We start from the raw sequence: 57,200 nt of genomic DNA on the forward strand, positions 1-57,200 counted from the left end.
ACGGTCTTCGGATCCGGCGTCTCGATCGCGGTGACCGGGCCGAGCTCGCTCTTGCGCGCCGAGCCGGCCAGCGTGAGATCGCGGTTCAGCGAGATCTTGACCGCGTTCGAGTCGAACGTGCCGCCGTCGGCGAACTTCACGCCCTCCTTCAGCGGGATCGTCAGGCTGAGCCCGTCGGCCGAGACCGTCGGCAGCGCGGTCGCGAGCTGCGGGACCAGCTTGGCGTCGGGGCCGAGGTCGTAGAGCTTCTCGCACATGGTGTGGAAGACGTACCGCGAGTACAGGCTGCGCGAAAGCGTCGGGTCCAGCTTGTCCGGATCGGCGGACAGGGCGACGGTCAGCGTGCCGCCCTGCTTCACCTTCGCCGCGTCGGCCGCCTCACCGAACACATCCTGCCCAGCACTCGACTGGCCGCCGCCCGACGCGTTGTCACCGCCGGCCGGCTCAACCGGTGAGCAGGCGGTCCCAACGAGGGCCAGCGCGACCACGGCCGCGCCGGCCCCCACCACACTCCCGCACCGGGTCCCCAGCTTGAAACGGTTCACAGCAAGTCGACGAGTCATCACGTGCTCCTGGTTAGGCGGATGTTGTCGACTGTTTCATGTATACAAGGTGGGTGCGCAAGTGAATCGGCGAGTTTGTTGCAACCTTTTACTACTCGACCGGATAGGTCAGGTTCCCGGCCGGGACGGAATGGTTGCCGAGAGCAAGCGCCATCAGGTTCGGGCCGTCGTACTGAGGGTGATGGATGCCGAATCCCGTGGCCTGCCGGAACCCGAACCGCGGGTAATACTCAGCGTGTCCGAGCACGACAACCGCAGGCTCAGGGCGATCACGCGCCGTCGCCAAGGCGGCCCGTACGGCGGCACCGCCGGCGCCCTGCCGCTGGTACGCCGAAAGCACCGCGACCGGCCCGAGTGACAGGACCGGGACGTCGCCGACGTGACAGCGGGTGAGGAGCGCGTAGGCGATCGGCTCGTCGTCGGAGGTCGTGGCGACGAACGAGAGCCCGGGGATCCAGGCGACCGGGTCGGCGCGGAGCTGGTCGAGGAAGTCGACCTCGAACTGCCGGCCGAAGGCGTCACGGGTCAGGTCGCGGAGCGGGTCGATGTCGGACCGAGTCTCGACACGGGTGTTCCAGGTGATGGACAACAGAGGTCCCTTTCGGAGGTTCAGTGGATGAGTTGAGCGACCGATGGCGCTGCCGGGCGTGCCGCAGCGCGGGCTGACGCGGTCATCAACTCATCTCCTCCTTCTCCGAAGTCGCGGCCAACTTTAACCGAGCGCGAGGCGTCAGTCACTCTGAATTCGTCGACTGAACAAGGGGACTTCAGTGAACGTGAACCGCAAGCATTCCGGTAGTTGGAGAAGGTACGGCCTGGGAGCAGGCGCGGTCGCCGCACTCCTGACGACCGCGGCCTGCGGGGCAGCGAACGCGTCGGACGGGAGCAAGCCGTCGGACCAGCAGAGTTCCACGCCGTCGGCGAGCGCACCGGCCTCGTCGAATCCGGTGGAGCCGGCGGCCTCGACCTCGACCGCGACACCGAGTGCGGCACCGACTGCGGCACCGTCGAAGAAGCCCACTGACGACGGCAGCGTCGACCTGTGCACGATGGCGGACCTGACCTTCACCGTCACGAACTACGACGGCCCGGAGGAGGACGTTCGGCATTTGATGCTCGTGGCAACCAACAAGAGCACCAAGAAGTGCGACGTACAGAACTACCCCGAGGTCACCCTCGGCAACGCGCAAGGCAACGCCCCCGTGAAGGAGGGCACTGCCGATGACGAGGCGGTCACGCTCGCTCCCGGCGCGAAGGCGTACGCCGGTGTGCTCGCCACCGGCGGCCACATGGACACCTATCCCGTGAAGTTCATGACCGTCAGCCTCGGCAGCCCTGGCGGGGAAGCCCCGGCGGAGAAGGCGATCAGGGTGAAGATGCCCGTCACCTCGTTCGAGGCCGACGACGGCCAGCGTGTCACCTACTGGGCCGGCACCGAGGGCCTCGCCATGCGCCCGGTCACCCAGTCCTGACTACCACTCGACAACCAGCGGATCCCTGGACGGCGCACCGGCCGGGACCCAGGCGTCGTCGACGAACCGGTACGGGTGCCAGCGGCCGTGGCGGTCGAGGCGGAGCTGTGTGTCGGCGCCGAGAGTCAACTGGTTCGCCGACGTACTGATGGTCAGGTCGTCGTCCGCGGCGAGCAGCTCCGTCCGCGCCCGGTTGAGCTCGGCCGGGTCAGGAGTCCAGGTGTGCTCGAGTACGTCGAGACCGGGAGCGCCGCCGTACCGCCAGGCTTGGATGCTCGGGGCAAGGTCCCGGCCAGTCGACTCGGCTAGCGCCGGGACCAGTTGCGGGAAGTCCGTCGCGAGGCGAATCGCGTCCTGCCATTCGTCGAGCGGTTGCGGCTCGGCGGTGCCGTGGAGGAGCGCGTTCAGGATCGATCGGGCGCGGCGGGCGGCGTCGAGCACCAGCAACTGCAGCACCTGCGGCCCGAGGTCGCCGGGCGGTTCGATTCCCGCGACCGCGAGCTCGTCGGGGGCAATCCTGGCTGGGAGCTCCGGCGGCTCGGGCAGATCGCCGGGCAGGCCGGCCAAGACGTCGGCGATCGCGACCCCAGCCTCAGCTTCAGCGGGCTGGGCGGACGAGGCCTGCAGTTCGTCAAGGAGGGCCGCACGCGTGTGGCCGCGGAGGAGCAGCAGCACGAACGGGTCGGCGTCGAGGAGCCAGGCGACCTGGTAGCAGAGGGCAGCCGCGTGCTGGCAGGGGAGTTCCCACGCGTCGCACGTACAGCTTGGGTCGAGGTCGCCGATGCCCGGCAGCAGCGTGACACCTGCGTCGGACGCTGCTTCGACCAGACTGTGCGGCATTTCGCCGTCGAGCAGCGCGGCGATGTGACCGGCGCGCGCCGCGACCTGCTCGCGGAACCTGCGCCAGTCGTCGTCGCTCAACTGATCGACGTGCACCACGGATTCGTACGTGTCTTCGGGTGAGTAGACAGTGGCCGCGATCCGTCCCGGGCTGATGGTGATCGTGCCGACCTGCCCGGAGTTCGCGTACCGGCGGCCCTTGCGGAGCTGACCGGCGTCCAGCGACGTGTCCTCCATCGCCTGCACCCAGGCCCGGGCCCACCACGAGCGGCCGCGGGTGCTGCGATGCTGTGCCGCGAAGGCCGGGAAGCCTTGTGCCTCGGTCATCGTGCACCTCCTCGCAGCTGGACCAGGTCGGCCAGTTCGGCGTCGGAGAGTTCGGTCAGCGCCGCCTCGCCGCCGGACAGCACGGCCTCGGCCAGTTCGCGTTTGGCGGCGAGCATGCCGGCGATCCGGTCCTCGATGGTGCCCTCGGCAATCAACCGGTGCACCTGCACCGGCCGGGTCTGCCCGATCCGGTACGCCCGGTCGGTCGCCTGGTCCTCGACCGCGGGATTCCACCAGCGGTCGAAATGCACGACGTGATCGGCGCGGGTCAGGTTGAGCCCGGTCCCGGCCGCCTTCAGCGACAGCAGGAACACCCGGACCTCGCCGGCCTGGAACCGGTCGACCATGTCCTCGCGCCGCGCGACCGGCGTACCGCCGTGCAGGAGCTGGGTCGGGATGCCGCGGTCGGCGAGATGCCGTTCGAGCAGTCGCGCCATCGCGACGTACTGCGTGAAGACGAGCACGGCGCCGTCTTCCGCGACAATCGTCTCGAGCAATTCGTCGAGCAGCTCGAGCTTTCCTGAACGGCCGGTCAGCCGCGCGTCGTCCGGCTCCTTCAGGTACTGCGCGGGATGGTTGCAGATCTGCTTCAGGCCGGTCAGGAGTTTCACGATCAGGCCGCGGCGCGCCATCCGGTCGCTCGCCTGCACCTCGGCCATCAGCTCGCGAACCGTTGCCTCGTACAACACGACCTGCTCGCGGGTCAGCGACACCGCCTGGTCGGTCTCGGTCTTCGGCGGCAGCTCGGGCGCGATCCCCGGATCGGACTTCTTCCGGCGGAGCAGGAACGGCTTGACGAGCTTCGCGAGCCGCGCCGCCACCTCCTCGTCCTTGTCCGCCTCGATCGGTTGCGCCCACTGGTTGCGGAACGATCCGAGCCGGCCCAGCAGCCCCGGCGTCGTCCAGTCGAGGATCGCCCACAGCTCGGACAGGTTGTTCTCCACCGGGGTGCCGGTCAGCGCCACCCGCGCCTTGGCCGGCACGGTCCGCAGCGCCTTCGCCGTACCGGACGAGGGGTTCTTCACATGCTGCGCCTCATCGGCGACCACGAGCGCCCACGGATGATCGGCCAGCCGTACGGCGTCACGCCGCAGCGTCCCGTACGTCGTCAGCACGAAACCCTCCCGCGCGTCGTCGAGCGAACGTGACGTGCCGTGGAAGCGCCGTACGGGAGTGCCGGGAGCGAAGCGCTGCACCTCCCGCTCCCAGTTGCCGAGCAGAGAGGCCGGGCAGACGACCAGAGTCGGACCGGCGGTCTCAGCGGACTGCTGGCGGTGCAGGTGGAGCGAGATGAGCGTGATCGTCTTCCCGAGGCCCATGTCGTCCGCGAGGCAGCCGCCGAGGCCGAGCGACGTCATCCGGGACAGCCAGCGCAGACCGCGCAGCTGGTAGTCGCGGAGGGTCGCCTGGAGACCGGCGGGTGCTTCGAGCGGATCGTCGGCGCGGTCCGGGTCGGCGATCTTGGCGCGGAGGTCGTCGAGCCACTTCGCCGGTGTGACGGTGACCTGGCGCCCGTCGATCTCGGTGGTGCCGGTGAGCGCGACGCCCAGAGCGTCGATCGCTGTGACGGGTTTGAGGATGCGTTCACGGGCCTTGCGGGCGAGGTCGGGATCGATGAGCATCCACTGGTCGCGGAGCCGGACGACCGGTCGGGTCGCCTCCGCGAGCTGGTCGAGCTCGGCCTCGGTCAGCGGGTCGTCGCCGAGTGCCACTTGCCAGCTGAAGTCGAGGGTGCTGTCGCCGCCGAAGAAGCTCGGCAGATCGCTGGGCGGCCCGTCCGTCGACGTGATGGCGGCGCGTGCGGTCAGCTCTCGTCCGAGGCTGCGCGGCCAGTGCAGGTCCACGCCTGCGGCCGCGAGCCGCTGCGCCGAGCCTGCCAGCAGCTCCGCGACCTCTTCGTCCGCGAGCTCCATCCGGTCCGGTACGGCGGAGTCGAGCAGGCGGCTGAGTGGTTGCCAGACGCGTGCTGCGCGGCGGATCGCGAGGGTGGCGTCGATGCGTGCGCGCGGGCCGAAGCCGGGGACGTCGGTGGACCAGACATCATCCGCGTCTCTGACGAGGGTCGGGTCCTTCAGGCTGTGCAACTGGACCATCGCGCTGAAGGCAAGCGAGTCGGCCAGTTCGATCCGGAGCGAGATCCGGACGCCGGTGTCGAGTCCGGCCGAGACCTCGTCGGCCCAGGTCCGCAGACGGTCGGCGCGTTGCGGTGCGGTCGCGGTGAAGAGGTTGGTCTGATGTGCCTTCGCGGCGGCGGGGGAGCGAGGCATGCCGTCGGCCACGGCATCCAGAAACTCCCGCAACAAGTCCTCGGCAACAGGCACCCGCAGGTCGGTGAGGGGGAGCGCTCGGGCTGAGGCGGGCATTGCTTCGGCGAGTTCGAGGACTCGGGTGATGTCGTCGGGGTCGAGGGGGCCGACCCGCCAGGCGTCGTGGCCCTCGGGAGTGACGCCGGGCAGGAGCTTGCCGCGGGCAACCAGTTGAAGAGCGACGAGGGAGGCACCGCCCCAGAAGGCGGCCGACGGGTGCGCCCCGGGTGCACGGCGCATCCGCCCGAGGATCGGAACCGCCTCGGCCACCGGCAGCTCGACAGCACGCACGCCCTGCTGCGGCTCGCCTGCAGCGATCAGGTCCAGCTCCACCTGATCGCCGACGCCGAGGGGGAGTGGGCCGCCCTCCGGATCCCAGAACGCCACTCGACTCGCGCGTGGTGGATCGGCCGGCCGGAAAACCACCGCACACCCAGCCAGCTCATGCCCCGTGCCCACCAACCCGACGACCTCCGACTCACTCAGTACAACGCGAACAAAGAAACTCAGACCGGAACTGCTGCGGCGTCCGCCGTCCCAGGCTGGTCGAACTGGGTCCGGTGCAGCTCTTCGTACCGCCCGCCGGCGGCGAGCAGGTCCGCGTGCCGGCCGCGTTCGACGACCTGTCCGTTCTCGATCACGAGGATCTGGTCGGCGGCCCGGATGGTCGACAACCGGTGCGCGATCACCACGGCCGTCCGTCCGGACAGCGCCTCGGCCAGCGCCGCCTGGACCGCGGCCTCGTTCGTCGAGTCCAGCGCGGCGGTCGCCTCGTCGAGGATCACCACCCGCGGCTGCGCGAGCAGCAATCGGGCGATTGTCAGCCGCTGCCGCTCACCACCCGACAACCGGTACCCACGCTCACCCACGACCGTGTCGAGCTGATCAGGCAGCGACCGGATCAGCTCACCCAGCCGAGCTCGCTCCAGCGCGTCCCACAGGTCCTCCTCGGTCGCCTCGGGACGCGCGAGCAGCAGGTTCTCCCGGATCGAGTCGTGGAACAGGTGCCCGTCCTGCGTGACCATCCCGAGCGTCTCCCGCAACGACTCCGCGGACACATCCCGTACGTCGACCCCGGCGAGCTTCACGGCTCCCGAGTCCACGTCGTACAACCTGGGAATCAGCTGCGCGATCGTCGACTTGCCGGCGCCCGACGAGCCGACCAGCGCGACCATCTGCCCCGGCTCGGCACGGAACGAGACGTCGTGCAGCACCTCGACGCCGCCGCGCGTGTCCAGCTTCGCGACCTCTTCGAGCGACGCCAGCGACACCTTGTCCGCCGACGGGTACGCGAAGCTCACGCCGGAGAACTCCACCGCGACCGGGCCCTCGGGCACGCGGCCCGCGTCCGGCTTGTCCTTGATCAGCGGCTCCAGGTCCAGCACCTCGAAGACACGCTCGAAGCTCACCAGCGCGGTCATCACCTCGAGCCGCGCACTCGCGAGCGCGGTCAACGGCGAGTACAGCCGGGTGAGCAGCAACGCCATAGCGACGACCGCACCCGCGTCGAGCTGGTCACGCAACGCGTAGAAGCCACCCAGCCCGTAGACGACCGCCAGCGCCAGCGCGGACACCAGCGTGAGCGAGGTGACGAAGATCCACTGCACCATCGCGGTCCGCACGCCGATGTCCCGCACGCGCCGCGCGCGCACCGCGAACTCCTGCGACTCGCGAGCCGGCCGCCCGAACAGCTTGACCAGCGTCGCACCAGGCGCCGAGAACCGCTCGGTCATCTGCGTGCTCATGGTCGCGTTGTAGTCCGCCGCTTCCCGCTGCAGTCCGGCCAGCCTGGCCCCGATCCGGCGCGCGGGCACGACGAAGACCGGGAGGAGAACCAGCGCCAGCAGAGTGATCTGCCACGACACGCCCAGCATCACCACCAGCGTCAGCACGAGCATCACCAGGTTGCTGACGACGCCGGACAGCGTGTCGCTGAACGCGCGCTGCGCGCCGATCACGTCGTTGTTCAGCCGGGAGACCAGCGCGCCGGTCCGCGTGCGGGTGAAGAACGCGATCGGCATCCGCTGGATGTGGTCGAACACAGCGGTCCGCAGATCGAGGATCAGCCCTTCGCCGATGCTCGCGGACAACCATCGGGTGACGAGGCTCAGCCCGGCCTCCGCGACCGCGATGGCCGCGATCAGCAGCGACAGTTGCAGGACGAAGCCGAAGGCCTTGCCGCCGACGATCGCGTCGACCACCTTGCCGGCCAGCACCGGCGTGGCGACCGCGAGGACCGCGGCCCCGATGCTGAGCATCAGGAAGGCGACCAGGTACCGCCGGTGGGGGCGGGCGAAGGCGAGGATTCGTTGCAGAGTGGCTCGGGAGAAGGGTCTCTTCTCGTCCTGGGCGTTCATCGCGTGGTAGAGCGAGTTCCACGCGGTCATTTCCATACTCACGGCTGTGCTCCGCTGGATCGATCGGCTGGGACGGTCGATGATTCCGCACACCACCGACAAAACCTCACGCTAGAACCTCGACGGAACTTGAGGTCAACTGCGTACACTGTACGAAGAATAGCCGATGGCAAGGAACGACGCACATGAAGCAGGAGTACAGCGGCAGCGGGGACCCCGCGAAGAGTCTCGAGCTGCTGTGGCGCCGCCGTCCCGCGCCGACCCGCGGGCCGAAGCCGGCGCTGACCGTCGACGGGATCGTCGCGGCCGCCCTGCGGATCGCGGACGCCGAAGGACTGGCCGCGATGTCGATGCGCCGGGTCGCCGACGAGCTCGGCGTCGGCGCGATGACGCTGTACCGCTACTTCCCAGGCAAGGGTGAGTTGCTCGACGTCATGCTGGACACCGTGTACGGCGAGTTGCCGCGCCGCGCCGTACCGGGGGACTGGCGGGCGGCGCTCGACGAGGTCGCTCGCGAGAACCGGGAGCTGTACCTGCGGCACCCGTGGCTGCTTCAGGTGGCGATCAGCCGGCCGCCGCTCGGCCCGAACGTGATGGCGAAGTACGAGTGGGAGCTGACCGCGGTCGAGGGGATCGGCCTCACCGATCTGGAGATGGACGCGACGGTCGCCCTCGTCAACGGCTACGTGCACGGCGCCGTCCGTACGGCGGTGGAGTCGCGCCAGGTGATCCAGCGGTCCGGGATGACGGACAAGGAGTGGTGGCTGGCGCACGTGCCGCACCTGGACCAGATCGGCGACCTGAAGAAGTTCCCGCTCTCGTCCCGGGTCGGAACCGCCGTCGGGAATGAGTTCGACGCTCCTTATGATGCCGAACATGCGTTCGAGTACGGTCTGGAAAGGCTGCTGGACGGCGTGTCCGCGCTGGTCCGTGACCGGACTGCACCGGAAGGGTAAATGCAGTTGTGAGTGAGTACTCACTCAGTTACCTTTGACGGCGTGAGCCCACGAGCGACCCCACTGCCCCCCGAGGAACGGCGCGCTGCCATCCTCGCGGCCGCGCTGCCGTTGCTGGAGGAGTTCGGCGCCGAGGTCAGTACCAAGCAGATCGCCGAGGCGGCGGGGATCGCCGAGGGGACGATCTTCCGTGCGTTCGGCAGCAAGGACGCGCTGGTCGAGGCCGCGATGGCGACCGCGTTCGACCCGTCGGACCTGATCCACGCCCTCGAACAGGTCGATCGCACGCTGCCGCTGCGGGAGCGAACCGTCGTCGCGGTCGAGATCGGCCAGCGGCGGTTGCGCCGGGTGTTCAAGCTGCTGTTCGCGCTGCGGATCCGCCGGCCACCCGAGTTCAAGCACTCGACGCCGATGGACGAGGCCCGGCGCAAACGCCAGAACGACCTGGCCAACGCCGCGTTCGCCGACCTGCTGCGACCGGACGCCGACCAGCTGCGGCTGCCGCCGGAGGACGTCGTACGGATGATCGGCCTGCTCACGTTCTCGGCCACCCACCCAATGGTTTCCGGCGGCCACGTGCTGACCGCCGAGGAGATCGTCGACTTCGCCTTCGACGGTCTGCTCAAGCACCACACCCAGCCACACACGGGTCAGCCACCGGCTTCCGAGGACATCGTCGGATTCGCGCTCGACGGTGCCCGCCATCACGACTCTGGGGATGATTGATGTTACTTCGCGTCTTGCGTACGCACCTGCGTCCGTACGCGGGAAACCTGCTCCTGGTGGTCGTCCTGCAACTGATCGGGACGATCGCCTCCCTCTACCTGCCCAGCCTGAATGCCGACATCATCGACAACGGCGTGGCCAAGGGCGACACCGGCTACATCATGAGCACCGGCGGCTGGATGCTGGGCGTCAGCCTGGTGCAGATCGCCTGCACGATCACCGCCGTGTACTTCGGTGCGAAGACGGCCGCCCTGTTCGGACGTGACGTCCGCGCCGCCGTGTTCCACCGGGTCGGCGAGTTCTCCGCGCGGGAGGTGAACCAGTTCGGCGCGCCGACGCTGATCTCCCGCAGTACGAACGACGTCACCCAGATCCAGATGCTGGTCGTCACCACCTGCACGATGCTGGTCGCCGCGCCGATCACGATGGTCGGCGGCGTGATCATGGCGGTCCGCGAGGACGTCGGCCTGTCCTGGCTGGTGGCGGTCGCCGTACCGCTGCTGGCGATCTGTATCGGGTTCATCGCGAGCCGGATGGTGCCGCAGTTCCGGAAGATGCAGAAGAACATCGACGGCGTGAACCGGGTGCTGCGCGAGCAGATCGCGGGTATCCGGGTGGTCCGGGCGTTCGTCCGCGAGCCGCACGAGGTCGAGCGCTTCGGCGAGGCCAACGCGAACCTGACCGACACCGCGATCCGGGCTGGCCGGCTGATGGCGCTGGTGTTCCCGACGGTGATGCTGATCCTGAACGTGTCGAGTATCGCGGTGCTGTGGTTCGGCGCCTCCCGGGTCGAGAACCAGACCATGGAGGTCGGTGCGCTGACCGCGTTCCTGAGCTACCTGATCCAGATCCTGTTCTCGGTCATGATGGGCGTGTTCGTGATGATCATGGTGCCGCGCGCCTCGGTCTGCGCGGACCGGATCTCCGAGGTCCTCGACACTGAGTCGTCGGTGCGGCCGCCGGTCACGCCGATCGGCAGCTTCACCGGCCGCGGACAGCTGGTGTTCGAGCGCGCCTCCTTCAAGTACCCGGGGGCCGCCGAGCCGGTACTGCGGGACATCAGCTTCGTCGCGTCGCCGGGTCAGACGACCGCGATCATCGGCAGCACCGGCGCCGGTAAGACCACGCTGCTCTCGCTGGTGCCGCGGTTGTTCGACGCGACCGAGGGACGGGTCCTCGTCGACGGTATCGACGTACGGGAGATCGAGCCCGAGGCGCTGTGGGAGCGGATCGGTCTGGTGCCGCAGCGTCCGTACCTGTTCTCCGGGACGATCGCCAGCAACCTGCGGTACGGCAACCCGGACGCGACCGACGAGGAGCTCTGGGAAGCGCTGGAGATTGCCCAGGGCAAGGACTTCGTCGAGGCGATGCCGGAAGGGCTGAACGCGCCGATCGCGCAGGGCGGCACGAACGTGTCCGGCGGTCAGCGGCAGCGGCTCGCGATCGCGCGGGCGCTGGTCCGCAAACCGGAGATCTTCCTGTTCGACGACTCGTTCTCGGCGCTCGACCTGGCGACGGACGCCCGGCTCCGGGCGGCGCTGCGGCCGGTCACCCGGGACGCCTGCGTGGTCGTCGTCGCCCAGCGGGTCTCGACGATCATCGACGCCGACCAGATCGTGGTGATCGAGGACGGCGCGATCGTCGGCAAGGGCACCCATCAGGAGTTGCTCGACACGTGTCCGACGTACGTCGAGATCGTCGAGTCCCAGCGTTCCGCGGAGGAGGCGGCATGAGCGACGAACAGAAGCCGTCACCGAACGGGCAGGAGCCGACCGAGGCCGGCGCGGCCAAGACGGTCAAGGCCACTGAACGGCCGACCACCGGGCGCGCGTTCGGGCCTCCGGGAGGGATTCCGGGGGACAAGTCGATCGACTTCCTGCCCTCGGCGAAGCGGCTGCTCAAGCGGCTGCGTCCGCACCGGGTGCAGGTGTCGGGTGTCGTCCTGCTCGCGATCTTCAGTGTCGGCCTGTCGGTGCTCGGCCCGAAGATCCTCGGCCGTGCGACCGACATCATCTTCGCCGGCGCGATCGGCAAGAGGTTCCCGAAGGGCATGACCAAGGAGCAGATCGTCGAGCAGACCCGCGCGTCCGGCAACGGCCGGCTGGCGGACCTGCTGCAGGGGATCGACCTGATCCCCGGCGTCGGCATCGACTTCGATGCCCTGCGCAACGTCCTGCTGCTGGTGCTGGCGTTGTACGTCGGCGCGTTCTTCCTGTCCTGGGCGCAGGGCTACATCCTGAACGGCGTCGTCCAGCGGACCATTCTGGACCTGCGGTCCGAGGTCGAGGAGAAGCTGAACAAGCTGCCGCTGAGCTACTTCGACGGCGCGCCGCGCGGTGAGCTGCTCAGCCGGGTCACCAACGACATCGACAACATCTCGACCAGTCTGCAGCAGACGCTGAGCCAGTTGCTGACGTCGCTGCTGACGGTGATCGGCGTGATTACGATGATGTTCGTGATCTCGCCGCTGCTGGCGCTGATCGCGCTCGTCACGATTCCGATCTCGATGGTGCTGACGGCGGCGATCGCCAAGCGTTCGCAGGTTCGGTTCGTCGCGCAATGGCGGCATACCGGCGCCTTGAACGGTCAGATCGAGGAGGCGTTCACCGGGCACGAGCTGGTGAAGGTCTTCGGCCGGCAGAAGGAGATCGAGGCGAGCTTCGCGGAGAAGAACGAGGAGCTGTACAAGGCCGCGTTCGGGGCGCAGTTCATCTCCGGTCTGATCATGCCGCTGATGATGTTCATCGGGAACGTGAACTACGTGGTGATCGCGGTCGTCGGCGGTCTGCGGGTCGCCTCCGGCACGATGTCGCTGGGCGACGTACAGGCGTTCATCCAGTATTCGCGGCAGTTCACCCAGCCGCTGACCCAGGTGGCCTCGATGGCGAACCTGCTGCAGTCCGGTGTGGCGTCGGCGGAGCGTGTGTTCGAGGTACTGGACGCCAAGGAGCAGGTGCCGGACGACGCGACTCCGGTGAAGGTCTCCGACTCTCGCGGGCGGGTCGAGTTCGAGCATGTCTCGTTCTCGTACGACCCAGAGAAGCCGCTGATCACCGACCTGAGCCTGGTCGCCGAACCCGGCCAGACGGTCGCGATCGTCGGCCCGACCGGTGCCGGGAAGACCACGCTGGTCAACCTGATCATGCGGTTCTACGAGCTGAACGGCGGCCGGATCACGCTCGACGGCGTCGACATCACCGAGCTGACCCGGCACGACCTGCGTTCGCGGATCGGCATGGTGCTGCAGGACACCTGGCTGTTCGGCGGCACGATCCGGGACAACATCCTCTACGGCAACCTGAACGCCACCGAGGACGACATGCTGGCGGCCGCGAAGGCGACGTACGTCGATCGCTTCGTGCACAGCCTGCCGGACGGGTACGACACGGTCATCGACGAGGAAGGCAGCAACGTCAGCGCCGGTGAGAAGCAGCTGCTCACCATCGCCCGCGCGTTCCTCGCCGACCCGCAGTTGCTGATCCTCGACGAGGCGACCAGCTCGGTCGACACCCGCACGGAGGTCCTGGTGCAACGCGCCATGGCCGCCCTGCGCTCCGACCGCACCAGCTTCGTCATCGCCCACCGCCTGTCCACCATCCGCGACGCGGACCTGATCCTCGTCATGGAAGACGGCGCCATCGTCGAACAAGGCAACCACCGCGAACTCCTCGCAGTGGACGGCGCCTACGCCCGCCTCTACAACGCCCAGTTCAGCGGCGCCGTAGTAGACATCGACGAAGAAGCCGCCGCCCTACCAACCCCAACCCCAGCCGGCCGCCCCATCGCCCGCTGACCTAACCAGGACGGGGACACCAACCCGGTGTCCCCGTCCTCCTGCCTGTGGATAACTTCCGCGGGGCCGGCACCGGTTGTGGCGTACTTGAGCCATGGCGACGGACATGGACCCGATACGGCGACGTGGCAACCGATGGGCGCACACCATCGGTACGAAACTCGATCTCACCGACCCATCCCATCTGACCAGCCTGCGGGACGCCTACCTCGTCGCCTACCAGTACCACGCCCCGCTCATGGTCCGCGTAGCCGACGACATGCTCGCAGACCTTCGTGCGGACGTCGGGTCCCGTCGCGCCGACCGCCTGCTTGCTCTGGGCCGTGATGGGCATCACCTGGCGCTCGCGATGAAGATGCTCGATCGAAACTTCATGCAGCAGAACTCCTCGAACCTGGTGGTGTCGCGGGCGCTGGTCGAGAACGCCGTGCAGGACCTCGAGAACCACCACGGTATGACGTTCCCGCAAGTCGCCGCATTCCGGCGGGTCGCGTCGCGCGTCGATCGAGCAGACACAGCCGGTGGTTTCTGGGTGTTGAGCGAGTACTTGCAGACCGGTGGGGTGCCTGTCGGTCAGCCGGGGAGCCGGGTCAGTGTCTTCGACACGAGCTTCAAGGGCACGGTGCAAGAGCTCCTGTCGGCGGTGTATCCGGAGACGACCTTCACCGGACGGTACGCGTTCCACGGAGAGTCGCCGCACGATCCGCATCCGGGGAGCAAGAAGGGGTATGAAGTACACCTTGCGGCTACCGAGGGCCGAGGCGGTCTGCCGCTGTACGAGCTGCCGGACGACGTTTCGAAGACGTTCGCGCATCAGCTCGCGATCAACAGTATCGAGGAGCTCTTCGACGGGCCGATGTCGAGCCCGGTCCGACTCGGCGCCGCCGGCCCCGAGCAGACCGGGCAGCGTCATGACCCGGCGCTTCTGGACGGACTGAGCCGCGGCCGGATCTCAGCGCGGTTCCGGCACCTTCCGGTCCGTGAAGGTGTCAAGGCGATCAACCTCTATGCGATCGGCGACCTCGCCGGAGATGTCGCGAGGGTCCGCGATGCCGGAGGCAACTATCGTGCGTGGCTGGACGACAGGGCGCAGCGGTATCGGACGGAGATCCGCGCCTGGATCAGCGGTGGATCCACCGATCCACGGCTCGCGGAGATCCTCGACTCGTTCGTGCATCGTGCCGACAAGAAGCAGGCAGACTTGCTGCAGAAGGCACTGGACCGCGCGCAGGTCCCGGAGGCAGCGCGCGAGTCGATCTGGTCGGCGTACGAGCAGTGCGGCAGCGACGGGGACAAGACGGTCTTCGTGGAGAATGTTCTGAATTCGACTCGGGCAAGCGGAGGCAGGGATGGGCGGCGCGAAGGGAAGCGACCCGGAGGGCGACTGGATGGCCCTGGTCGGGACGACCGCGGACTATGAGGGGGTCGAGGACATGGTCGACGAGATGCTTCGGGTTGGTCCTCCGCCGCGCGTCGGCGTGCCGGCGATTGCCAAGGCGCCGATGATCATCGACACCGACCTGGGTGGGGATCCGGATGACACGGTGGCGCTGGTGGTGGCAGCTCGGCGGGTGCCGGAGCTGCGGTTGGTGGTGACCAGTGACGAGTACGGCGGGCAGCGGGCCCGGCTCGCGCGATATCTGCTGGATCTGGCCGGGCGACCGGATGTCCGGGTTGCGACGGGATCCGACCTCGGGAACAGCCGGATGTGGTTCATGGACGGTGTCTGTCCTGCCGAGGTGCCTCGGCAGGACGATGATGTGGTCGGTGTGATCGACGAGGTCTGTTCGGGGATCGAGGGACGGATTCGCTGGGTTGGCATGGGCCCGCTGTCGAACCTTGCGCGGCTGCAGCGCGAGGCGCCAGTGCTGCTTCCGCGGCTGGCCGTCACGCAGATGGGTGGGGCGATCAACTACCGGGATCCGTCGCGGGCCGAGCACAACTTCCGGGTGGACGCGGAGGCCGCGATCCGGATGGTGCCTGAGCTGGGGCGGTGGAACCCGACCTTCGTGGTGTCGGACGTGACGTTCAACCCGGCGATGGAGATCACCCGCGAGTCCGCCCTCTACGAACGCTGGGGCCGCCTGGACGCACGCCCGTGGGAGCGGGTGCTGCGCGAGCACTTCGATCGCTGGACCACGAAGTACCCGGGATCCATGCAGCACGACGCGCTGGCACTGGCGGCTGCGTTGCTCTGGCCGGGGGTGCGGTTCGTGCGGGAGCACGTGGTGCTCGACGACATCGCGCGGATGAGCCTGAAAGCTGACGGCGCCGAGATCAAGATGTCGATCTCGGCCGACTACGCGGCCTTCATGGTGTGGTTGGAGAAGGCGCTGGACTGACGGAGTCGGTCCCAGTTCTGGAGGTGGGGATGGGCGACTGCGAGACGGATGCCGTGGGCGGGCGGATGGGCCTCGCGATCGCGAAGGCGCCGATGATCATCGACACCGATGCCGGTGGGGATCCGGATGACAGTGTTGCGTTGGTGGTGGCGGCTCGGTTGGTGCCTGAGCTGGCACTGGTGGTCACTGGTGACGAGTACGGCGGGGAGCGGGCTCGGTTTGTGCGGTGGTTGCTGGATCTGGCGGGGCGGTCGGATGTTCGGGTGGTGGCGGGGGCCGATCTGGGGAATCGGAGGGGATTCGTCGTCGGCGGGATGTGCCCGGCGGAGGTGCCGCCGCAGGACACGGACGTGGCGGCTGCAGTCAGTGAGGTCTTCGAGGGGCTGGACGGGCAGGTTCGGTGGGTGGGGATGGGGCCGCTGTCGAACCTGGCGAGCCTGCAGCGGGAGCGGCCGGAGCTGGTGGCGCGGCTGGCAGTCACGCAGATGGGTGGGGCGATCAACTACCGGGATCCGGCGCGGGCCGAGCACAACTTCCGGGCGGATCCGGCCGCGGTGATCGAGATCCTGCCGACCTTGGAGCGCTGGGGGCCGCCGACGTTCGTACTGTCCGACGTGACCTTCAACCCGGCCATCGAGATCACGGCGGAGTCGCCGCTCTACCGGAGGTGGGCCGCCCCGGACGCGAGGCCGTGGGAGCGCGTCTTGCGGGAGCAGTTCGATCGCTGGACGGCGAAGTACCCGGCCCTCCAGCACGACGCGCTGGCCTTGGCGGCTGCGTTGCTCTGGCCGGGGGTGCGGTTCGTGCGGGAGCACGTGGTGCTCGACGACATCGCGCGGATGAGCCTGAAAGCTGACGGCGCCGAGATCAAGATGTCGATCTCGGCTGACTACGCGGCCTTCATGACTTGGCTGGACAAGGCCTTGGGCTGAAGCGGTCAGTCCCAGACGAAGTTGAGGGCGCGTTCGAAGTTGACGTAGCCGGCGCGGGCGAAGGCCTGGGCCATCGGGACGTTGCCCAGGTCAGTCGCGGCCCGGATGCGGTCGACGCCCTCGGCGGCGAGGATGCGGGTGCCCTCGGCAAGGATGTCGTCGATGTAGCCGTGGCCGCGGTGTGCGGGGAGTACGCCGATGTACGCGATGATCGGGTGGTAGTTGTTGCGGGCGGGTACGACGAAGCCCACCGGGCCGCCCCCGTCGGGGAGTTCGGCGATCCGCCACCACTCGTGCGGGCTCTGGTACCCGGCGAACTCCTCGTCGTAGTGCTGTTCCGCCGCCTCGCGCGGGCTCAGCCCGGACGCGAGATCCGCCTGACCGTGGGCGTCGAGCGTGCCCTCCATCACCGGCGTCATCAGAGCGACCAGATCCTCGCGATCGGCGACCGGGCGGAACACGAGCCGGCCCTTGGACTCCGGGAGCAGCGATGCCGGGGTCCACTGGAGCCGGAGCCGCTCGACCAGCAGCCGCGCGCCCGTGCTCTCGAGGACGCGCGTACGCGACTCGACCACCTCACGGGCCGCGGGGTTCTCACGCCAGTCCGGCGGGACGAAGCGCCCGTACTCGGGCAGCTTCGCGCCAGCCGGAAAGACAGCGGCTCGCGCCGTCTCGAACAACCGCAGACCGATCTCGTCGCGCTCGGCCCGCGGCAGCGTGTCGTCGACGTCGAAAAAGTCGAACTGCAGTGGCACGTCGCCGCCCGGGGTCGTCCACCAGGCAAGCCGCGCGAGGAGACGGTCGCCGTCCAGCGCGACCCAGGTCCACTCGGGGCGCCGGCAACCGTCCGCGAAGTCGTCGGGCAGTTCGTGGTCAAGGACATACGTGAGCTTGCAGAACAGCTCGATCTCCTCAGGACCGGTCAGCGGACGGTACGTCACCGAGGTCAAGTAGGGCTCCTGGGTTTCTAAGACGAGTGAGCGGTACGTCGGGCGTAGGCGCGGGCTGCGCGGACTCGGTCGCCGCAGCGGATGGAGCACCAGTGGCGGCGGCCGTGGCGGATCAGGTAGCGGTTGCAGGGTGTGGACTCGCAGGCCGTGAGAGCTTCCTCGCTCGTGAGGAGGTCCGCGGCACTTGCGGAGATCGTAGCCAACGCGTGTTCGAGGATCTCGTTCGTGGGGCAGGGGTGGGCTCGATACGGCCCGGTCTTGTCGTCCCAGCGCAATAGTGCGGCGGTGGGAACCCGGGTGAGGGCGTCGTTCACGGCGTCGAGGGCCGCGGGAAGAGCGGGGGCGCCGGTGACGCGGGCCGCGAAGAGCGAGCGGATGTGTTCGCGGAGGGCGCGGAGCTGGGTCGCGCACATCTCTTGTACGTCGGCGTCCTCGGGCGCGAGGTTGCGCGCGGTGAGCCAACGACTGACGGCGGCAGGACTGCCCAGCAGGTCGACGTACTGGCCGCCGGGCAGCGCGATCGCGGTGTTGGCGAACTCGAGCGCGAGGTAGTCGTCCGCGCCGGGAGCGGGCGGTAGCGGCGGGGTCGGGTCCATGGGATCTCATGGTACAGGTTGCGTTCATCCGTGAGAACGATCTACAGTCTCTCTCACGGATAATAGGATCCTTAACCGTGAGGACAAGATGAAGCTGACGGCGTTGCTGGTGTGCGTGTTCGGAGTGACCACGGGGGAGTTCGTGGTGGCCGGGATCCTGCCGGCCGTGGCGGGGGACCTCGGGGTCTCGATCCCGGCGGCGGGGCTGCTGGTCACGGCGTACGCGCTGGGCATGATCGTCGGCGGCCCGTTGCTGACGGCAATCACCGCCGGGCGGCCGCGAAAACCTCTCGTCCTCGGGCTGCTCGCGGTCGCCGTGACGGGCAACCTGCTGTCCACGGTCGCACCCGGGTACGGCGTCCTGTTCGCGGCCCGGATCGTGACGGCGCTGGTCACGTCCACGTTCTTCGCGAACGCGATCGTGATCGCGACCGCCGCCGCACCACCGGAGAAGAAGGCTTCGACCGTCGCGAAGCTCGCCCTCGGGATGAACCTGGCGATGATCCTCGGCGCACCGCTCGGCACCTGGATCGGCGACGTGTTCGGCTGGCGTACGACGTTCGCCGCGATCACCGCCTGCTGCGCGGCCGGACTGATCCTGGTCGCCCGGTTCATTCCGAACGATCAGCCCGGCGTACGCACCCGCGCGCTGGCGGAGTTCGCCGTCTTCCGCAACCGGGACCTGCTCCTCGCGACCGCGATCACCGCTGTCGCCAACATCGGCGCACTGATGGTGTTCACGTACCTGGCACCGCTGCTGACCGGACCCGCGTCGTTCAGCGCAGGAGCCATCGCCCCAATGCTGCTGGTGTACGGCGTCGGCGCGACACTCGGTAACCTGGTGGGCGGCCGCCTCGCCGATCGCGCCCTGCTGCCCTCACAACTTGGCGCGCTGGCAGTGCTGGTTCTGCTGCTCGTCGCCCTCCGGCTGAGCTCGGCCACGATCCTCATCGGTGTGCTCGTCTTCGCACTCGGCGCGGTCGCCTTCTCCGTGATCCCCGGCATGCAAACCCGTGTCCTCACCACAGCCGCTGCGGCCCCGACGCTGGCGATCGCGGTCAACGCCTCGGCGTACCAGGTCGCGGCCGCCTTCGCGGGCTGGCTGGGCGGCCGGGTCATCGCCGGCCCCGGCCTGCCCGCCGTCTACCTGGTCGCTGCGGGGATCACGGTCCTAGGACTGGGCATCAGTGGACTGGCGCTGCGACGCGAAGCAGCTCGCTGACGTACTCCCGGACAGGCTGCCGACGCGGAGCACATCGGCACGTGGCGGCGTCCGGCAACTCGGTCAACTCGGCGTTCGGACGACCAGCCGGCTGAAGACTCGTGTGTGCAGGTCGACAGTACGTATACGCCCATTGCCCAGCGATTAACGCGGCTGCTAGGCGTGCGGTCCCGGGTAGTGGGCGTATACGTACTGTCGACCTGCAATACCTGCCAGAGCGCACCTTCGACACCTGATCCTGGCCGAAGCTGACCCGCGGAGGTGGGATCAGCTCACGGCTAACCGGCCCGGTTGAGCCGGCGTACGGCGAGTTCGGCGAGGAGGGCGGCGCCGTCGGGGAGGACGGAGTCGTCGAAGTTCGCCAGCGGTGAGTGGTTGTCGGCGGCCGCGTCGGGGTCGGGGGAGGCGCAGGCGCTGAGGTTGAGGTAGACGCCGGGGACCTCCTGCAGGACGTAGGAGAAGTCCTCGGCGCCGCACCGTGGGTTGGGCCGTTCGCGGAAGCGTTCCGGCCCGAAGAGCTCCTCGATCACGGAGCGGGCGAACTCGAACTCTGCCTCGTCGTTGACCGTCACCGGGTACCCGACCTGGTACTCCGCCTCGACCTGTAGCCCGTGCGCCGCCGCGAGACCCTCGACGAGCTGGATCGACACCTCCTGGACCTTCGCCCGCGCCGTCTCGGAGAACGTCCGCACGGTCGCGTCGAAGAACGCGTCGTCCGGGATGATGTTCTCCTTGGTACCGCCCGCGATCCGCCCGACCGTCAGCACCACCGGGTCGAACACGTCGAACTGCCGCGTGATCATCGTCTGTAACGCGGTCACGATCTCGCACAGCACCGGGATCGGGTCCTTCCCCCGGTACGGCGTGGAGCCGTGCGTCCCCGCCCCGATGACGCGCACGTGCAGCTGGTCGGCCGCGGCCATGAACGACCCGGGCCGGCTGCTCCACATCCCCAACGGCTGCGACGACGCGCCGACGTGCAGCCCGTACGCCGCATCCGCCCGCCGGCCGGCCGCGTCGAGCACGCCTTCGCGGATCATGATCGGCGCGCCGCCGGACGTCTCCTCGCCCGGTTGGAACATGAACACGACGTCGCCGGGCAGCTCGTCCTTCAGCGCGGACAGCACCTTCGCGGCGCCGACGAGCCCCGCGACGTGCAGGTCGTGACCGCAGGCGTGCATCATCCCGGGATGCTGGGACGCGAACGGTACGGCGGTCCGCTCGGTGACGGGCAGTGCGTCCATGTCGCCGCGGAGGAGTACGACGGGACCGGGTCCGCGACCACCCCGCAGTACGGCGGTCACGGACGACAGCTCCTTGCCGAGGGTGATCTCGAGCGGCAGGCCCTCGAGCGCGTCCAGAATCAGCTGCTGCGTCTTCGGCAGGTCGAGGTCGTACTCCGGGACCTGGTGCAGTGCCCGGCGCAGCGTGACGATCTCCTCGCGGAACTGCTCCGCCAGCTCGCGGGTCCTCACGCTTTCGGGCCCAGGTCGAGGGCTGCCATCACGCGTTGGGCGCTGCTGCCGAGTTCGAGCAGTTCGACGAGGTCCAGCCAGCGTTCCGGGTCCTTGATCGCGCGCGGCAGCGTCGCGTCGTACGTCCCGACCGGCGCGTCCTTCGCCACCGCGACCACCTTCGGCGCGACGTCGAGGTAGTCGGCCGCCGCCACGATCTTCTTCTTCACCCCAGGTGCCATCGGCGTACTCGGGTCGGCCGCCGCGGCGCGGATCGCGTCCAGGTCGCCGTACGCCGTGACGAGCGAGGCGGCCGTCTTCTCGCCGACACCCTTCACGCCGGGCAGCCCGTCGGACGCGTCACCACGCAGCGTCGCGAAGTCGGCGTACCGCTGAGCCGGGACCTCGTACTTCGCGAGCAGCGCCTTCTCGTCGTACACCTCGGCCCGGCCGACGCCGCGGGCGGCCGTGTAGACGACCCGGATGCCGCGGCTGTCGTCGATCAACTGGAACAGGTCCCGGTCCCCGGTGACGACATCGACCGGCATCGTCGCCTGGTGCGACAGCGTGCCGATCACGTCGTCCGCCTCGTGGTCGGGGGCGCCGACGACGGTGATGCCGATCGCCTCCAGGCAGGCCCGGATGTACGGGATCTGCACCTCCAGGCGGTCCGGCACGTCCTCGACCTGCTCGCCCTTCGCCGACACGAACTCGACCCGCTGCGCCTTGTACGACGGAATCAGCGCGACCCGCCACGACGGCCGCCAGTTGTCGTCCCAGCAAGCCACCAGGTGGGTCGGCCGGTGGTTCTCGGCCAGCCGGGCGATGAAGTCGAGCAGCCCGCGGATCGCGTTGGTCGGCGTACCGTCGGCCGCCTTCATCGTGTCCGGCACGCCGAAGAAGGCCCGAAAGTAGAGCGATGCGGTGTCGAGCAGCATCAGCCGCTGTGTCCCTGGAACTGTCTCAGCCATGGGGAGATGCTTTCATGCCCGGCGGTCCCGGCAGTAGGGTCTCCAGGATGGAGGACCTGGACCGCAAGATCGTCGGGCTGCTCGCTTCCGACGGCAGGATGAGCTTCACCGACCTGGGCAAGGCGACCGGCCTGTCCACGTCGGCCGTACACCAGCGGGTGAAGCGGCTCGAGCAGCGCGGGATCATCCAGGGGTACGCCGCCACGGTCGACCACACCGCACTGGACCTGCCGCTGACCGCGCTGATCTCGATCCGGCCGATCGACCCGTCCCAGCCGGACGACTCGCCCGAGCGGCTCCGGGAGGTCCCGGAGATCGAGTCCTGCTACTCGGTCGCCGGCGACTCCAGTTACGTCCTCATCGTCCGGGTCGCCTCACCGGCCGCCCTGGAGAACCTCCTGGCCGTCATCCGGGCGCGCGCGAACGTCTCCACGACCACGACGATCGTGCTGAGCACGCCGTACGAACGCCGTCCACCGGCGCTGTGAAGGTCCTGCTCAGCGACCTGTTCAGCACGCTGATCTCGGGCGGTGACGACGAGCGGGACGTGGTCAACGCACGGATGGGCGCGGTGCTCGGGGTCGACGCCGCGGCGTTCCAGGCGGCGTTCGACGCGTCGTCGTACGAGCGGTTCATCGGCGCGTACGGCGACCTGCCGAGCACACTGCGCGTCATCGCCCAGCGGTGCGGTGGTACGCCGACCGACGAACAGGTGCAGGAGGCAACGGGCCTGCGCCGGGCGCTCGCCCAACGGTTGCTCGGCCGGGCGCCCGCGGCGACCCTCGAGACCTTGGCCGCGTTCAAGGCAGCGGGCTGGCGGATCGGGCTGGTCAGCAACATCACCGCCGAAACCCAGCTCCAATGGCCGACCAGCCCGCTCGCCCAGTACTTCGACGCAACGGCCTTCTCCGCCGAGGTAGGCGCCGCTAAACCCGAGCCCGCCATCTACCGCACAGCCTGCACCGCCCTGGACGCCGACCCCACCGACTGTCTCTACGTAGGCGACGGCAACGACAACGAACTCGCAGCCGCCGCAGCCCTCGGCATGCGCGCGATCCGCACCACCGAACACGCCAACAGCGACCCGACCTGGTCGGGCCCGACGATCACGACGTACGCCGACCTGACGGCCTACCTGGCTCAGTAACCGCCCGCGTCGACGACCTGGGACTCGAAGGACGCGACCTCGATCTTGCCCTTGCCCTTCGGTGGGATCAGGAGCACGGTGTCGTGGATCGTCTCCGACGTGAGGCCGTTGTAGTACTTGACGGACTTCGGGCTGAACGCGTTCTCGGGCATCCCGTCCCACCAGAAGTGCCAGTTGGGTCCGGGGATCAGCGTGTACTCGTGCGTGAGCGAGACGAACACCACCGCCGTACCGGACTTGGTGACGAACGCGGGGGACTGCGGCGGGGCCGTGAACACGTCGCTCAGGCTCCGCGTGGATCCGCGCATCTTCGCCTTCTCGGCCCGGTTGGTCACGATGCCCGCGAGCATCTTCGTGATGTCCACGTTCGGCTGGAACGCGGCGGCGCGGGGCGACTTGGCGCCGCCGGTCAGGTACGTCGCCAGGCTGGTGGCGGCGACCTGCGGGGCGACCGCGAGCCGCTTGTCGTCGGCCTTGGTCGCTGCGCGGAGGCCCGTGAGGTCAGGGAGCTTGACGGTCGTCTTCACCCCCGCGGCGAAGGTGATCATCCAGGGGCTGCCGGCGGTCGCGCGCTCCCACACGCCGAGGTGGCGGTACGCCTTGTTGGTGGAGATCGCCGAGTTACTGACGAAACGCATCGGGTAGGCGGCGGACTGCGGCGCTCCGATCACCGAGCCGGTGTAGACGAACGGCGCCGTCGGCTTGTCCTTGGCGACGCTGTCGATCTCGTACCCGGCCTGGCTCTCGCGGACAAGGTTGCCGCCTTCAACCGTCGCGATGAGCTTGCCGTCGCGGACGCTGTTCGCCTTGTTGTTCACGGCGTTGTAGTGCTTGATCACCGCCACCGCTGCGTCATCACTGATCGCCGGCCGAGTCAGCACCGTCACACTGTCCGCCGACGGAACCGCCGCGCAACCACTCACCAGCCCAAGCGCCAACCCACCAACAACCACCCGACGGACCACTCCACCACCCTGCGTGGGTGCCTGCTGCGGCGGCCGACCGTGGGCGGGCGGGTACTGGACCGGAGGCTGTGGGTACTGGGCCTGCGGGAACTGGGAGTTGCCCTGGGGCTGGTGGAACTGGGCCGGGTCGGCCTGCTGGGGTTTGGTGGGGCGGCGGCGGAACAGGACGAGGAAGATGCCGAGGGCAAGCAGGACGATCCCGACGGCGAACACGGCCAGCGCGGTCGCGAACGCCTTCGGGATCTCGATGCCCAGATCGACCTGTACGTCGGGAGCCGTCTTCCCGTCGGCGTTCATGATGACCACGTCGTACGGGCCGTCCTCGATCGGCCACGCGATCGACTGGGTACCTGCCCCGTTCGCCTTGGCAACCCACCAGTCGAGCGTGTCCGGCGCGGCGAGCGGACCCGCCGTACCCTTCTCGTCCTGCGTCGACAGCGCGATCGGGTACTGCACCTGCACGAGCTTCGTGTGCGCGAAACCCTTCAGATAACTGCTGACGTCGAAGTCCCGAGCCACCCCGACGAACACCGGCTGATCCTTCGCCGACCGTACGTCGACGTGCAGCACCGGACCGTTCCGGTTCAGCAGTTCCGGCGTACTCGCGATCGCCAGTCCCTTGCTGGACAGATGCTGCTCACCGGACTGGACCGTGTCGTCCGGCCCGATCAGCCAGAACGCCGCGACCCCACCGACGACCGCGACAACCAACCCGATCAAAGCCAGCAGTACGCCGAATATCCTGCGGATCACCCGCACAAGAACTCCCGAGATCGCGGCATGCCCCAGACAAACCGCCCGACAAACAGACGCGTGATGCTAGCCCACCCACACCTACCGAACACCCCGGGCCCCAGGTCACCGCGCTCAGAAGCCGCCGGCCTGAACGACGTCGTCGGCGGCGGCCAGGACACGAATCTTGGCGCCCTTCGGCGGAACGGCCAGGGCCACCTGATGGAGGATCGTGCTGGTCAGGGCGGTGCTGTACTCCTTGGTGTGTGGGCTGAATGCGGACGCGCGGCTGCCCTGTCCCCAGTAGATCGAGAGGTCGGGGCCGATCTGGACCTGGAACTCCTCCGTCAGGGACAGGAAGACGAGTGCCTCGCCCGAGGTCGTCAGGAACGCGGCCGGAGTACCGCTCAGGGTGAAGGTGTCGATGACCGCGCGATACGACTTCGGATCCTTGGCGAGGCTCGCCTTCGCCGATGCGAGCTCCTGGAGGGTGTCGGTGATGTCCGCGGACGGAGCGAAGAGCGCAGCCTGCGACGACTTGCTGCCGGCGTTGAAGTATCCGGCCAGTGCCCGTCCAGCGGCCTCTGGTGAGACCGCTAGCTTCGCGTTGTCCGTAGCGGTGAGCGGACGCAAGCCTTTGAGGGGCGGGAGCTTGACCTTCATCTCCGGGCTGACCTGATGGGCGACGAGCCAGGGATCACCCGCGGACTTCCGCTCCCAGAGGTCGAGCACCTGGTAGTCCTTGTACGCCGACATTCTGGCCGCGGCCACGAATCGCATCGGATAGCCGCCGTATGACGGCACGCCGACGCTCGGCTTCACATGTGTGGTCGGGTCGGGAATCTCTTTGCCTGCTTTGTCCAGCACCCTGCCGATGCGATAGCCAGCCTGGCTGAGGCGGAGCACGTCCCCGGTCTCAACAGTCGCGATGAGCTTCTCGTCGCGGCGCTTGGCGGCGGCATTACTGACCTCGTCATAGCGCTTGATCGCCGCCGCTGCACCCTCGTCACTGATCGCCGGGCGGGTCAGCGAGGTCACGGTGTCGGGCTTCGGAACGGCCGAGCAGCCGGTCAGGAGGATGAGGACGGCGCCGATAGCGCAACCGACAACCCGCACATGCACTCCCCAGATCGGTTCACACCGGACGATCTGGAAATGCTAACGGTTGCTGAGCGCATCCAACGGGTGACGCTGGGGAAGTTGCAGGAAGTTGCAGTTCGTGACCGCTGAGGCCCAGTTGGTCATTGGTGCGCGCTAGCCGAACTCCTTGACCAATGCGAGGTTCCGCAGGCGCTCGTCCATGTGTTCGACGAGGAATTCCGGCAAGGCGTGGCTATCTTTGACGTCGGGCCAGTGACCGACCAGTGCGGTGACAGTGCCGGCGACAGTCTCGAGCACACTTCCAGTGTCTACTTCGGCGTGCTCGGCGAGTTCGCGGAAGCTCTTCGACGTGATGTTCCGCGCGATCCGTCCACCATTCAGCCGGAAGGCGAGCTCGTCCTTTCGGAACTCGGGCTCGGGGTACGCGGCAACCGAGACCAGGTCGTAGGCGGGGGAGAGCCTCGCTTGGCGACCATCGGGATATCGGAGCGTCCAGTTCTTGAGGTGCGCGTCGAGGTTGCCCATCACCACCATGGCGGCGAGGCGGCGTACGTATTCGTCGAGATCCTCAGGGCACAGCTGGGTGAGGATGCGAGCGATGCCGCTATAACTCGCTCGCTCGTACTTGAGGTCAGGTGCGGTCTCTCTGACCTGAGCGAAGTCCTCCTGGTGTATCCGGCCTGCTGCAGACCGGTCAAACCGCCGGACTGCGAACGCGAGTTCGTCAGAACCGATCAAACCGTCTGGGAGGCCGTGCAACTCTGCTCCGCTGAGCAGTGCGATGTCGGGAACGTCGATCCCGCAGAGTTTCCCCCAGGTCAGCATCGCGTACTCGTTGATCGGAACTGCGGGAAAGCGGCGATCTGGCAACTTGACGATCCAGTCGCCGCCCTGGCCGCTCATCGGCAGGACCAGGCCCTTGCCTTCCCACCGCATCGAGAACTTGGCCTGGACCCCTGCGAGCGAAAAGCGGACTGGTTGGCTTACGTCGCCCGGAGTCTTGTCGGCGAGTTCCGGGATGTCGCCGAGGTCTGAGTCGGGCACAACGCGAACCGCGCCGGGGAGGTCCTGACCTAGGAAGCTGAGTAGGTGGAAGTCGTGCGGGTTGGTCCTGCCAAGTTCCTGTCCGATCAGGCTGCGTAGCCCGCTGCCTGGCTCTGGCAGCAGGTTGGCGAACCACTCGGGAACTGAGCCGCTCGCGGTCCGGCGCCGAGTCGGATCGCCCTCGAATGCCTGTCCGAAGACCGGATGGTCGAGGGCAAGGTCCTCGTAATCGAACCACGTGTTTCCGTCGCTGTAACCCAGTGTGCCGACTCGCCGATCGGCCAGGAACACGCCTGCCGTGACGCTACGCGGACTCATCGGCATCCTCGTCGAAGAGGGAGGCGAGTTCTGGGCCGTCCCGGAAACCGAACAGGGCGCGATTCTGGACGTGTTCGCCGATCACGCCACGCAGGAGCGTGGTCCGACGCTCGAAGAAGCCGTCTTCGTTGCCTTCGATCAACAGAATGACCCCGTCGGGGTCGATCGCGTGACTTGCCAGGAGAGATCCTGCCACCTTGCCGGCGACAAGCGCTCGTCGCACGCCGCCCGTGAAGACCTTGGGATGGATGATGCGGTTGGCCACGCCATGCGGACCCGCTGACGACAGACCCGAGAAGATCGGCTGTAAGAAGTCGGCAGAGTCGAACACATCGTGCGGGCTGAGCGCCCGCCCGGCGTGTTCTCCGTTCAGCCAGCACGGCCGGAGAGAAAAGAGCCCGAGCATGTTCAGCTTTCCTTGGGCGGTGTTGAGCTTGACCTGATCGAGATCGGGTCGCCAGCGGCCGGCAGGCGCAGGTGGGAGGAGTTTCAGAAGGCGCTCCGCACTGCCAAGCGGGTCGCGGTCGACCGCGCGAGCTCCCAGACGCACCCCGACAGTGTTTCCCTGCGGCGCCACACCGAGCACCGCGCCTCGCCAGATCCAGCGGCGGAGGAGCTCGGCCGGACGGCCTTCTGGCGCACCGAAGAGTGCGGCGAACCGTGTCAGCACGGGTATGTACAACGCATATGGCAACAGCCGCAGGTGCGGAATGTCAGCGACATCCCGGAGGTAGTCCACGACATGCCCTAGTGCTACCTCCGTGGCGCGCATCGCTTCGCCACGTTCGTCGTCGCTGGCGAACTCCTTGCGGAAATCTCGGTCGACCTTGGGGTGACGGATGGCCAGCATGCTCTGCAGGAGCACTTGTTCGGAGAATTCTCCGAAGCCGAACGCGTTGACCCGCTCGGCCAGCGTGCGAAGGTCACTGGGTTGCTGGCCGGTAGAAATGGAGTGCAGGGCGTTGAACACCTCAGCGCTCTTCAATGCCTTTCCGTAGGTGTTCATACGATCGAAAATGTCGCGCAGTGCTTGTTCGTCGCCGCCCACGACGACGTACACCGGGATCGTATAGTCGCGGATGGCAGCGACCATCTGATCGGCGAGCGCGATCTGCATGGGGGTTAGTTCTGGCCGGTCGCGGATCCAGGCGTTCGCACCGGCGGTGTCGAGGGCAAGACCGACAGGCATCCAATAAGGCGCGGGGGCACGGTGGCGGGACTGCGAGACGAATTCGCCGGTCCGTAGGTCGCAGTAGATGCGGAACCGAGGATCGACGGTCGTCTCGTCCGCAGTGAGCGCGCCCACCAGACTCGTGACGCGTTGCTGACCGTCCACGACCCAGTACGCGTCGGTCTGGCTGTCGGCGGCGATCTCGAGGTGACCGATTGATATCTTTCCGGCCGGAGCAGCTCGCTGCCAGACCAGAAGGTTTCCGATCGGGTAGCCGCGCATGATGCTGTCGAACAGTTGGGTGACGTCGGACCTCTCCCACCTGTAGGACCGCTGGAACGGCGGGATGCGCAGTTTCCCAGCATGAGCCCAAGCCACCAGCTCGCTGGGCTTCGTGCTCTCGATCTTCGGCCGAGCCACAGCGGCCACGCGACACCTCCTCGTCGCCGTCAGTTTAGCGACGGGCTCCGTGGTGACGCCCAAGACGCGCTGCGCCCAGCGAAGTTGCAGGCCTTCGGTGCCATCCCCTGCATAGGTGGCACCGAAGGCTGTTTGGGGGTTAGTTGAGGTCGAGGAGTTTCTGGGCCTCGGCGGCGGTGCGGGAGGCGGCGGCGCGGGCTTCGGCTTCGGCCAGGTGGTTGCCGGCGTGCTGGGTCCACCAGTCCTGGCCGTCGCGCGGGAGGGTGTCGATCGGGTCGTAGTACTCGTACGTCCGGTTCAGTGCCTCGGGGTCCTGCTGTTCGATGCCGGTGCGGTAGTTCTTCTTCCAGTACGAGATGCCGCGGACCTCGTCGTACTCGGACAGCTGGTGCACCCACCGCTTCCCGACGTACGGGACGTCGCACACGATGCGCGGGGTCGCGAAGCCGGGGAGGTACCCGAGGATGCCGTGCTGCAGGTGCTGGGCGTCCTTCACGGACACCCGCCAGTGCTCCGAGAACGGGATCATGTCGCACATGTAGAAGTAGTACGGCGTGATGTTCGCGCCGTCGAGCAACGCGAAGCAGAGGTCGAGCAGCTGCGGGATCGAGTCGTTCACGCCGCGCATCAGCACGCCCTGGTTGCGGACGTCGCGCAGACCGGCCTCGAGCATCGCCTTGGACGCCTCGGCGACCAACGGCGTCACGGACTGCGCCGCGTTCACGTGGGTGTGCATCGCGATCATCACGCCGCGCTGCCGCGCGATCCCGGCGACGCGCTCGACACCGGACAGGACGTCGGACGACAGCCAGTGCTGCGGCATCCCCATCAGGGCCTTGGTCGCGAGCCGGATGTCGCGGATGTTCTCGATCTCCAGCAGGCTGGTGAGGAACGCCTCGAGCCGCGGCCAGGGCATGTTCGCCACGTCGCCGCCGGAGACGACGACGTCCCGGACTCCCGGCGTACGGCGCAGGTAGTCGAGCATGTCGTCGAGCCGGGTCTGCGGTTTCGCGACGAACTTGAGCTTGTCGATGACAGGGGTCGAGTTCCCGACCAGGTCCATGCGGGTGCAGTGGCCGCAGTACTGCGGGCACGTCGGCAGCACCTCCGCAAGGACCTTGGTCGGGTATCGGTGGGTCAACCCCTCCGTGGCCCACATCTCGTGCTCGTGCAGGGAGTCCCGGGTGGCGTGCGGGTGCGACGGCCAGTCGGTACGGCGGTCGCTGAACACCGGGAGCATGTACCGGCGGACCGGGTCCGCGTAGAACGCCTCGGTGTAGTCGGCCGCACCGTTCGGAACGATCGTGTTCAGCATCTGCGGCGGCAGCAGCATCGACATCGTCGCGCGCTCGGCCTGGTCCCGGGTCAGGTCGTCGTAGAACCGGTCCTCGAGCAGGTCGCCCATCACGTCACGCAACTGCTTCACGTTCTTCACGCAGTGCGACCGCTGCCACTGCACCGAACGCCATTCCTCGGCCGTGACGTCCTTCCAGCCGGGCAGCCGGGTCCAGTCCGGCTCGACCAGCTCGGCCCGCCGGTACGCGTACGGCTGGCCGTCGCCAGGCTCCGAACGAGCCAGCTCCGGGGTGATCAGGTCGGTCACAGGTCCCTCCGCGGGGCTTCAGGAGTGTTGCGGTCTGATGTGAGGATAGCGATAGAACTTCCTTCAGAGCCAACAGTACGCCGTAAGAATTCTCGCCAGAGCACTGTATGAGTAGTATTTTGCCTGACCGCACAGACCTGACCACACCGAGGAGGACCCGTGTCGTCGAGCCCCGTAGGACTGCACCGTGTACTCGCGCCGTCCGGCGTGTTGCCGCAGGCGGCGGAGAAACTCGACGCCAGTCCCGGGATCTGGCCCGACGAGGTCCGCATCGCGGTCGAGCGGCTGAACCTGGACGCCGCCTCGTACCGCCAGCTCGCCGAGGCGCACGGCGGTGACGGTACGGCGATCCGCCGCGCGGTCCTGGACATCATCGAGACGCGCGGCAAGATGCAGAACCCGGTCACCGGCTCCGGCGGGATGCTCGTCGGTGTGGTCGACGAGGCCGGCCCGGACTCGCCGCTCGGCGTGAAACCCGGCGATCGGGTGGCGACCCTGGTGAGTCTCACGCTGACCCCGCTGCAGATTACCGACGGGCTGCGGGACTGGGACGGGAAGGGCGAGCAGGTTCCTGCGCAGGGGCACGCGATCCTGTTCGCGCGGTCGATCGTGGCGAAGCTGCCCGACGACCTGAAGCCGGAGCTGTCGCTGTCCGTCATGGACGTCTGCGGCGCCCCCGCGCTGACCGCGCGAGTAGTGCGATCGTATGTCGACAAAGGCATAAAGCCTGTCGTGTCAGTAATTGGCGGCGCAGGTAAGTCGGGCTCGTTGTCCTTGGCCGCGGCCCGCACCGCCGGCGCGGCCCGGACGATCGGCGTCGTGCCTGTGCAGCAAGAGAAAGAACGACTCGAGAGTGCGGCGCTGGCCGACGTCGTCACGCTCGCCGACGCGCGCGATCCCGTCGCGCTGGCGACGGCGGTCGAGAACGCCGGGGGACCCGCGGACATCACCGTGGTGTGCGTCGACGTACCCGGATGTGAGCACGGCGCCGTGCTGTCGACGGCGGCCGGCGGCACCGTGATCTTTTTCTCGATGGCGACGTCGTTCTCCGCGGCAGCGCTCGGTGCGGAGGGGCTGGCCGCGGACGTCACGATGCTCGTCGGCAACGGGTACGTGCCCGGGCACGTCGACTATGCGATGGAGCTGTTGCGGGCCGAGCCGGGTGTCCGTGGTCTGTTCGAGAGCAGGCTGGCGGAGGATTAGTCCGTGCGCACACTTCTGACGAACGGTTCCGTCTACTCGCCTGCCGACCCCCACGCGACCGCGATCGCGTTCGACGACGGGGTGGTGACGTGGCTGGGTGACGACACCGGCGCGAGTTCGTACGCCGACGGCGCGGACGAGGTGATCGACCTCGACGGCAAGCTCGTCACGCCCGCCTTCGTCGACGCCCATGTCCATGTCGCCGGTGCCGGCGCGGTGCTGACCGGTCTCGACCTGGCTGGTACGACGTCCCTCACCGATGCACTCGACAAGCTGGCGGCGTACGCGGCTGATCTGCCCGAGGACGCGGTGATCGACAGCGCCGGGTGGGACGAGACCAAGTGGCCCGAGGGTCGCCCACCGCTGGCCGAGGAGCTGGACCGAGCCGCCGGCGGGCGGCGGGTGTACTTGTCTCGGGTGGACGGTCACTCCGGCGTGGTGTCGTCCGCGCTGTTCGAGGTCGCGCGCGGCGAGGGGTTCGACGAGAGCGGGCGGGTCGAGCGGCACGCGAATCATCTGGTCCGCGACGCGCTGAGTGAGCTGGTCGGTCCGGAGCAGCGGCGGCAGGAGATCCGCGCCGCACTGCAGGCGATGGCCGCGAAGGGGATCGGCGCGTTCCACGAGATGGCCGCGCCGCACATCGGGCCGCTCTGGGAGCTGCCGATCGTTCGGGAGATTGCGGAGGAGCTCGGGCTGTCCGCGACGCTGTACTGGGGTGAGCCGGGCGCCTTCGAACACCTCGGTACCTACGGGCTCGCCGGTCTCGCCGGTGATCTGAACGCGGACGGTGCCCTCGGCTCGCGCACGGCCGCACTGCGGGAGCCGTACGCCGACCGCGCCGGCCACCGTGGTCACGCGTACCTGACGGCGGAGCAGATCGCCGAGCACGTGATCGCCTGCACCGAGCGGAACGTGCAGGCCGGCTTCCACTGCATCGGCGACCAGGCGCTCGACAACATCGCGCGCGGTTTCGAGCTCGCCGCCGAGAAGGTCGGCGTCCAGGCGCTCGTCGCGGCGCGGCACCGGCTCGAGCACGTCGAAATGGTGGACGAGGCAACAATCGCGACCCTCGCGCGCTGCGGTGTGGTGGCGAGTGTGCAGCCGATGTTCGACGCCCTGTGGGGCGGTCCGGACGGCATGTACGCCGAACGCGTCGGCGACCGCTGGCGGGGGATGAACCCGTTCGGTTCGCTCGCCCGCGCGGGCGTCGTACTGGCGTTCGGCTCGGATGCGCCGGTGACTGAGCTGGGCGGCTGGGAGGCCGTGCGGGCGGCCGCGTTCCACCACGAGCAGTCGGAGCGGATCACCGTCCGGGCCGCGTTCCAGGCGCATACACGGGGCGGTTGGCGGGCCGCCGGGATCGACGATGCCGGAGTGCTCGCGCCCAGCACGGCCGCGACGTACGCGATCTGGCACTCCGACGCCGATCTCGTGGTGCAGACGCCGGACACCCGCGTCGCCGCGTGGTCGACGGACCCGCGAGCCGGCGTACCGGTGCTGCCGGACCTGAGCCAGGGAACACCTACCTGCCTGCGAACTGCCGTCGGTGGTCGTGTGGTCTATGAAGCCGAGGGATGGTCGCAATGAGCAAGAAGCTGGACCTCGATCCAGTCACCGTCCGGAAGGCGCGCAGCCTCGCGCGCAAGGCCGGCAAGCCGATCGTCAACCTGGCCCGGCAGCACACCACGGTGTCGGTCGAGCGAGCTGTACTGCGGCTCGCCGGGCTGACCGGTGCCGACACCGAGGGCATCCCGTGGGTGAACCGGCTCGCGGACACGGTGCGCGCGGATGTCGGCCTCGAGCACGGTCTCGCGCTGCCCGTGTGGGACGCGCTGCTCCGCGGCGAGGCCGAGGACCTGGCCGTGCTGGCGCAGAAGGCCGCGTCGGGCTCCGTCACGTTCCGGATGCCCGAAGGCCGCGACGCCGTCCGGGCACGGTCGGCCGCACGCAAGGCGGCGACCGCCGGGATGAAGCGGATCGACGGGCGGCGACGGGAGCGGGACCGGCTGGTCAAGCGGCACGGCGACCCGGAACAGCGGCCGTGGATCTACCTGATCGTTGCCACCGGCGACATCTACGAGGACATCCCGCAGGCGCAGGCCGCCGCGCGGGAAGGCGCCGACATCATCGCGGTGATCCGGTCGACGGGGCAGTCGCTGCTGGACTACGTACCGGAAGGCGCGACCCGCGAAGGGTTCGCCGGGACGTACGCGACGCAGGAGAACTTCCGGCTGATGCGGGCCGCGCTGGACGAGTCCTCTCGCGAACTGGGGCGGTACGTCAGGCTGACCAACTACGCGTCCGGGCTGTGCATGCCGGAGATCGCGACGCTGGCCGGGCTCGAGCGGCTCGACATGATGCTGAACGACTCGATGTACGGGATCCTCTTCCGCGACATCAACCCGATCCGGACCTTCGTCGACCAGCGCTTCAGCCGCCAGATCCACGCCCGCGCCGGGATCATCATCAACACCGGCGAGGACAACTACCTGACCACCGCCGACGCGGTCGAGGCCGCGCACACCGTGACGGTCTCGCAGCTGCTGAACGAGTACTTCGCCAAGGAGGCCGGGCTCGAGGACTGGCAGCTCGGCCTCGGGCACGCGTTCGAGATCAACCCGGACATCCCGGACTCGTTCCGGCTCGAGCTGGCGCACGCGATGCTGGCGCGGCAGCTGTTCCCGAACGCGCCGCTGAAGTGGATGCCGCCGACCCGGCACATGACCGGTGACGTGTTCCGCGGGTACCTGCTGGACGGGTTCTTCAACCTGGTCGGCGCGATGACCGGGCAGGGCATCCTGCTGGTCGGCATGATGACCGAGGCCGTCGTGACGCCGTGGATCTCGGACCGCGACCTGGCGCTGCAGAACGTCCGCTACGTCTTGGGTGCCGCGGGCAACCTTCACGAGGACTTCCGGCCGGAGCCGAACGGGTTCATCGCGTCCCGCGCCCGCCAGGTCCTCGGCGAGTCGGTGGAACTGCTCGACCGGATCGTCGACGACGGCCTGCTGAACGCGATCGGCGACGGCACCTTCGGGCTGATGAAACGCCCGCAGGACGCCGGTCGCGGCCTGGATGGGGTCGCCCGCAAGTCACCGGCGTACTACAACCCGGCGATCGAGCTGCTCGAGGAGGGCGTGGGATGAGCATCATCCGGCCGTACGGCGACACCACGGGCGACGGCATGGTGCAGCTGTCGTTCACGTTGCCGGTCCCGCACGACAAGCGCGCCGAGGGCGCGGCGGTGCAGCTGGCCAACAAGATGGGCATGGACCCGGCCCTGGTCGTGCACTCGAAGCCGATCGGTGACGATTTCACGTTCTTCGTCGTCTACGGGCCGGTGAACCACCTGGTCGACACGTCGAAGGTCGAGGTGGTCGAGCGCGACTACCCGCTGCTGTCGCCGAAGGAGGTCAACCTCGCGATCCGCAAGGGGCTGCGCCGCCGGCTGACCGTGGTCGGCGCCTGCATCGGCACCGACGCGCACACGGTCGGTATCGACGCGATCCTGAACATCAAGGGTTTCGCGGGCGAGAAGGGCCTGGAGTACTACCGCGAAGTGAAGGTCGTGAACCTCGGCGCGCAGGTCGCCGTACCGGAGCTGGTCCGGCGGGCCAAGGCCGACAAGGCTGACGCGATCCTGGTGTCGCAGGTGGTGACGCAGCGCGAGGCGCACGTGCTCAACACCAAGGAGATGTCCGCGGCGTTCCGGGAGGCGTACGCCGAGGACGCCCGGCCCGTACTCGTTGCCGGCGGCCCCCGTTTCACCGAGCAGATGGCCGGCGAGCTCGGCGTCGACCGGGTGTTCGGCCGCGGGACCACACCGGGTGAAGTGGCCAGCTATCTCGTCGACGCGCTGGTGACCCGGCGCCATGCCTACAGAAAGAGCGCATAAAAGGTGTCGAAGGCAACTATCGGTCTGACCGTCACGCATCGTCGGTATGTTCCTTACAGCCACGCCCACTACGCCGGCAATCTGGTCGACGGCGCCTACGTGCTCGCGCTGTTCGGCGACGTCGCGACCGAGGTCTGCATCCAGGCGGACGGTGACGAGGGCCTGTTCGCGTCGTACTCCGACGTGCAGTTCCTGCAGCCGCTGCGGGCCGGCGACGTCGTCGAGGTGACGGCAACGATCAGCCGGGTCGGCAACCGCAGCCGCGACCTCGACTTCAGCGCGTACGTCGTGTGCCGCGGACGTCCGGACCAATCGGAGTCGGCGGCCGAGGTGCTTGCCGAACCGCTGGAGATCACCCGGGCCAAGGGAACCGTCGTCGTACCGGTTGGGTGACGATTGGTTGCCCTGGGTAACGATCACGTGGAGTGCCGATATCGCTCTGTAACGTGACTCGGCTGAAGGATCCTCGTTTTCCCTTGTAGGGCAGGCGATAGTGTTACAACGGGCTCAAAGAGCCGGGGGAGAGGTTGACACCGTCGTCGCCAGCGAGCATCGTTTTGGGAGTCGTCATATCCCGTTTGTTCAACGGTCACATGAAGTTCGGCCGCCGGATGATCCCGCGACGCTGACCAGGTCAAAGCCAGGCTTGAGTCGACGGGGGCTGAGATCACCGGAGGTTAGCCCCCCGCGGGGCAGAGGTGGAAGAGGCTCGGCGGCCAGTAGACAACAGCCGGACAGTGCGCAGCCAGCGCATCGACGGTTGGTCCGAAGGCACGCCGAGCCTCTTTCCTCTGGCCGGGCCACGGACTGTTGACACTCCTTCACTTTGCGCGATCGGTGCCGAATGGCTACCGGCCGGATACATTTGCGTGTCCGGGACGTTGTACGGTCGTTCGACCGGCGTCCGTCGGTGCGTGAGGCAGAGGGGTAACCGCGTGGACCGGTTGAAGGCTCTGGGGCGGATCATGCCCCGGGTGGTGGTGGCCGCGGCCGCCGGTGCGCTGCTCGGGTTCGCGTTCGAACCACATGATCATCCCTGGCTGACGATCGTCGCCGTGCCGCTGTTCCTCGCCGCCCTAAACGGGATCTCGATGAAGGCCGGCTTCCTGGTCGGCGCCGGGTTCGGGATCGCCTACTACGCCGTCCTGGTGCCCTGGCTGAGCGTGATCGGGGGCGACGCCGCGATCGCACTGGCGATCCTCGAAGGGCTGTTCTACGCGGTCTTCGGGTTGTTCGCGACCCAGGTCCTGAAGCTTCGGCTGTGGGCGTTGTGGATTCCGTGCCTGTGGGTGGCGACCGAGTTCGCGACCGCGTCGGTGCCGTTCGGCGGATTCCCGTGGGGCCGGCTCGCGTGGGCGTTCTCGGACGAGTCCTTGGGCAAGCTGGCGGCGTACGTCGGCATCCCGGGCCTGAGCTTCGTCGTCGCGTTCGTCGGCGTCCTGCTGTACGCCGTACTGCGCCGGGGGACCGCGCTGCGCCTGCGGGCCGTGGCGCTCGTCGCGGGGCTGGCGATCGTTTTCGGGAGTGCGCTGATCCAGCTGTCGATCGAGGGCGACGGGCAGACCGTGCGCGCCGCGATGGTGCAGGGCAACGTGCCGGGCAAGGGCCTGGAGTTCCTGGGCCGGGCGCGGACCGTGACGCGAAACCATCTCCAGGCGACGCTCGACCTGCAGAAGCGGGTCGAGGCCGGGACCGAGATGAAACCGGACCTGGTGATCTGGCCGGAGAACTCGACCGACATCGACCCGTACAAGGACGCGGAGACCCGCGCCGACATCGAGACCGCGGTGAAGGCGGTCGGCGTACCGATCCTGGTCGGCGCTGTCACCGAAGGGCCGGGGGAGAACGAGCGCCAGACCACCGGCATCGTCTGGGATCCCGCCACCGGGCCGGGCCAGCGGTACGCGAAGCGGCACCCGGTGCCGTTCGGTGAGTACATCCCGTTCCGCGACCAGCTGCTGCCCTACATCAAGCGGCTGGAGATGATCGGCGCGCAGACCGTACCGGGCGTGGGTCCGGGCGTGATGCCGATCCGTGGCGTCACGTACGGCGACGTCATCTGCTTCGAGCTCGCCTACGACAACGTCATCCACGACGTGGTCAAGGGCGGCGCGCAGGTGCTGATCGTGCAGACCAACAACGCGACGTACGGCGGGACGGGTCAGCCGGAGCAGCAGTTCGCGATCACCCGGATGCGCGCGATCGAGACCGGGCGCACCGTGCTGATCGCGTCGACGAGCGGGATCTCCGGCGTCATTCGCCCGGACGGCTCGGTCGAGCACAAGTCGGCGCAGTTCGTGCCGGACGTGTACGTCGCGACCGTTCCCGTGCAGAACGGCCAGACGCTGGCGATGACCCTCGGCGGCTGGCCGGAGTGGATCCTCACCGGCCTCGGACTGCTCGGTCTGGTGCTGGCGGTGGTCGCGCGGCGCCGGAAGCGGGTGGACGAGGATCCGCAGAACCCACCGGCCGCGACGCCGAGCCGCGAGAAGGTCCCGGTCTGAGTCAGGGTTCACTCAGGGTTTGTTGTTCCCACTCGTTCCGTACGCTGGTGTCTCAGGCTGGAAGGGGTAGGACATGCCGTGGTTCGTGGCGCTGGCGTTGCTGGTAGTGCCGATTGCGGAGATCTTCGTGATCATCCAGGTCGGTCAGGTGATCGGCGGCTGGCCGACGGTCGGCCTGCTGCTGGTGGAGAGCGCACTCGGCGCGTGGCTGATCAAGCGCGAAGGCCGGCGGGCCTGGCGGGCCCTGCAGAGCTCGTTCGAGACCGGGAAGATGCCCGGCCGCGAGCTCGCTGACGCGGCCTTGGTCCTGGTCGGCGGGACGCTCCTGCTCACCCCCGGTTTCCTCACCGACATCTTCGGCTTCTTCTTCGTCCTCCCCTTCACCCGCCCCCTCGCCCGCCGCGCCATGACCGCCTTCTTCGGCCGCCGCGTAACCACCCACCTAGCCACCCCCGGCTTCACCACCTTCATCCCCGGCCCCACCACCCCCAGCCCCCACCGCCCCACCGACGACGTAATCCAAGGCGAAGTAATCGACCCCGACAAGAAGTAACCCACGCGGGCATCAGGCGGGTGACAGCCCAGGCTTCGAGTCGTGTTGGCTCATGCGGTCTCGGTCTGGAGGGCGGGGCCGAGGAGGAGTCCACCGTCGATGACGTACTCCGCACCCGTGACGAACGAGGCGTCCGATGACGTGAGGAAGAGGAGGAGCCGGGTGACGTCGGTCGGCTCTCCGAGCCGTGGGATGGCGAACGGGGCGGGTGAGTAGAAGTCGGCGATGGCCGCGGTAGCGCCGGCTGCCGGCTCATGGATGAAGGAGGTCGCGATCACGCCGGGGTGGATGGTGTTCACCCGGATGTGGTCGCGGCCAAGCTCGAGTGCGGCTGTCTGGGTGAGGCCTCGCACGGCCCACTTGCTGGCAACGTACGGCGCGTAGTGAGCCGTTCCACCCAGGCCCATGGTCGAGGCGATGTTGACGATGGCTCCCCCTCCTGCGCGACGCAGCGCGGGGGCCGCAACCTTGAGGCCGAGGAAGGTCCCGGTGAGATTGATGTCGAGGATTCGCGACCACGTGGCCCGGTCCGTCTCTTCGATGGTGGCCGGCGGGTTCTGGACGCCCGCGTTGTTGACGAGCACGTTCAGGGCGCCGAAGGCGCGCTCAGCGGCTCGCACAGCAGCGGACCACGAACTCTCGTCGGTCACGTCAAGCCGGATGAAGCGAGCGCGGATCCCGAGCTCGTCGGCGAGGGCGGCGCCGCGTTCGGCATCGATGCCGCCGATCGCCACGTTCGCTCCCTCCGCGTGAAAGGCGCGTACGTGGCTCGAGCCCTGGCCGCCGGTCCCACCGGTCACGAGCACGGTCTGGTTGTCGAAGCGGGGCATCAGATGTTCCTTCGGTCTGAGGGAGCCGGCCGGAGCCGATGGTGAGTCGACCGACTCACCATGGCCTGGATGCTAAATCGGTCCGAGTGGTGAGTCAAGCCACTCACCTCGTATGCTCGCTGCATGAGCGGAGCTGCGACGACGTACCACCAGCGCGTCGCCCAGGAGAAGCGCGCGATGATCGTGGCGGCCGCGACCGCACTGTTTCTCGAGCTGGGCTACGACCGGACATCGCTCGCGCGGATCGCCGAGCGGTCGGGCGTTTCGCGAGCCACCTTGTTCAAGCAGTTCCCGAGCAAGGCTGCCCTCTTCGACGCCATCGTGACCGAGTCCTGGTCGAGCGCTGACGAAGAGGATCCTCCGCCGGCAGGCAACGTCGTCGACGGGCTCGGCATCATCGGTCGCCGTTACGCGGAACTGCTGGGCCGTGCCCAAATGGCCGACCTGTTCAGGATCGTCATCGCCGAGCTTCCGCGATTCCCTGAGCTCGCTCATGCGCAGTTCTCCCACGGGAAGATGCCCTACTTCGAGTCCGTACGCAGCTACCTCCTGGCTGAGCACGAGGCAGGAACGGTGCAGGTCGAGGACGTGGACCTCGCTGCCACCCAGTTCCTGGGCATGATCTCCAACTATGTCTTCTGGCCGACACTCCTGATACCGAGCTGGGAGGTGAGCGCCGACCGCGTCGCACAGGTAGTCGACGAGGCCGTCCGCACCATCGCCGCCCGGTACGCCGCAACTGGGCCATGATCGTCGACCAACGGCTGAGCCCCAAGCCTGTCCGGTCAGGGGCGGTAGATGGATTTTGCTGTTTGGAGGAAGGACCGGGTCAGAGGGGTTGATTCGGTCCAGGCGATGACGAGGGGGCTGGGTGGGAGGTCCTGGATCGGGATGGTGACTAGTTCGTTGCCGGGGTTGTGGGTGGTGAGGGGGGCCAGGCCTACGGTGCCGTTCCAGAGGACGGACTGGAGGCATTCCTGGACGGCTCGGACGATCGGGCCCTGGCGGGGCTCGCCGCCGTTCCAGTAGGACTGCCAGTGGGGGTCGGTGCCGGCGGGGAACTGGAACCAGCGGCGGCCTTCGAGGTCGGCGAGTTTCAGTTCGTCGCGGCTGGCCAGCGGGTCGTCGGCGCGGAGTACGGCGCCCACCGGGTCGGAGCGCAGTTCGTGGACGCGCAGACCGGTCTCGTCGAACGGGCCGCGGGTGAGGGCGACGTCGACGAGACCGGCGCGGAGTCCGCAGGTCGGGTCGGTGAGGTCGGCCTCGCGGATGTGTACGTCGACGTTCGGGTGGCGTCGGCGATAGACCGCGGCGAGACGTGAGATGTCCGGGTCCTGGCTGTCGCTGAGGATGCCGACGGTGAGCGTCGCGGTCCCGGCCGCGGCGGCGACCCGGGCGCGGACCTGCTCGGTCTGCTCCAGAAGCGCCCGGGCCTCCTTGAGTAGCGCCGACCCGGCTGCGGTGAGACTGACCCCGCCGGATGACCGGCGGAACAGCGGCGTACCGAGGTCGGCTTCGAGTTGCTGGATCGCCCGGCTGAGCGGCGGCTGGCTCATGTGCAGCCGCGCCGCGGCCCGCCCGAAGTGCAGCTCTTCGGCGACCGCCACGAAGTACCGCAAGGTCCGCAGTTCCATCACCTGCGACGATACCCGCTGGGTATCGACAATGCGGGACCGGTCTTGGACGCGCCGCCCCGTCCGGTGCTGAGCTGAACCCATGCCCGACTACCCGTACGCCGATCCGCTCGTCGACCTCGCCGACGTCCAGGAACTCGTCCGCGACCTCGTCGTGATCCCGAACCGCAACGTCGACCTCGTCCCCAACATCGGCCTCATCGGCGGCACCCAGGCGGTCCTCGTCGTCGACACCGGCCTCGGCCCGCGGAACGCGGAGCAGGTCCTGCGGTTCGCCACGTCGTACGCGAACGGCCGGCGGCTCTACCTGACAACGACGCATTTCCACCCCGAGCATGCGTTCGGCGCGCAGGTGTTTGCGGGCGAAGCGACGTACCTGCTGAACACCGCGCAGGCCGACGACCTCGCGACCAAGGGCGACGGCTACCTGGGCATGTTCCGGCAGCTCGGCGAGCCGGTCGCGCGTGAGCTGGAAGGGGTTCGCATCCCGGTCCCCGACCAGACGTACGACGGTACGTACGAGCTCGACCTCGGCGGCCGGACCGTGCAGCTCCGCCCGACCGGACGGGCGCACAGCAAGGGCGATCAGGTCATCACGGTTCCCGACGCCGGCGTCCTGTTCACCGGCGACCTGGCCGAGACGGACCAGTTCGCGATCTTCCCGTGGTTCCCGCCGTACGACGTCGACGTGTCCGGCGTCCGCTGGATCGAGGTCCTGAACCGCCTCGCCGCCGAGAACCACCAGATCGTCGTCCCCGGCCACGGCGCGGTCGGCAACACACAACTCCTCGCCCAGGTCCGCGACTACCTCGTCGAACTCCGCGACGAGACCTGGACACGCCGCGACACCGGCCTCCCCGAGGAAACAACCGCCGCCGAGATCCGCACCCTGATGATCGAGCGCCACCCAGACTGGCGCCTCCCAGAGTGGATCGACCGCGGCGTCAGCTGCCTCTGCGCAGAACAGCCTTGAGAATCCGCAGACGGCGTCACCAGGGCTGGGTGAGCTCGTCTCAAGTGGAGAACGTCGCCTTCGCCAGGATCTTCTCGTGGGCCAGCCCGGCGCCGATGTGGACAAGTGCGGCACCAGGTGCGCCCCACGCAAGGAACGTCACCAACGCCTCGTCATCAGGATCCAGCGCATCAGGGTCTGTCGGCGGGTTCCAGATTCCGGTGCCGACGTCGATGGCTTCGCTCAGTGCGACAGCCACCAGAACGTAGCCGGCGACGATGAGCAGCCGGCCGCCACGATCCCTCGCACCTCGCCGCTTCGCGCCTCGCCAGATGTAGGCGCCGATGGTCAGGATCATTGCGCCCCAGACCACGGCCCCAGCTGCGTCGGCGATGGCCCGGGCGCCAGGCACGCTGTAGGGATCGGGCAGATCCATGGTCGCCAGGACGGCGCCGACACCACGGATCGTGTTGATGAGTCCCAACACCATGACCGCCAAGCCCAGGACCCGGAAGATCGGGTTCGCAGGGCTGGGAGCTGGGTCTGGCTCCGGCGGCAGGAGCATGCGTACGGCGGCGTCCAGCAGGAGTGATCCGAGGACGATCAGTGCGAGGGGAACGACGAGCGCCATGACAGTCCCGCTACTTCACCTGGCAGCTGTGCAGCGCGAGCTGGACGGCCACCCGGTTGAAGTCGGCACGGTACTGATCGGCGTTGTCCCAGCCTTGGTCGTAGCCGATTTTGTCGCCGGTGCGGAGCGCGGTGGCTGCGCTGTTGAGACTGTCCGCTGTATTACCGATCCGGAATACGAGTTGGGAATGTTTGCCTGGATCTGGAGCATCACGCGTGAGGGTGTCAAGATTCGTCGCCAACTGCTCAAGAACGGCGGCGAGATCAAACGTGTAGTTGATGCGTTCGTCATCGGTTGTCGGCTGGACGAGCGCATTGATTTGACTCGCAGACGCCGCGCAGTACGACGCAGCCTGACGCGCGTAAGCCTGAGCGGATGGTGTTGTCTCGGGCGCCGTTACTGGTCCAGTTGATTCCGGTCGCGGACTCGGCGGCGCCGGTTGGCTGGTCGTGGGTCCTGGTAGCGGCGTGCCGCCTTCGACAGGGCGTCCGAAGACAACGAAGCCGACCACGACCAGGGCCAGACCGACGATCGCCAAAACCCATCGCAACGCCGGTGAAGTCAGTGCCGGTACCTCGACGTTGATGAACCGAAGGCCATTCGTGATTGCGGCGACAAGGCTCACCGCTCCGAGCAGCACAATTGTTATACCTGCGGTCTCCACTGGTCGCCCCCCGGCTCCCCAGGTCACTGTCTACGGTGCACCTGTTTCGCCTTGGAAACAACCGGAATTCAGCAATGGCAGGGTCAAGCGGAAAACGGTCCTTTGGGCTCGAACGCGTGCTGCACGAATCGCGTCGCGATGAGTTCGAGGGTGGGGGCGTCGGGGTGGAGGTCGTCGGGGAGGGGGTGGGCGAGGTTGTCTGGGGCGCCGTAGAGGGTGCGGCCGTCGAGGTGGTGGAGGTTGGGGTCGGTGAGGGCTCGTTGGGTGAGGATGCGGGACAGTTCGGTGCGGATGATCGAGAGGGTGAGTTTGCCGGCTGGGATCTCGTCGGGGTTGCCGCTGGCCGTGAAGCGGAGTTCGCCGGCGGCCAGTGCGGAGAGGTCCCAGTTGGTCGGGCCGGGGGTGTCCTCGTGGATCGGGCAGAGGATGGGGGAGACGACCAGCAGGGGCGTGTCGGGGTGGCCGTCGCGGATGGTGTCGAGGAAGCCGTGGACGGCGGGGGTGAAGCTGCGGAGGCGGAGCCCGTCGCTGTTGACGATGTTGATGCCGAGTTTGAGGCTGATCAGGTCCGCGGGCGTGTCGCGGATCGTGCGGGCGATGAACGGCTGCAGGTACGAGCTGCCGCCGAAGCCGAGGTTGACGAGTTCGACGCCGGCCTGAGCGGCGACCAGGGCCGGCCAGGTGCCGGTCGGGTGGGTGGCGTTCGACCCGTGGCTGATCGAGCTTCCGTGGTGCAGCCAGACCCGCCGCGTGACCGGCACCGGCTCCACCGGAGCGTCGGTGCGCAGGGTAACGAGTTCGGTGGTCTCGTCGTGCGGCAACCAGATCTCGACGGTCTTCGGTACGGCGGCCAGCCCGTCGACTCGCAGCGTCTCAGCGTGCCCCGCGCGGGTCGACGTGGCGCCCGTCATCAGGTCGATGGTGATCACGTCGCCGCCGGTCGCAGTGAGCTGCGTCACCAGCCGTCCGTCGACGAGTACGTCGTACACGCCGTCCGGGCGCGGGGGAGCGCCGACGTAGTCCCGCTTCGTCGGCAGTGTCTCGAGCTCGATGACGGTGGCCGCCGTACGGAAGACGAGGCGTACGCCGGAGGGCTGCGACTCGACCATCGACATCTGGCCGTCGTCGTACTGCGTTCGCGCCCAGGCCGGAAGGCGGTGTGGAAGGACGCCGCGAGGGGTCTGCTCGAGGTCGAGCGCACCGCGAAGCAGGTCGGTGGTGATCGGGGTGGTGTACATGTCAGCTCCAGCTGCGGAGGAGGGTGTCGAGGGCGTCGATGATGCGTGGCCAGCTGTCGCCGGCGCTCGGCTCGCTGTGCGCGAAGGATCCGGCGAGCTCGAGGGTGATGTAGCCGTGGATCGTGCTGCCGAGGAGGCGGACGGCGTCGGTCTGGGCGGGTTCGCCGAGGTCGTAGCCCCGGAGGACCGCTCGGACGAGTTCAGAGTGCCGCCGCCCAGCAGCCACGTACGGCTCCGAGGCAGCGGCGGTGTGGCGGGTGGCGGCGTAGCGGCCTGGGTGAGCGCGTGCGTAGTCGCGGTAGACGTCGGCGAGGGCGTGCAGGGCGTCGCGGCCGGCCCGCCCGGCGAGGGCGGCGGCAGCCTGGTCGGCCAGCTCCGTGAGGGTGACCGTGGCGATGCGGGCCTTCAGGTCGTCGGAGCTGCGAACGTGCGAGTACAGGCTCGCCACCTGGACGCCGAAGTGCCGGGCCAGCGCCGACACGGTGACCTGCTCGAAGCCGACCTCGTCGGCCAGCTCGGCCCCGGCCTGCGCGAGCCGCGCACCGCTCAACCCCACTCTTGCCATAGCTTATTATGGAATTGCCTAAAGGCTCTAGGCAAATCAGGACAACAAGAAGCCCTCACCGCGCCGTTGCGGTGAGGGCTTCCCGATGGATCAGGCGGTGCGCTTGGTCCGGTGCAGGTGCGCGGGGCCGATCTCGCCCTTGCGGAGCAGCTCGACCCGCTCGGCCAGCAGCTCCTCCAGTTCGGAGATGCTCCGGCGCTCGCGCAGCATGTCCCAGTGCGTACGCGCCGGCTTCTCCTGCTTCGGCTCGGGCTTCTCGCCGGTGGACCGGGCGGCCTCGCTGCCGCAGTGCGGGCATTCCCAGATCGCGGGAACCTCGGCGTCGTGCGCCATCGTCACCTCGACCACGTGACCGCGGGGGCAGTCGTACGTGATCATCTGGCGCGGCGCGAACTCGACACCGCGGTCATCCTCGAAGCTGACCCCACCCAGCCCCGAACCACGCAGTACGCGATTAGACATGTCAAACCTCCGAGATCGTCATCCGAGCCAACGGTCGGCCGGCCCGGATCATTCCCATTTTGGCATGTCCGAGCAATATGTACGCACCTGACACCGAGGTCGTGACCTGCTGTCATCGACTGTTTACGGACCACGGTGTGTCGCAAGCCGCCCGAAGTACGACGCACCGAATCGATACCTGGTTCACAGCCTGTTGCCAGGATTCGAGGATCTCCTCCTCAGCAATCGTCCCTAGCCTCAGCGTCCATGGTGCTACCCCGCCACAAGCTCCGTGGCCTCAGTTTCGTGAACGTGGCCCTGGTGGCCATCGTGCTCGCCATCGCCCTCACTGCCTACTTCCTGTTCTTCAAGAAGGATCCGCCGGCCGCCAGCGCGACCCGGCCCTCGGTGGCCGTGCAGCGGGGTGAGGTGACCGCGAGTGTCAGCTCGAGCGGCACGCTGCAGAGCTCCCAGACCGCGTCCCCGCAGTTCGAGACGTCCGGCACGGTGACGCAGGTGCTCGTGAAGGTCGGCCAGGTGGTGACGAAGGGCGCCGCGATCGCGAAGGTCGACCCGGCCGCCGCCGAGCGGCAGTTGCGGATCGCCCAGCAGAACCAGATCGCGTCGGCGAACTCGGTCACCGCGGCCGAGGAGACGCTCAGCGACGCCCAGGAAGCCCTCGAGGAGGCCGAGGAAGCCTCCGCCTCACCCTCGCCGACGCCGACCCCGAGCAACGGCCAGCAACAGCAGACCCAGCAGTCTCAAGGTCAGGGTCAGAGTCAGAGTCCGGAAGTTGCCGTCAGCAACGCCGAGGCGAGTCTGGCGAAGGCGAAGGCGGACAAGGAACAGTCCGACCAGAACGTCGAGGCGGCGCAGGCCGCGGTCGACGCGACCACGCTCAAGGCGCCGATCGCCGGCACCATCACCGCGATCAACGGCTCGGTCGGCTCGGTCGCGGGCGGTTCCAGCTCGAACTCCAGCTCGAACTCCAGTTCCGGTTCAGCCGGGCAGGGGTCAACCTCAGGTCAAGGTTCAGCCTCAACCTCCACCACCACGTCCGGCACCGGGTTCGTCGACATGGCCGATCTGAAGTCGCTGCAGGTCGTGGCCGCGTTCGCCGAGGCGGACGCGATCAAGATCAAGGCCGGCCAGACCGCGACGGTCACCCTGAACGCCGAGCCCGGTACGACGCTCACCGCCTCGCTGGCGACCGTGTCCCCGACGCCGACCACCACGAACGGCGTGGTCTCGTACTCGGCCACCTTCAGCCTCGCCAAGCTCCCGGCCAACGCCCGGATGGGTCAGACCGCGAACGTCACGGTCCAGACCGCGAAGGCGGCCAACGCCCTGTACGTCCCGAGCACGGCGATCGCGACCAGCGGTACGACGTACACGGTGACGATGGCCGACGGGAGCGGGACGCGTGAGGTGCAGGTCGGCGTCCGGGGCGACAGCTACACCCAGATCACGTCGGGCCTGAACGAAGGCGACCAGGTCGAGCTGCTGCAGGGCGCGATCGGCGGCACCGGGACGCAGAACGGCCAGAACCGGCAAGGTCAGCAGCCGGGCGGCGGCCAGTTCCCCGGCCAGGGCGTCGGTCAGGGCACCGGCGCCGGAGGCTTCCGTGGCCGCTGAGTCCCTGATCGAGATCCGGGAGGTCACCAAGACGTACGGCCAGGGCGAGACCGCGGTGCACGCGCTTCGAGGCGTGTCGCTGCGGATCGAGGCCGGCGAGTACGTCGCGGTGATGGGCTCGTCCGGATCCGGCAAGTCGACGTTGATGAACATCCTCGGCTGCCTCGACGTACCGTCCCGCGGGGAGTACTGGCTCGACGGCAGCGACGTGGCCCGGCTGAGCGAGGACCAGCAGGCGCTCGTCCGCGGCCGGAAGATCGGGTTCATCTTCCAGTCGTTCAACCTGATCCCGCGGACGACGGCGCTCGCGAACGTCGAGCTTCCGCTCACCTACGCCCACCTGCGCCGCGGCGAACGCCGCAAGCGGGCCAACCGGGCGCTCGAACTCGTCGGTCTCGCCGACCGCACCGGGCACCGGCCGAACGAGCTGTCCGGCGGTCAGCAGCAGCGGGTGGCGATCGCCCGGGCGCTGGCGACCGGTCCGCGGATCCTGCTCGCCGACGAGCCGACCGGCAACCTCGACGCCCACTCGACCGACGAGGTACTCGGCATGTTCGACGACCTGCACGCCGACGGCCGAACCATCGTCGTGATCACCCACGAGCACGACGTCGCGGCCCGCGCCCGGCGGCTCGTACAGGTCTCCGACGGCCGGATCGTCTCCGACGAGGTGACCCGCTGATGTCTCCCCGCGACCTGATGGGCGCCGCGCTCCGCGGCCTCACGGCGAACAAACTGAGATCCCTCCTCACCGTCCTCGGCGTCTCGATCGGGGTCGGCGCCGTCATCGTGCTGGTTGCGGTCGGCAACGGCTCCGGGAAGGCGGTCCAGGACCGGCTGGAGGCGATGGGCACCAACCTGCTCACGGTCTCCACCACCGGCGGTGGCGGCGGCGGTTTCCAGCGCGGCCAGGCCGGACCTGCGGCTCAGCAGTACAGCCTGACCCTCGACGATGCGGCCGCGTTGGCCGACGCCCGGCTCGCGCCCGATGTCTCCGCGGTCGCCCCGGTGATGACGAGCAGCGGCGCGACGGCGACGAACGGCGACACCAGCTACACGGTGAGCCAGGTGATCGGTACGACCCCGGAGTACATGCCGGCCACCAACACACCGGTCGGGACCGGGGCGTCGTTCACCCAGGAAGACGTCGACACCTCGCAGCGGGTCATCCTGCTCGGGCAAACGACCGCGACCGAGCTGTTCACCCGGCCGGCGAGCGCGGTCGGCCAGACGATCAAGCTCGGCGCCGTGGACTTCGTCGTCCGCGGGGTGCTCGCGAGCAAGGACAGCACCGGCTTCAACGATCCGAACGCGACCGCGATCATGCCGATCAGCACGCTCCGCGCGACCCAGGCCGGCTACGGTCCCCTCAGCCAAATCGTCGTGCAGGCCAGCGCCACGGATCGGGTGGACATCGCGCAGGCCGAGGTCACGCAACTGCTGACCGCCCGGCACCAGGTGCCGGCGACCGAGACGTCGCCGTTCCGGATCACGAACTCGGCGCAGATCCTGCAGACCAGCCAGGACACCGCGGCGACGTTCACCGCCCTGCTCGCGACGGTGGCCGCGATCAGCCTCGTCGTCGGCGGGATCGGGGTCACCAACATCATGCTGGTCACGGTCACCGAGCGGACCCGGGAGATCGGGATCCGCAAGGCGCTCGGCGCCCGGCGGCGGACGATCCTCGGCCAGTTCCTGATCGAGGCGACACTGCTCAGCCTGATCGGCGGCGCGGTCGGGGTCGGCGCCGCGCTGATCGTCACCCGCTTCCAGCTGGCCGGCGTACAGCCGGTGCTCGTGCCGTCGTCGATCGGGCTCGCGCTGGGCGTGTCCGCGGCGGTCGGCCTGTTCTTCGGCAGCATGCCGGCGCACCGAGCCGCCGGTCTTCGTCCCATCGACGCACTACGGCATGAGTGAGAGGTCTTTCAGATGAGTAACCAGACGCCCGACGAGTTCGCCCAGATCGGGTCCGACGAGGAAGTCGACGCGGCGCTGAAGCCGAAGAAGACCCTCAGCCTCCCGCTGGCCACGGCGATCCTGACCGGCATCGTCGTACTCGCCGTCGGACTCGGCGGCGGCGCCGGACTGCATGCGGCGTTCGCGTCCGACAGCTCGTCGAACCAGCCGCAGGCAGGTGCGGGTGGCCGCGGGTACGGCGGGTTCCGGGGCCAGGGCTACGGGCAGAACGCGCCCGGTCAGGGACCTGGCGCGGCGCAAGGTGGTGGCGGGACGGTCGGCACCGTCGTCTCGGCGACCAGTTCCGAGCTGGTCGTGAAGACGCAGTCCGGCAACGTCACGGTGAAGCTCACCGGCGACACGACGTACGAGATCACCGCGAAGGGCACCGCGGCGGACCTGAAGGCGGGGGAGCAGGTCGTCGTCAGCGGCCAGAACGCCAACGGCACGATCACCGCGAACACGGTCCGCCAGGGCTCCTTCGGCGGCTTCCGCAACCCGACCGCGACCCCGTCCTCCCGCTGAGGATCCCCTCGATCCGTGCGCCCGGCCAGCACCCCGGCCGGGCGCACGTCAGCGGTGTCCGAGCGAGGCCTGGAACCGGAGCAGGTACCCGTCGGGGTCCGTCACCAGGAACTGCTCGACCCCCATCTCGCCGTCGCCGGTCCGGTACCACTTCGTCTCCGGCTGCATGAACAGCGCCCAGCCAGCCGCATTCAGCGACTCGACGAGTGGCGCGATCGCGGGTACGGCGATCTGGAAATTGACGCCGCGGCCCAGGGGTGGGCGTAGGCGTCCGGTGATCCAGTTCCGGCCGACGCCGACCTGCTCGAGCATGACGTGCGCGTCGCCCAGCGCGAGGTACGCGAAGCCTTCCTCCGGGCGGTCGTAGAGCACCTCGAACCCACACAGTTCGCACCAGAAATGCGTGCTGGCGGCAACGGACTTCACGAGGAGCTCTGGGACCAGGGTGGGGTTCACCACGGCATGGTGTCAGGTTCGGGTGGCGGTGAGGGCTACGGCGACGGAGTCGAGGGTGAAGGTGCCGCCGGCGGCGTCGATGGCGGTTCCGGTTCTGGTGAGGAGGGTGTCGAGTTTGCCGGCGGTGGCGAGGGGTTTGGCGATGCCGCTGGTGCGGAGTTGGTCGAGCCACTCGTCGCGGGTGTAGGTGCGGGACCACGGGAAGGTCGCGCGGGAGACGTCCGTGAAGGCGTCGGTCAGGTTGTCGGCGGTTCGGTCGAGGAACTGTTCGTACGCGCCGAGAGGTGACGCGGGGGCCGGGGTGTCGGGGAGTACGTCGCGTTGCACCTCCGCGAAGGCGGCGCCGAGGGCGGGTGGTGGTTGCAGGACGTACCAGAAGACGGCGAACGTGCCGCCGGGGCGGAGGATGCCAGCGGCCTTCGCGGCGCCGACGGCTGGGTCGATCCAGTGCCAGGTCATGCCGGCGACGAGCGCATCGAAAGTGCGGCCGTCCGGATCCCAGGTCTCGAAGGGGGAGACCTCGGCGTCGACGCTGGTCGACCGCGCGTACGCCGCCATTCGCTCGTCCACGTCGACGCCGAGGACCTGGCAGCCCGCCGCCTGGAGTTGGCGGGACAGGATGCCGGTACCACATCCGACGTCGAGGAAGTCGCGTCCAGGTGCGGCGGCGACGAGTGCGTCGATGAGGGCGGCCGGGTAGGACGGCCGAGCCCGGTCGTAGAGCGCCGCGTCGGCACCGAACGACTCAGCCATCTCCCGCCGCCGATGCGGGTCGACGTCGGCGGGCCGGGTCGGGTTGGGGACGGCGGGCCGATGCGGGGCAGGATTCGAGGGTAGAGTGGGCATGTGCCCACGGTAGTGGGCGGTTGCCCACTTGTGTCAAGGGACGGTGTGAGATGCCTACCGGCGTGGCGATGCGGGATGCGCGGGAGCAGCTGTTCGACGCGGCTGAGCGGGTGTTGCTGCGGGATGGTCCCGAGGCGCTCACGAGTCGTGCGGTGACGACCGAGGCCGGGTGCGCGAAAGGCCTGCTGCACAAGCACTTCACGGACTTCGACGGGTTCCTCGCGGAGCTCGTTCTCGACCGGATCCGCCGCCTCGACGTCCAGGCCGAGACACTGCTGAAGAGTGCGGGACAGGGGAGTGTCGTCGACAACCTCACCGCCATGCTGACCGACCTGTTCGGCTCGGTGGCGGTAGCGATCGTCAGCCTCACGATCTCCCGCGACGGCCTCCGCGCCCGTCTGCGCGAGGCCGTCCCGACCGGCGTACCGATCCTCAGCGAGGCCGGCCAGGTCATCCGGGATTACCTCGCCGCGGAGCAGACCTACGGCCGGATCCAGCCGGACGCGAACACCGACGTACTCGGCCTTACGCTGATCGGCTCGACACACATGATGTTCGCCGACCGCACCGGCATCCGCCCGTCGGCCGCCGACGTGCGTGCGTTCGTGAGTTCCGTCGTACCGGACTGACAGAGATCCGATGAGTCATTGACGCGTTCGTGCGGAAAGCGCTATCTTCCGACGAAATGAGGCTCAAAAAGTACTAATCGGGAGCGGGATATGCATCGTCGTACCTTCCTCGCAGCCACCGGTCTGGTCGGAATCGGCGTGACCGCGGCGGTGCCCGCACACGCCCGTGGCAAGCTGGTCCGCTCCGTCGAGGAACTCCGGGCCGCGATCGCCCGCGCGGTGCCGGGCACCGTCATCACGGTTGCCAACGGCACCTATGAGGGCCCGATTCCGGTCACCGGCAAGCGCGGGACTCGCGACGAGCCGATCGTCGTACGCGCGGAGTCGGTCGGCGGTGTCGTGCTGACCGGTGAGCAGAGCTTCGTGCTGAGCGGATCCTCGGACGTCACGATCAGCGGCTTCGCGTTCCGGCAGCGTACGACGCTCGACGTACCGCCGGACTGCCGGCGGATCCGGCTCACCCGCAACGACTTCCAGCTGGCCGATCTCGAGGGGCTGCACTGGGTGATGGTGCGGGCCGACTACTCGACGATCGATCGCAACGAGTTCCACGGCAAGTCGACGCTGGGCATCTACCTCGGGATCGAGGGCCCCGGGACGGACGGGATGGCGCGCGGGGTGCACATCACCCGCAACTACTTCCGCGACCACACGTTCCCCGGCGACAACGGCGGCGAGCCGATCCGGCTCGGGGTCAGCCCGCGGGCGCTGTCGACGGCCGGTGCGGTCGTCGAGTTCAACCTGTTCGAGCGCGCGAACGGCGACCCGGAGGCGATCTCGGTGAAGTCGTCGGGTAACACGATCCGGCACAACACGATCCGCGACAGCCTGGGCGGCATCGTGCTGCGGCACGGCAACGCGACTCGGGTCGAAGGCAACTACCTGTTGTCGGGGGAGAACGGGATCCGGATCTACGGCAACGACCACCTGATCGTGAACAACTACATGGAGCGGATCAGCGGCGCGGGCGTCGTCCTGGGCAGCGGCAACGTCCGGGACCATTACCCGGGCGAGCCGGCCGACTCCCGGCGCGGGAACGACGCGCCGGACCGGGTGCGGATCGCGCTGAACACCGTGCTCGACTGCGAGTCCGGTGTCGTCGGCGAGAGCCACCGGACCCTGCCGCCGGTCGGGTGCGCGGTGACTGACAATCTGTTGGTGGCAGACAGCGGGCAGTTGGTGAACATGCCGTTCCAGGACGGCATCACCTGGTCAGGCAACATCCACTGGGGACAAGGCGCCGACGGCAACGCGCCCGCGGCCGGGTTCACCCGAGCCGACCCACGGCTCGCGCCAGGGCCCGACGGGGTACGTCGACTTACCGCGGGCAGCCCGGCGATCAACGCCGCCTCCCGGTCGTACCCGGACGTCGCCCGTGACCTGGATGGGGATCACCGGACGGGGCGCGCAGCGGATGTCGGCGCGGACGAGTACTCGGCCCGCCGACCGACGTACCGCCCGTTGACGTCCACTGATGTGGGGCCGCACGCGTGATGACGACGGCCCAGAAGAACATGGTGCAGGAGAGCGAGCTGGAGATCATCCGGACGTATCTCGACCGGCTGCGGCTGGACCTGGTCGTCGCGGCCCGGATCACCAAGGTGCACCGGGAGTGGTCGCGGCCGCTGATGCCGGATCCGTTCTCGCGGCTGTACCTGATTCTGGAGGGGGAGGGGCGGCTGGTCGTAGGAGACCAGGAGCTGTACCCGCGGCCCGGTGAGCTCGTCTATCTGCCGGCCGATGTGCCGGTGTCGTACGAGACGATCAGCGACAACGTTTTCCGCAAGCACTGGCTGCATTTCAACGCGCTGATCGGCGATCGGGACATCGGCGAGATGCTGACGCTGCCGTACATCGTCCCGAGCAAGGCGCCCGAGGAGGCGGCCGCCCTGTTCGAGCAGGTCGGTGCGGCGGACCGGGACCCGCCCGGTCTTGCGACGCCGCTGCGGCTGCGTTCGGCGCTGACCGCATTGTTCGCGCACTACCTGGACAGTGCGCCGCCCGGGTCGGTGCGGTTGTCGGAGCGGCAGACGAGCGAGTCCGGGATCGTGCAGTACATCCAGGACAACCTCGCGACGCTGCCGAGTGTCGAGGAGTTGGCGGCCGTGTTCGGCTACGACCTCCCGAGTTTCCTGCGGCATTTCCGGACCGAGTTCGGGTTGTCGCCGAAGCAGTACATCAAGCGGGCCCGGATCGAATGGGCCCAGCGTGAGCTGACGGCGACCGCGCGCCCGATGGAGGAGATCGCGGCCGCCGTCGGGATGGATCAGTCCTACTTCTCCAAGGTGTTCCGCCAGGTGAGCTCGGTGACCCCGAGCGAGTACCGGAAGTTGTACCGCCCCAACAACTAGGAGCCTCGTCATGGACCGTCGTACGTTCCTCGCCGGCAGTGGTGCCATCGGCCTGACCTTGGTGGGTGCGCGTGCCGCGCTCGCCTCGGAGCAGGCCACGGTGACCTCGCTGGCCCAATTGCAGCAGGCAATCAACACCGCCACCGCCGGCACCACGATCACGCTGGCGAACGGTTCGTACGCCGTACCGTCCGGGTCGCCGATCACGATCACCAACCGGCAAGGGCCGATCACGATCGTGGCCCAGAGCCGCGGCGGGGTGACGCTCACCGGCGCGCAGAGCTTCGTGCTGAGCGGATCGTCGGACATCACGATCAGCGGGTTCGCGTTCCGGCAGAGTACGACGCTGGAGATCCCGGCGAACTGCCCGCGGATCCGGCTGACCCGCAACGACTTCGCGCTCGCGGCGTCGACCGGCCACTGGGTCGTCGTCCGCGGCGACGACGCGAAGATCGACCGCAACGTGTTCCACGACAAGTCCACCGTCGGCGTGTACCTGGTGATCGACGGCCCGGGGTCGGAGGCGATGGCGCAACGCACGCACATCCTGCGGAACTACTTCCGCGACCACACGTTCAGCGGCTCGAACGGCGGTGAACCGATCCGGCTCGGCGTGAGCGGCCGGGCGCTCAGTACCGCCGACGCGACGGTCGAGTACAACCTGTTCGAGCGGTGCGACGGCGATCCCGAGGCGATCTCGGTGAAGTCGTCGGGCAACACCATCCGGTACAACACGATCCGCTCGTCCCTCGGCGGGCTCGTCCTGCGGCACGGCAACGACAACCGGGTCGAGAGCAACTACCTGCTGTCCGGGGACAACGGGATCCGGATCTACGGCAACGACCATCTGATCGTGAACAACTACGTCAGCGGGATCGCGGGCGCCGGTGTGGTGCTCGGCAGCGGCACGGAACGGGACCACTACGAGGGCGAGCCGTCCAGTTCCCGGACCGGCAACGACGCGCCGGACCGCGTGACGATCGCGCTCAACACGCTCCGGAACAACGGCCAGGCCCTCGTTGGCGAGAGCCAGCGCACCGTGCCTCCGCTGGACTGCGTGGTGGCTGACAATCTGATGACCGGTGACAGCGGCGAGCTGGTCGACATGCCGTACCTCGACGGCCTCACCTGGGCAGGCAACATCACGTGGGGCGCGGCGACGGCCGGCAACATCCCGTCGTCCGGCTACACCCGGGCCGATCCGAAGCTGACCGCGGGAACCGATGGCGTGTACCGCCTCGGCACGGGCAGCGCGGCCGTCAACGCCGCCGACGTCGACCACTCGGGGCAGGTCACCGACGACGTCGACGGGCACGCCCGCACAGCGCCGTACGACGTGGGTGCCGACGAGTACTCGACCGCTACACCGGTACGTCGTCCGCTCAACGCGGCCGACGTCGGGCCGAACGCGGCCTGACCCGGGACGCGGACGCGCCCGTACTCACCAGGGCGGGCGCCTCCGCTCAGACGACGGTCGGCTGGCTGTTGCCGGCCTCGTCGATGCCGCGGCGCATGTCGACGCGGACGAGCAGCGCGAGACCGACGACGAAGAACAGGCCGAGGGCGACGATCGCGGGACGGTACGAGCCGGTCAGCTGGTGGACGAGACCGAACACCAGCGTGCCGAGCCACGACGTACCGCGCTCGCCAGCCTGGTAGAGCGAGAAGTACTCCGCCTCGCGGCCCTTCGGGATCAGCTGGCTGAACGCCGACCGGGACAGCGCCTGCGTCCCGCCGAGCACGATGCCGATCGCGGTCCCCATCGCCAGGAACGGGACGATCTCGTGCGCGGGCAGCAGGAACCCGGCGATCACGATCACGATCCAGATCACCAGACCGCCGGAGATCGTGCGATGGGCGCCGTACCGCTGGGCGAACCGGCCGAACGCCAGCGCCCCGAAGAACGCGACGAACTGGACCAGCAGGATGGTCGCGATCAGCACCTGCGTCTCGAACCCGAGCTGCTTCTCGCCGTACGTCGACGACACCGAGATGACCGTCTGGATCCCGTCGTTGAAGAACAGGTACGCGATCAGGAACAGCATCGTCATCTTGTAGTTGCGCAGGTGCTTCAAGGTCGCCGAGAGCTGTCCGAAGCTCTGCCGGACCAGACTGCCGCTCCGGACCTGGACGACGCTGACAGGTGGCCGGTCGCGCAGGCGGAGGAACGGGATGAACGTGAACAGGCCCCACCACAGCCCGGCGCTGAGCAAGCTGAGACGCACTGCGGTGCCCTGGCTCATCCCGAGAGCGTCATGGGCGGTGACGACGGCCAGGTTGACCAGGAGCAGCAGGAACCCTCCGGCGTACCCGAACGCCCAGGCGCGGGACGAGACGGCGTCGCGCTGGTCGGGTGGTGCGACGTCGATCAGGATCGAGTCGTAGACCACGAGCGACGAGCCGAGGCACAGGTTGCCGATGAACAGCAGGAGCGCACCGAGTGCCCAGCGTCCGCCGCCGACGAACACCATCGAGCTCGCGGCGAGCGCTCCGGCCCAGGCGAACGCGCACATCAGCAGCTTCTTGCGGGTCATCCGGTCGGCGATCGCGCCGACCACCGGCAGGAACAGCGCCGACACCAGGGTCGCCAGCGTCACGACGTAGAACGCGAGCGAGCCGGGGGAGATGCCGAGTCCGAGCACGTCCAGGTTCGTGTGGCACGGTTTGTCGGCGGTCCCGACGTACCCGCAGGCGGCCGATTCCGCGACCGACGTCAGGTACGGCGCGAACAGGACGGTGCCGACCGTGGTGACGTAGCCGGAGTTCGCCCAGTCGTACAGGCTGAAGCCCCAGTACTCACGCTTGTCCACGCCCGCCGGGGCGGAGAGAAGTCCCATGCGCGGAAGTGTGTCATTTCCGGGGTACGAAGCGACGTACCCGCGGATAACACTTCAGTGCCACTGACCCCTTTCGACCAGGACATCCTTCAGCAGGTCGGTGCGGTCGGTGATCAGGCCGTCGACGCCGGCGTCGAGCATCCGGCGCATCGTGTCCGGGTCGTCGACCGTCCAGACGTGCACCTGCTTGCCGCGGGAGTGCGCGCGCTTGATCAGGCCGGGCGTCAGCACGTGGAGCGACTTGTACCGCTCGGGAATCTGCAGGCAGGCGCCGCGGGCGTTCAGCGCGAACGGCAGGAAGCGGATCAGCACGATCTCCAGCTCGCCGTACCCGGTGCACAGCCGGGGACCGAGCAGTTTGCGGATCCGGTTGACCCGCGACTGGGAGAACGACGACACGCAGATCCGGTCGATCGCGTTCGCCGCCCGCAGGACCTTGGCGGCCGGTTCCAGGCCGCCCTCGGCCTTGATGTCGAGGTTGAACCGGGTGTCCGGGAAGTGCTCGAGCAGTTCGTCGAGGCGGGGGATCGGCTCGTGGCCGTTGATC

Annotated in this window: 53 protein-coding genes (2 of these 53 running past the window's edge); 28 read left to right on the top strand and 25 right to left on the bottom strand. The window is 68.4% G+C overall.

Going from position 1 to position 57,200, the window contains the following annotated elements; translation table 11 throughout:
• Window positions 1-563: the 5' end (the start) of an ABC transporter substrate-binding protein gene (locus tag E0H92_RS32035; protein WP_131498876.1), read on the bottom strand. It extends 1,126 nt beyond the left edge of the window; only the first 563 of its 1,689 coding nucleotides appear in the window; the start codon lies at window positions 561-563; the stop codon falls past the left edge of the window.
• 91 nt (window positions 564-654) lie between these two features.
• Window positions 655-1,152 (bottom strand): GNAT family N-acetyltransferase, encoded by a 498-nt coding sequence (locus E0H92_RS32040; RefSeq protein ID WP_131498877.1) that lies wholly within the window; start codon window positions 1,150-1,152, stop codon window positions 655-657.
• A gap of 181 nt (window positions 1,153-1,333) precedes the next feature.
• Here E0H92_RS32040 and E0H92_RS32045 point away from each other — a divergent pair, with 181 nt between their 5' ends.
• The gene (locus E0H92_RS32045) at window positions 1,334-2,035 is read left to right on the top strand and encodes a DUF4232 domain-containing protein (RefSeq protein WP_131498878.1); all 702 of its coding nucleotides are present in this window, start codon (window positions 1,334-1,336) and stop codon (window positions 2,033-2,035) included.
• Here the strand turns inward: E0H92_RS32045 and E0H92_RS32050 are convergent, their stop codons facing one another.
• From E0H92_RS32050 to E0H92_RS32060, 3 genes are all read right to left on the bottom strand, one after another.
• Window positions 2,036-3,202 carry an SWIM zinc finger family protein gene (locus E0H92_RS32050; RefSeq protein ID WP_131498879.1) on the bottom strand — a complete coding sequence of 389 codons (1,167 nt, stop codon included), beginning with the start codon at window positions 3,200-3,202 and terminating at the stop codon, window positions 2,036-2,038.
• A complete protein-coding gene (locus E0H92_RS32055; protein WP_238173687.1) occupies window positions 3,199-5,934 on the bottom strand; it encodes a DEAD/DEAH box helicase in 2,736 nt (911 codons plus the stop codon). The genes E0H92_RS32050 and E0H92_RS32055 overlap by 4 nt, the downstream gene beginning before the upstream one ends.
• A gap of 80 nt (window positions 5,935-6,014) precedes the next feature.
• Window positions 6,015-7,895, bottom strand: coding sequence for an ABC transporter ATP-binding protein (locus E0H92_RS32060; RefSeq protein WP_202873969.1), 1,881 nt, complete (start codon window positions 7,893-7,895; stop codon window positions 6,015-6,017).
• A gap of 155 nt (window positions 7,896-8,050) precedes the next feature.
• Between E0H92_RS32060 and E0H92_RS32065 the strand changes: the two genes are divergently transcribed.
• From E0H92_RS32065 to E0H92_RS32095, 7 genes are all read left to right on the top strand, one after another.
• A complete protein-coding gene (locus E0H92_RS32065) occupies window positions 8,051-8,821 on the top strand; it encodes a TetR/AcrR family transcriptional regulator (RefSeq protein WP_131498882.1) in 771 nt (256 codons plus the stop codon).
• 42 nt (window positions 8,822-8,863) lie between these two features.
• Window positions 8,864-9,547, top strand: a complete 684-nt coding sequence (locus E0H92_RS32070; RefSeq protein ID WP_238173688.1) for a TetR/AcrR family transcriptional regulator — start codon at window positions 8,864-8,866, stop codon at window positions 9,545-9,547.
• Window positions 9,547-11,280, top strand: coding sequence for an ABC transporter ATP-binding protein (locus tag E0H92_RS32075; protein ID WP_131498883.1), 1,734 nt, complete (start codon window positions 9,547-9,549; stop codon window positions 11,278-11,280). The genes E0H92_RS32070 and E0H92_RS32075 overlap by 1 nt, the downstream gene beginning before the upstream one ends.
• A complete protein-coding gene (locus tag E0H92_RS32080; RefSeq protein WP_131498884.1) occupies window positions 11,277-13,340 on the top strand; it encodes an ABC transporter ATP-binding protein in 2,064 nt (687 codons plus the stop codon). Before E0H92_RS32075 ends, E0H92_RS32080 begins: the two co-directional genes overlap by 4 nt.
• A gap of 94 nt (window positions 13,341-13,434) precedes the next feature.
• On the top strand, window positions 13,435-14,760 hold the full coding sequence (locus E0H92_RS32085) for an ABC transporter permease (RefSeq protein ID WP_165550128.1): 1,326 nt from the start codon (window positions 13,435-13,437) through the stop codon (window positions 14,758-14,760).
• Window positions 14,690-15,682 carry a nucleoside hydrolase gene (locus tag E0H92_RS32090; protein WP_131498886.1) on the top strand — a complete coding sequence of 331 codons (993 nt, stop codon included), beginning with the start codon at window positions 14,690-14,692 and terminating at the stop codon, window positions 15,680-15,682. The genes E0H92_RS32085 and E0H92_RS32090 overlap by 71 nt, the downstream gene beginning before the upstream one ends.
• Before the next feature lie 29 nt (window positions 15,683-15,711).
• Window positions 15,712-16,614, top strand: a complete 903-nt coding sequence (locus E0H92_RS32095) for a nucleoside hydrolase (protein WP_202873936.1) — start codon at window positions 15,712-15,714, stop codon at window positions 16,612-16,614.
• Between the two features lie 5 nt (window positions 16,615-16,619).
• Here E0H92_RS32095 and E0H92_RS32100 read toward each other — a convergent pair whose 3' ends face one another.
• Window positions 16,620-17,555 carry a GNAT family N-acetyltransferase gene (locus tag E0H92_RS32100; RefSeq protein WP_131462197.1) on the bottom strand — a complete coding sequence of 312 codons (936 nt, stop codon included), beginning with the start codon at window positions 17,553-17,555 and terminating at the stop codon, window positions 16,620-16,622.
• Between the two features lie 26 nt (window positions 17,556-17,581).
• Window positions 17,582-18,160: a CGNR zinc finger domain-containing protein gene (locus tag E0H92_RS32105; RefSeq protein WP_131461474.1), complete on the bottom strand. Its 579-nt coding sequence runs from the start codon at window positions 18,158-18,160 to the stop codon at window positions 17,582-17,584.
• An 88-nt stretch (window positions 18,161-18,248) separates the two neighbouring features.
• Between E0H92_RS32105 and E0H92_RS32110 the strand changes: the two genes are divergently transcribed.
• The gene (locus E0H92_RS32110) at window positions 18,249-19,382 is read left to right on the top strand and encodes an MFS transporter (RefSeq protein ID WP_131498887.1); all 1,134 of its coding nucleotides are present in this window, start codon (window positions 18,249-18,251) and stop codon (window positions 19,380-19,382) included.
• 278 nt (window positions 19,383-19,660) lie between these two features.
• On the opposite strand, the gene E0H92_RS32115 is transcribed toward E0H92_RS32110, so the two are convergent.
• Window positions 19,661-20,857, bottom strand: coding sequence for a M20 metallopeptidase family protein (locus E0H92_RS32115; protein ID WP_131498888.1), 1,197 nt, complete (start codon window positions 20,855-20,857; stop codon window positions 19,661-19,663).
• A complete protein-coding gene (locus E0H92_RS32120; RefSeq protein WP_131296252.1) occupies window positions 20,854-21,774 on the bottom strand; it encodes a 5'-3' exonuclease in 921 nt (306 codons plus the stop codon). Before E0H92_RS32120 ends, E0H92_RS32115 begins: the two co-directional genes overlap by 4 nt.
• Window positions 21,775-21,854: 80 nt before the next feature.
• Between E0H92_RS32120 and E0H92_RS32125 the strand changes: the two genes are divergently transcribed.
• Both E0H92_RS32125 and E0H92_RS32130 read left to right on the top strand, forming a co-directional pair.
• On the top strand, window positions 21,855-22,295 hold the full coding sequence (locus E0H92_RS32125) for an Lrp/AsnC family transcriptional regulator (RefSeq protein ID WP_131461477.1): 441 nt from the start codon (window positions 21,855-21,857) through the stop codon (window positions 22,293-22,295).
• Entirely contained in the window at window positions 22,292-22,954 is a 663-nt protein-coding gene (locus E0H92_RS32130) for an HAD family hydrolase (protein WP_131498889.1), read from the top strand. Before E0H92_RS32125 ends, E0H92_RS32130 begins: the two co-directional genes overlap by 4 nt.
• Here the strand turns inward: E0H92_RS32130 and E0H92_RS32135 are convergent.
• From E0H92_RS32135 to E0H92_RS32155, 5 genes are all read right to left on the bottom strand, one after another.
• A complete protein-coding gene (locus E0H92_RS32135; RefSeq protein ID WP_131498890.1) occupies window positions 22,948-24,672 on the bottom strand; it encodes a DUF8094 domain-containing protein in 1,725 nt (574 codons plus the stop codon). The two genes, E0H92_RS32130 and E0H92_RS32135, sit on opposite strands and share 7 nt — an antisense overlap.
• 114 nt (window positions 24,673-24,786) lie before the next feature.
• Window positions 24,787-25,767 (bottom strand): DUF8094 domain-containing protein, encoded by a 981-nt coding sequence (locus tag E0H92_RS32140; RefSeq protein WP_131498891.1) that lies wholly within the window; start codon window positions 25,765-25,767, stop codon window positions 24,787-24,789.
• Window positions 25,768-25,905: 138 nt separating this feature from the next.
• Window positions 25,906-27,114, bottom strand: coding sequence for a type II toxin-antitoxin system HipA family toxin (locus E0H92_RS32145; RefSeq protein WP_202873938.1), 1,209 nt, complete (start codon window positions 27,112-27,114; stop codon window positions 25,906-25,908).
• Window positions 27,101-28,714, bottom strand: coding sequence for a DUF262 domain-containing protein (locus E0H92_RS32150; RefSeq protein WP_131498892.1), 1,614 nt, complete (start codon window positions 28,712-28,714; stop codon window positions 27,101-27,103). Before E0H92_RS32150 ends, E0H92_RS32145 begins: the two co-directional genes overlap by 14 nt.
• 130 nt (window positions 28,715-28,844) lie before the next feature.
• Window positions 28,845-30,308: a KamA family radical SAM protein gene (locus E0H92_RS32155; RefSeq protein ID WP_131498893.1), complete on the bottom strand. Its 1,464-nt coding sequence runs from the start codon at window positions 30,306-30,308 to the stop codon at window positions 28,845-28,847.
• 159 nt (window positions 30,309-30,467) lie between these two features.
• On the opposite strand from E0H92_RS32155, the gene kdd reads away from it, so the two are divergent.
• The 7 genes from kdd to E0H92_RS32190 all read left to right on the top strand — a co-directional run bounded on the left by kdd (window position 30,468) and on the right by E0H92_RS32190 (window position 38,463).
• Complete coding sequence (gene kdd, locus E0H92_RS32160; protein WP_131498894.1) at window positions 30,468-31,511, top strand: L-erythro-3,5-diaminohexanoate dehydrogenase; 1,044 nt, start codon at window positions 30,468-30,470, stop codon at window positions 31,509-31,511.
• Window positions 31,512-31,514: 3 nt separating this feature from the next.
• On the top strand, window positions 31,515-33,098 hold the full coding sequence (locus E0H92_RS32165) for an amidohydrolase (RefSeq protein ID WP_131498895.1): 1,584 nt from the start codon (window positions 31,515-31,517) through the stop codon (window positions 33,096-33,098).
• A complete protein-coding gene (gene kamD, locus E0H92_RS32170) occupies window positions 33,095-34,657 on the top strand; it encodes a lysine 5,6-aminomutase subunit alpha (RefSeq protein WP_131498896.1) in 1,563 nt (520 codons plus the stop codon). The genes E0H92_RS32165 and kamD overlap by 4 nt, the downstream gene beginning before the upstream one ends.
• The gene (gene kamE, locus E0H92_RS32175) at window positions 34,654-35,406 is read left to right on the top strand and encodes a lysine 5,6-aminomutase subunit beta (RefSeq protein WP_131461485.1); all 753 of its coding nucleotides are present in this window, start codon (window positions 34,654-34,656) and stop codon (window positions 35,404-35,406) included. The genes kamD and kamE overlap by 4 nt, the downstream gene beginning before the upstream one ends.
• Before the next feature lie 3 nt (window positions 35,407-35,409).
• On the top strand, window positions 35,410-35,799 hold the full coding sequence (gene kal, locus E0H92_RS32180) for a 3-aminobutyryl-CoA ammonia lyase (protein ID WP_131498897.1): 390 nt from the start codon (window positions 35,410-35,412) through the stop codon (window positions 35,797-35,799).
• 542 nt (window positions 35,800-36,341) lie between these two features.
• A complete protein-coding gene (lnt, locus tag E0H92_RS32185) occupies window positions 36,342-37,910 on the top strand; it encodes an apolipoprotein N-acyltransferase (RefSeq protein WP_131498898.1) in 1,569 nt (522 codons plus the stop codon).
• Window positions 37,911-37,983: 73 nt separating this feature from the next.
• Window positions 37,984-38,463: an FxsA family protein gene (locus E0H92_RS32190; protein ID WP_131498899.1), complete on the top strand. Its 480-nt coding sequence runs from the start codon at window positions 37,984-37,986 to the stop codon at window positions 38,461-38,463.
• A 50-nt stretch (window positions 38,464-38,513) separates the two neighbouring features.
• Here the strand turns inward: E0H92_RS32190 and E0H92_RS32195 are convergent, their stop codons facing one another.
• Window positions 38,514-39,293, bottom strand: a complete 780-nt coding sequence (locus tag E0H92_RS32195; RefSeq protein WP_131498900.1) for a glucose 1-dehydrogenase — start codon at window positions 39,291-39,293, stop codon at window positions 38,514-38,516.
• Between the two features lie 123 nt (window positions 39,294-39,416).
• On the opposite strand from E0H92_RS32195, the gene E0H92_RS32200 reads away from it, so the two are divergent.
• On the top strand, window positions 39,417-40,043 hold the full coding sequence (locus E0H92_RS32200; protein WP_131498901.1) for a TetR/AcrR family transcriptional regulator: 627 nt from the start codon (window positions 39,417-39,419) through the stop codon (window positions 40,041-40,043).
• A 35-nt stretch (window positions 40,044-40,078) separates the two neighbouring features.
• Here E0H92_RS32200 and E0H92_RS32205 read toward each other — a convergent pair whose 3' ends face one another.
• Window positions 40,079-40,927 carry a LysR family transcriptional regulator gene (locus E0H92_RS32205; RefSeq protein WP_131498902.1) on the bottom strand — a complete coding sequence of 283 codons (849 nt, stop codon included), beginning with the start codon at window positions 40,925-40,927 and terminating at the stop codon, window positions 40,079-40,081.
• Between the two features lie 82 nt (window positions 40,928-41,009).
• Here E0H92_RS32205 and E0H92_RS32210 point away from each other — a divergent pair, with 82 nt between their 5' ends.
• A complete protein-coding gene (locus E0H92_RS32210; protein WP_131498903.1) occupies window positions 41,010-41,900 on the top strand; it encodes an MBL fold metallo-hydrolase in 891 nt (296 codons plus the stop codon).
• A 40-nt stretch (window positions 41,901-41,940) separates the two neighbouring features.
• Here E0H92_RS32210 and E0H92_RS32215 read toward each other — a convergent pair whose 3' ends face one another.
• From E0H92_RS32215 to E0H92_RS32235, 5 genes are all read right to left on the bottom strand, one after another.
• Window positions 41,941-42,510, bottom strand: a complete 570-nt coding sequence (locus E0H92_RS32215; protein ID WP_131498904.1) for a hypothetical protein — start codon at window positions 42,508-42,510, stop codon at window positions 41,941-41,943.
• Window positions 42,511-42,520: 10 nt separating this feature from the next.
• The gene (locus E0H92_RS32220) at window positions 42,521-43,150 is read right to left on the bottom strand and encodes a hypothetical protein (RefSeq protein ID WP_131498905.1); all 630 of its coding nucleotides are present in this window, start codon (window positions 43,148-43,150) and stop codon (window positions 42,521-42,523) included.
• Window positions 43,151-43,257: 107 nt separating this feature from the next.
• The gene (locus E0H92_RS32225) at window positions 43,258-44,412 is read right to left on the bottom strand and encodes an SGNH/GDSL hydrolase family protein (RefSeq protein ID WP_131498906.1); all 1,155 of its coding nucleotides are present in this window, start codon (window positions 44,410-44,412) and stop codon (window positions 43,258-43,260) included.
• A gap of 1 nt (window position 44,413) precedes the next feature.
• Window positions 44,414-44,977 (bottom strand): TetR/AcrR family transcriptional regulator, encoded by a 564-nt coding sequence (locus E0H92_RS32230; protein ID WP_131498907.1) that lies wholly within the window; start codon window positions 44,975-44,977, stop codon window positions 44,414-44,416.
• 90 nt (window positions 44,978-45,067) lie between these two features.
• Entirely contained in the window at window positions 45,068-45,439 is a 372-nt protein-coding gene (locus E0H92_RS32235; protein WP_131296220.1) for an RNA polymerase-binding protein RbpA, read from the bottom strand.
• Between the two features lie 246 nt (window positions 45,440-45,685).
• Between E0H92_RS32235 and E0H92_RS32240 the strand changes: the two genes are divergently transcribed.
• The 4 genes from E0H92_RS32240 to E0H92_RS32255 are packed head-to-tail and all read left to right on the top strand — an operon-like array spanning window position 45,686 to window position 49,534.
• Window positions 45,686-47,053, top strand: a complete 1,368-nt coding sequence (locus E0H92_RS32240) for an efflux RND transporter periplasmic adaptor subunit (protein ID WP_131498908.1) — start codon at window positions 45,686-45,688, stop codon at window positions 47,051-47,053.
• Window positions 47,043-47,735, top strand: coding sequence for an ABC transporter ATP-binding protein (locus E0H92_RS32245; protein ID WP_131498909.1), 693 nt, complete (start codon window positions 47,043-47,045; stop codon window positions 47,733-47,735). The genes E0H92_RS32240 and E0H92_RS32245 overlap by 11 nt, the downstream gene beginning before the upstream one ends.
• Complete coding sequence (locus E0H92_RS32250; protein WP_131498910.1) at window positions 47,735-48,970, top strand: ABC transporter permease; 1,236 nt, start codon at window positions 47,735-47,737, stop codon at window positions 48,968-48,970. The genes E0H92_RS32245 and E0H92_RS32250 overlap by 1 nt, the downstream gene beginning before the upstream one ends.
• 12 nt (window positions 48,971-48,982) lie before the next feature.
• Window positions 48,983-49,534 (top strand): hypothetical protein, encoded by a 552-nt coding sequence (locus E0H92_RS32255; protein WP_131498911.1) that lies wholly within the window; start codon window positions 48,983-48,985, stop codon window positions 49,532-49,534.
• Window positions 49,535-49,582: 48 nt separating this feature from the next.
• On the opposite strand, the gene E0H92_RS32260 is transcribed toward E0H92_RS32255, so the two are convergent.
• Together E0H92_RS32260 and E0H92_RS32265 are read right to left on the bottom strand one after the other, a co-directional pair.
• Complete coding sequence (locus E0H92_RS32260) at window positions 49,583-49,990, bottom strand: bleomycin resistance protein (RefSeq protein ID WP_238173689.1); 408 nt, start codon at window positions 49,988-49,990, stop codon at window positions 49,583-49,585.
• Window positions 49,991-50,002: 12 nt separating this feature from the next.
• Window positions 50,003-50,836, bottom strand: coding sequence for a class I SAM-dependent methyltransferase (locus E0H92_RS32265; RefSeq protein ID WP_202873940.1), 834 nt, complete (start codon window positions 50,834-50,836; stop codon window positions 50,003-50,005).
• A gap of 50 nt (window positions 50,837-50,886) precedes the next feature.
• Between E0H92_RS32265 and E0H92_RS32270 the strand changes: the two genes are divergently transcribed.
• The 4 genes from E0H92_RS32270 (at window position 50,887) to E0H92_RS32285 (ending at window position 55,233) form a co-directional block, all read left to right on the top strand.
• Window positions 50,887-51,465, top strand: a complete 579-nt coding sequence (locus tag E0H92_RS32270; RefSeq protein ID WP_131498913.1) for a TetR/AcrR family transcriptional regulator — start codon at window positions 50,887-50,889, stop codon at window positions 51,463-51,465.
• A gap of 90 nt (window positions 51,466-51,555) precedes the next feature.
• On the top strand, window positions 51,556-52,959 hold the full coding sequence (locus E0H92_RS32275; RefSeq protein ID WP_131498914.1) for a polysaccharide lyase 6 family protein: 1,404 nt from the start codon (window positions 51,556-51,558) through the stop codon (window positions 52,957-52,959).
• The gene (locus tag E0H92_RS32280; protein ID WP_131498915.1) at window positions 52,959-53,816 is read left to right on the top strand and encodes a helix-turn-helix domain-containing protein; all 858 of its coding nucleotides are present in this window, start codon (window positions 52,959-52,961) and stop codon (window positions 53,814-53,816) included. Before E0H92_RS32275 ends, E0H92_RS32280 begins: the two co-directional genes overlap by 1 nt.
• Window positions 53,817-53,826: 10 nt before the next feature.
• The gene (locus tag E0H92_RS32285) at window positions 53,827-55,233 is read left to right on the top strand and encodes a polysaccharide lyase 6 family protein (RefSeq protein ID WP_131461503.1); all 1,407 of its coding nucleotides are present in this window, start codon (window positions 53,827-53,829) and stop codon (window positions 55,231-55,233) included.
• A 46-nt stretch (window positions 55,234-55,279) separates the two neighbouring features.
• On the opposite strand, the gene E0H92_RS32290 is transcribed toward E0H92_RS32285, so the two are convergent.
• Together E0H92_RS32290 and E0H92_RS32295 are read right to left on the bottom strand one after the other, a co-directional pair.
• Window positions 55,280-56,653 carry an MFS transporter gene (locus E0H92_RS32290; RefSeq protein WP_131461504.1) on the bottom strand — a complete coding sequence of 458 codons (1,374 nt, stop codon included), beginning with the start codon at window positions 56,651-56,653 and terminating at the stop codon, window positions 55,280-55,282.
• Between the two features lie 54 nt (window positions 56,654-56,707).
• Window positions 56,708-57,200, bottom strand: the 3' portion of a protein-coding gene (locus E0H92_RS32295; RefSeq protein WP_202873941.1) for a glycerophosphodiester phosphodiesterase family protein. The gene runs 260 nt beyond the window's last position; 493 of the gene's 753 nt are visible here — the last part of the coding sequence; the start codon falls outside the window, past its right edge; it ends in the stop codon at window positions 56,708-56,710.

It is taken from the genome of Kribbella speibonae (assembly GCF_004331375.1).
Lineage (GTDB): Bacteria > Actinomycetota > Actinomycetes > Propionibacteriales > Kribbellaceae > Kribbella > Kribbella sindirgiensis.

Excerpts from the sequence above, each read along its gene's own strand:
- E0H92_RS32050 (WP_131498879.1), bottom strand. The coding sequence starts at position 3,202 with ATGACCGAGGCACAAGGCTTCCCGGCCTTCGCGGCACAGCATCGCAGC.
- E0H92_RS32060 (WP_202873969.1), bottom strand. The coding sequence starts at position 7,895 with ATGACCGCGTGGAACTCGCTCTACCACGCGATGAACGCCCAGGACGAG.
- E0H92_RS32065 (WP_131498882.1), top strand. The coding sequence starts at position 8,051 with ATGAAGCAGGAGTACAGCGGCAGCGGGGACCCCGCGAAGAGTCTCGAG.
- E0H92_RS32075 (WP_131498883.1), top strand. The coding sequence starts at position 9,547 with ATGTTACTTCGCGTCTTGCGTACGCACCTGCGTCCGTACGCGGGAAAC.
- E0H92_RS32080 (WP_131498884.1), top strand. The coding sequence starts at position 11,277 with ATGAGCGACGAACAGAAGCCGTCACCGAACGGGCAGGAGCCGACCGAG.
- E0H92_RS32085 (WP_165550128.1), top strand. The coding sequence starts at position 13,435 with ATGGCGACGGACATGGACCCGATACGGCGACGTGGCAACCGATGGGCG.
- E0H92_RS32090 (WP_131498886.1), top strand. The coding sequence starts at position 14,690 with ATGGGCGGCGCGAAGGGAAGCGACCCGGAGGGCGACTGGATGGCCCTG.
- E0H92_RS32095 (WP_202873936.1), top strand. The coding sequence starts at position 15,712 with ATGGGCGACTGCGAGACGGATGCCGTGGGCGGGCGGATGGGCCTCGCG.
- E0H92_RS32105 (WP_131461474.1), bottom strand. The coding sequence starts at position 18,160 with ATGGACCCGACCCCGCCGCTACCGCCCGCTCCCGGCGCGGACGACTAC.
- E0H92_RS32110 (WP_131498887.1), top strand. The coding sequence starts at position 18,249 with ATGAAGCTGACGGCGTTGCTGGTGTGCGTGTTCGGAGTGACCACGGGG.
- E0H92_RS32120 (WP_131296252.1), bottom strand. The coding sequence starts at position 21,774 with ATGCTGCTCGACACCGCATCGCTCTACTTTCGGGCCTTCTTCGGCGTG.
- E0H92_RS32125 (WP_131461477.1), top strand. The coding sequence starts at position 21,855 with ATGGAGGACCTGGACCGCAAGATCGTCGGGCTGCTCGCTTCCGACGGC.
- E0H92_RS32145 (WP_202873938.1), bottom strand. The coding sequence starts at position 27,114 with ATGAGTCCGCGTAGCGTCACGGCAGGCGTGTTCCTGGCCGATCGGCGA.
- kamD (WP_131498896.1), top strand. The coding sequence starts at position 33,095 with ATGAGCAAGAAGCTGGACCTCGATCCAGTCACCGTCCGGAAGGCGCGC.
- kamE (WP_131461485.1), top strand. The coding sequence starts at position 34,654 with ATGAGCATCATCCGGCCGTACGGCGACACCACGGGCGACGGCATGGTG.
- E0H92_RS32190 (WP_131498899.1), top strand. The coding sequence starts at position 37,984 with ATGCCGTGGTTCGTGGCGCTGGCGTTGCTGGTAGTGCCGATTGCGGAG.
- E0H92_RS32195 (WP_131498900.1), bottom strand. The coding sequence starts at position 39,293 with ATGCCCCGCTTCGACAACCAGACCGTGCTCGTGACCGGTGGGACCGGC.
- E0H92_RS32200 (WP_131498901.1), top strand. The coding sequence starts at position 39,417 with ATGAGCGGAGCTGCGACGACGTACCACCAGCGCGTCGCCCAGGAGAAG.
- E0H92_RS32205 (WP_131498902.1), bottom strand. The coding sequence starts at position 40,927 with ATGGAACTGCGGACCTTGCGGTACTTCGTGGCGGTCGCCGAAGAGCTG.
- E0H92_RS32210 (WP_131498903.1), top strand. The coding sequence starts at position 41,010 with ATGCCCGACTACCCGTACGCCGATCCGCTCGTCGACCTCGCCGACGTC.
- E0H92_RS32215 (WP_131498904.1), bottom strand. The coding sequence starts at position 42,510 with ATGGCGCTCGTCGTTCCCCTCGCACTGATCGTCCTCGGATCACTCCTG.
- E0H92_RS32225 (WP_131498906.1), bottom strand. The coding sequence starts at position 44,412 with ATGTACACCACCCCGATCACCACCGACCTGCTTCGCGGTGCGCTCGAC.
- E0H92_RS32230 (WP_131498907.1), bottom strand. The coding sequence starts at position 44,977 with ATGGCAAGAGTGGGGTTGAGCGGTGCGCGGCTCGCGCAGGCCGGGGCC.
- E0H92_RS32235 (WP_131296220.1), bottom strand. The coding sequence starts at position 45,439 with ATGTCTAATCGCGTACTGCGTGGTTCGGGGCTGGGTGGGGTCAGCTTC.
- E0H92_RS32240 (WP_131498908.1), top strand. The coding sequence starts at position 45,686 with ATGGTGCTACCCCGCCACAAGCTCCGTGGCCTCAGTTTCGTGAACGTG.
- E0H92_RS32250 (WP_131498910.1), top strand. The coding sequence starts at position 47,735 with ATGTCTCCCCGCGACCTGATGGGCGCCGCGCTCCGCGGCCTCACGGCG.
- E0H92_RS32255 (WP_131498911.1), top strand. The coding sequence starts at position 48,983 with ATGAGTAACCAGACGCCCGACGAGTTCGCCCAGATCGGGTCCGACGAG.
- E0H92_RS32265 (WP_202873940.1), bottom strand. The coding sequence starts at position 50,836 with ATGCCCACTCTACCCTCGAATCCTGCCCCGCATCGGCCCGCCGTCCCC.
- E0H92_RS32270 (WP_131498913.1), top strand. The coding sequence starts at position 50,887 with ATGCCTACCGGCGTGGCGATGCGGGATGCGCGGGAGCAGCTGTTCGAC.
- E0H92_RS32275 (WP_131498914.1), top strand. The coding sequence starts at position 51,556 with ATGCATCGTCGTACCTTCCTCGCAGCCACCGGTCTGGTCGGAATCGGC.
- E0H92_RS32280 (WP_131498915.1), top strand. The coding sequence starts at position 52,959 with ATGACGACGGCCCAGAAGAACATGGTGCAGGAGAGCGAGCTGGAGATC.
- E0H92_RS32285 (WP_131461503.1), top strand. The coding sequence starts at position 53,827 with ATGGACCGTCGTACGTTCCTCGCCGGCAGTGGTGCCATCGGCCTGACC.
- E0H92_RS32290 (WP_131461504.1), bottom strand. The coding sequence starts at position 56,653 with ATGGGACTTCTCTCCGCCCCGGCGGGCGTGGACAAGCGTGAGTACTGG.